General features: G+C 54.0%; 52 protein-coding genes and 1 pseudogene (1 of these 53 running past the window's edge). 24 read left to right on the top strand and 29 right to left on the bottom strand.

Annotated features, from left to right (window positions below; all coding sequences use genetic code 11):
• On the top strand, positions 1-488 hold the 3' portion of the coding sequence (locus IM300_RS16295; protein WP_193037411.1) for an alpha/beta fold hydrolase. It extends 349 nt beyond the left edge of the window; only the last 488 of its 837 coding nucleotides appear in the window; its start codon lies beyond the left edge, outside the window; its stop codon occupies positions 486-488.
• 59 nt (positions 489-547) lie between these two features.
• Here IM300_RS16295 and IM300_RS16290 read toward each other — a convergent pair whose 3' ends face one another.
• Positions 548-826: a DUF1471 domain-containing protein gene (locus tag IM300_RS16290; protein WP_063451437.1), complete on the bottom strand. Its 279-nt coding sequence runs from the start codon at positions 824-826 to the stop codon at positions 548-550.
• A 251-nt stretch (positions 827-1077) separates the two neighbouring features.
• On the opposite strand from IM300_RS16290, the gene IM300_RS16285 reads away from it, so the two are divergent.
• The gene (locus IM300_RS16285; RefSeq protein WP_102750664.1) at positions 1078-1668 is read left to right on the top strand and encodes a DUF4142 domain-containing protein; all 591 of its coding nucleotides are present in this window, start codon (positions 1078-1080) and stop codon (positions 1666-1668) included.
• A gap of 78 nt (positions 1669-1746) precedes the next feature.
• Here IM300_RS16285 and IM300_RS16280 read toward each other — a convergent pair whose 3' ends face one another.
• Positions 1747-3843 carry a pyrroloquinoline quinone-dependent dehydrogenase gene (locus IM300_RS16280; RefSeq protein WP_063451439.1) on the bottom strand — a complete coding sequence of 699 codons (2097 nt, stop codon included), beginning with the start codon at positions 3841-3843 and terminating at the stop codon, positions 1747-1749.
• A 10-nt stretch (positions 3844-3853) separates the two neighbouring features.
• Positions 3854-4219 carry a hypothetical protein gene (locus IM300_RS16275; protein ID WP_193037409.1) on the bottom strand — a complete coding sequence of 122 codons (366 nt, stop codon included), beginning with the start codon at positions 4217-4219 and terminating at the stop codon, positions 3854-3856.
• A 258-nt stretch (positions 4220-4477) separates the two neighbouring features.
• Here IM300_RS16275 and IM300_RS16270 point away from each other — a divergent pair.
• A pseudogene (locus tag IM300_RS16270) lies at positions 4478-4582 on the top strand (alpha/beta hydrolase); the annotation flags it as partial.
• A 113-nt stretch (positions 4583-4695) separates the two neighbouring features.
• Here the strand turns inward: IM300_RS16270 and IM300_RS16265 are convergent.
• From IM300_RS16265 to IM300_RS16240, 6 genes are all read right to left on the bottom strand, one after another.
• Complete coding sequence (locus IM300_RS16265; protein ID WP_180210777.1) at positions 4696-5373, bottom strand: DUF1963 domain-containing protein; 678 nt, start codon at positions 5371-5373, stop codon at positions 4696-4698.
• 621 nt (positions 5374-5994) lie between these two features.
• The gene (locus IM300_RS16260; protein WP_193037407.1) at positions 5995-7314 is read right to left on the bottom strand and encodes an FAD-binding oxidoreductase; all 1320 of its coding nucleotides are present in this window, start codon (positions 7312-7314) and stop codon (positions 5995-5997) included.
• Positions 7315-7528: 214 nt separating this feature from the next.
• The gene (locus tag IM300_RS16255) at positions 7529-8230 is read right to left on the bottom strand and encodes a GntR family transcriptional regulator (protein WP_032707853.1); all 702 of its coding nucleotides are present in this window, start codon (positions 8228-8230) and stop codon (positions 7529-7531) included.
• Positions 8231-8325: 95 nt separating this feature from the next.
• Positions 8326-8490 carry a hypothetical protein gene (locus IM300_RS22700; protein ID WP_226842336.1) on the bottom strand — a complete coding sequence of 55 codons (165 nt, stop codon included), beginning with the start codon at positions 8488-8490 and terminating at the stop codon, positions 8326-8328.
• Between the two features lie 118 nt (positions 8491-8608).
• The gene (locus tag IM300_RS16245; RefSeq protein ID WP_193037405.1) at positions 8609-10111 is read right to left on the bottom strand and encodes an aldehyde dehydrogenase; all 1503 of its coding nucleotides are present in this window, start codon (positions 10109-10111) and stop codon (positions 8609-8611) included.
• A 9-nt stretch (positions 10112-10120) separates the two neighbouring features.
• Positions 10121-11017, bottom strand: a complete 897-nt coding sequence (locus IM300_RS16240; protein WP_370552248.1) for a dihydrodipicolinate synthase family protein — start codon at positions 11015-11017, stop codon at positions 10121-10123.
• Between the two features lie 395 nt (positions 11018-11412).
• Here IM300_RS16240 and yddG point away from each other — a divergent pair, with 395 nt between their 5' ends.
• The gene (gene yddG / locus IM300_RS16235; RefSeq protein WP_193037403.1) at positions 11413-12324 is read left to right on the top strand and encodes an aromatic amino acid DMT transporter YddG; all 912 of its coding nucleotides are present in this window, start codon (positions 11413-11415) and stop codon (positions 12322-12324) included.
• A gap of 264 nt (positions 12325-12588) precedes the next feature.
• Positions 12589-13971, top strand: coding sequence for an MFS transporter (locus tag IM300_RS16230; RefSeq protein ID WP_193037401.1), 1383 nt, complete (start codon positions 12589-12591; stop codon positions 13969-13971).
• A 91-nt stretch (positions 13972-14062) separates the two neighbouring features.
• On the opposite strand, the gene IM300_RS16225 is transcribed toward IM300_RS16230, so the two are convergent.
• Together IM300_RS16225 and IM300_RS16220 are read right to left on the bottom strand one after the other, a co-directional pair.
• Positions 14063-15085, bottom strand: a complete 1023-nt coding sequence (locus IM300_RS16225; RefSeq protein ID WP_193037468.1) for a GlxA family transcriptional regulator — start codon at positions 15083-15085, stop codon at positions 14063-14065.
• Positions 15063-15551, bottom strand: coding sequence for a MarR family winged helix-turn-helix transcriptional regulator (locus IM300_RS16220; RefSeq protein WP_193037399.1), 489 nt, complete (start codon positions 15549-15551; stop codon positions 15063-15065). The genes IM300_RS16225 and IM300_RS16220 overlap by 23 nt, the downstream gene beginning before the upstream one ends.
• Before the next feature lie 96 nt (positions 15552-15647).
• Between IM300_RS16220 and IM300_RS16215 the strand changes: the two genes are divergently transcribed.
• From IM300_RS16215 to IM300_RS16205, 3 genes are all read left to right on the top strand, one after another.
• On the top strand, positions 15648-16223 hold the full coding sequence (locus IM300_RS16215; RefSeq protein WP_193037397.1) for a UbiX family flavin prenyltransferase: 576 nt from the start codon (positions 15648-15650) through the stop codon (positions 16221-16223).
• Positions 16224-16233: 10 nt separating this feature from the next.
• A complete protein-coding gene (locus IM300_RS16210; RefSeq protein ID WP_193037395.1) occupies positions 16234-17700 on the top strand; it encodes a UbiD family decarboxylase in 1467 nt (488 codons plus the stop codon).
• Between the two features lie 425 nt (positions 17701-18125).
• The gene (locus IM300_RS16205; RefSeq protein WP_107535278.1) at positions 18126-18536 is read left to right on the top strand and encodes a GNAT family N-acetyltransferase; all 411 of its coding nucleotides are present in this window, start codon (positions 18126-18128) and stop codon (positions 18534-18536) included.
• 129 nt (positions 18537-18665) lie between these two features.
• On the opposite strand, the gene IM300_RS16200 is transcribed toward IM300_RS16205, so the two are convergent.
• The 5 genes from IM300_RS16200 to fhuE all read right to left on the bottom strand — a co-directional run bounded on the left by IM300_RS16200 (position 18666) and on the right by fhuE (position 26162).
• Entirely contained in the window at positions 18666-19433 is a 768-nt protein-coding gene (locus IM300_RS16200) for an ABC transporter ATP-binding protein (RefSeq protein ID WP_193037393.1), read from the bottom strand.
• Complete coding sequence (locus tag IM300_RS16195; protein ID WP_193037391.1) at positions 19430-20488, bottom strand: iron ABC transporter permease; 1059 nt, start codon at positions 20486-20488, stop codon at positions 19430-19432. Before IM300_RS16195 ends, IM300_RS16200 begins: the two co-directional genes overlap by 4 nt.
• A 17-nt stretch (positions 20489-20505) precedes the next feature.
• Positions 20506-21495, bottom strand: coding sequence for an ABC transporter substrate-binding protein (locus tag IM300_RS16190; RefSeq protein WP_193037466.1), 990 nt, complete (start codon positions 21493-21495; stop codon positions 20506-20508).
• 9 nt (positions 21496-21504) lie between these two features.
• Positions 21505-23670, bottom strand: coding sequence for a TonB-dependent siderophore receptor (locus IM300_RS16185; protein ID WP_193037389.1), 2166 nt, complete (start codon positions 23668-23670; stop codon positions 21505-21507).
• Positions 23671-23993: 323 nt separating this feature from the next.
• Positions 23994-26162: a ferric-rhodotorulic acid/ferric-coprogen receptor FhuE gene (gene fhuE / locus IM300_RS16180; protein ID WP_193037464.1), complete on the bottom strand. Its 2169-nt coding sequence runs from the start codon at positions 26160-26162 to the stop codon at positions 23994-23996.
• 164 nt (positions 26163-26326) lie between these two features.
• Between fhuE and IM300_RS16175 the strand changes: the two genes are divergently transcribed.
• Entirely contained in the window at positions 26327-27385 is a 1059-nt protein-coding gene (locus IM300_RS16175; RefSeq protein ID WP_193037387.1) for a YncE family protein, read from the top strand.
• 356 nt (positions 27386-27741) lie between these two features.
• A complete protein-coding gene (locus tag IM300_RS16170) occupies positions 27742-28689 on the top strand; it encodes a LysR family transcriptional regulator (protein WP_193037385.1) in 948 nt (315 codons plus the stop codon).
• Between the two features lie 42 nt (positions 28690-28731).
• On the opposite strand, the gene IM300_RS16165 is transcribed toward IM300_RS16170, so the two are convergent.
• Positions 28732-29466: an SDR family oxidoreductase gene (locus tag IM300_RS16165; protein ID WP_193037383.1), complete on the bottom strand. Its 735-nt coding sequence runs from the start codon at positions 29464-29466 to the stop codon at positions 28732-28734.
• 245 nt (positions 29467-29711) lie between these two features.
• Here IM300_RS16165 and IM300_RS16160 point away from each other — a divergent pair, with 245 nt between their 5' ends.
• On the top strand, positions 29712-30398 hold the full coding sequence (locus tag IM300_RS16160; protein WP_193037381.1) for an NAD(P)-binding domain-containing protein: 687 nt from the start codon (positions 29712-29714) through the stop codon (positions 30396-30398).
• Between the two features lie 62 nt (positions 30399-30460).
• Here the strand turns inward: IM300_RS16160 and IM300_RS16155 are convergent, their stop codons facing one another.
• Positions 30461-31417, bottom strand: a complete 957-nt coding sequence (locus IM300_RS16155; protein ID WP_193037379.1) for an aldo/keto reductase — start codon at positions 31415-31417, stop codon at positions 30461-30463.
• 255 nt (positions 31418-31672) lie between these two features.
• Between IM300_RS16155 and IM300_RS16150 the strand changes: the two genes are divergently transcribed.
• Both IM300_RS16150 and IM300_RS16145 read left to right on the top strand, forming a co-directional pair.
• Positions 31673-32638: a magnesium and cobalt transport protein CorA gene (locus IM300_RS16150; RefSeq protein ID WP_063866812.1), complete on the top strand. Its 966-nt coding sequence runs from the start codon at positions 31673-31675 to the stop codon at positions 32636-32638.
• A gap of 321 nt (positions 32639-32959) precedes the next feature.
• The gene (locus IM300_RS16145) at positions 32960-36268 is read left to right on the top strand and encodes an autotransporter domain-containing protein (RefSeq protein ID WP_193037376.1); all 3309 of its coding nucleotides are present in this window, start codon (positions 32960-32962) and stop codon (positions 36266-36268) included.
• A gap of 86 nt (positions 36269-36354) precedes the next feature.
• Here IM300_RS16145 and IM300_RS16140 read toward each other — a convergent pair whose 3' ends face one another.
• From IM300_RS16140 to IM300_RS16130, 3 genes are all read right to left on the bottom strand, one after another.
• Positions 36355-37116 carry an OBAP family protein gene (locus IM300_RS16140; RefSeq protein WP_193037374.1) on the bottom strand — a complete coding sequence of 254 codons (762 nt, stop codon included), beginning with the start codon at positions 37114-37116 and terminating at the stop codon, positions 36355-36357.
• 242 nt (positions 37117-37358) lie between these two features.
• Positions 37359-38627, bottom strand: a complete 1269-nt coding sequence (locus tag IM300_RS16135) for a Y-family DNA polymerase (protein WP_063451446.1) — start codon at positions 38625-38627, stop codon at positions 37359-37361.
• Between the two features lies 1 nt (position 38628).
• On the bottom strand, positions 38629-39048 hold the full coding sequence (locus IM300_RS16130; protein WP_063866815.1) for a translesion error-prone DNA polymerase V autoproteolytic subunit: 420 nt from the start codon (positions 39046-39048) through the stop codon (positions 38629-38631).
• Between the two features lie 326 nt (positions 39049-39374).
• Between IM300_RS16130 and IM300_RS16125 the strand changes: the two genes are divergently transcribed.
• Positions 39375-39614 carry a DinI family protein gene (locus tag IM300_RS16125; RefSeq protein ID WP_006808847.1) on the top strand — a complete coding sequence of 80 codons (240 nt, stop codon included), beginning with the start codon at positions 39375-39377 and terminating at the stop codon, positions 39612-39614.
• Between the two features lie 827 nt (positions 39615-40441).
• The gene (locus IM300_RS16120; protein ID WP_063866816.1) at positions 40442-41113 is read left to right on the top strand and encodes an SOS response-associated peptidase; all 672 of its coding nucleotides are present in this window, start codon (positions 40442-40444) and stop codon (positions 41111-41113) included.
• Positions 41114-41308: 195 nt separating this feature from the next.
• Here the strand turns inward: IM300_RS16120 and dcp are convergent, their stop codons facing one another.
• A complete protein-coding gene (gene dcp / locus IM300_RS16115) occupies positions 41309-43342 on the bottom strand; it encodes a peptidyl-dipeptidase Dcp (RefSeq protein ID WP_193037372.1) in 2034 nt (677 codons plus the stop codon).
• 143 nt (positions 43343-43485) lie between these two features.
• On the opposite strand from dcp, the gene ydfG reads away from it, so the two are divergent.
• Both ydfG and IM300_RS16105 read left to right on the top strand, forming a co-directional pair.
• Positions 43486-44232, top strand: a complete 747-nt coding sequence (gene ydfG, locus IM300_RS16110; RefSeq protein WP_193037370.1) for a bifunctional NADP-dependent 3-hydroxy acid dehydrogenase/3-hydroxypropionate dehydrogenase YdfG — start codon at positions 43486-43488, stop codon at positions 44230-44232.
• A gap of 90 nt (positions 44233-44322) precedes the next feature.
• Positions 44323-45009 (top strand): GntR family transcriptional regulator, encoded by a 687-nt coding sequence (locus IM300_RS16105; RefSeq protein WP_193037368.1) that lies wholly within the window; start codon positions 44323-44325, stop codon positions 45007-45009.
• A 35-nt stretch (positions 45010-45044) separates the two neighbouring features.
• On the opposite strand, the gene IM300_RS16100 is transcribed toward IM300_RS16105, so the two are convergent.
• A complete protein-coding gene (locus IM300_RS16100) occupies positions 45045-45476 on the bottom strand; it encodes a universal stress protein (protein ID WP_063451452.1) in 432 nt (143 codons plus the stop codon).
• Positions 45477-45763: 287 nt separating this feature from the next.
• Between IM300_RS16100 and ydfZ the strand changes: the two genes are divergently transcribed.
• Positions 45764-45967, top strand: coding sequence for a putative selenium delivery protein YdfZ (gene ydfZ, locus IM300_RS16095; RefSeq protein WP_063451453.1), 204 nt, complete (start codon positions 45764-45766; stop codon positions 45965-45967).
• 44 nt (positions 45968-46011) lie between these two features.
• Here ydfZ and IM300_RS16090 read toward each other — a convergent pair whose 3' ends face one another.
• From IM300_RS16090 to IM300_RS16070, 5 genes are all read right to left on the bottom strand, one after another.
• Entirely contained in the window at positions 46012-47475 is a 1464-nt protein-coding gene (locus IM300_RS16090) for a mannitol dehydrogenase family protein (RefSeq protein ID WP_063866820.1), read from the bottom strand.
• 223 nt (positions 47476-47698) lie between these two features.
• Positions 47699-49075 carry an MFS transporter gene (locus tag IM300_RS16085; protein ID WP_193037366.1) on the bottom strand — a complete coding sequence of 459 codons (1377 nt, stop codon included), beginning with the start codon at positions 49073-49075 and terminating at the stop codon, positions 47699-47701.
• A gap of 72 nt (positions 49076-49147) precedes the next feature.
• Positions 49148-50167, bottom strand: a complete 1020-nt coding sequence (locus tag IM300_RS16080) for a Zn-dependent oxidoreductase (protein ID WP_193037462.1) — start codon at positions 50165-50167, stop codon at positions 49148-49150.
• 14 nt (positions 50168-50181) lie between these two features.
• Complete coding sequence (gene manD / locus IM300_RS16075) at positions 50182-51396, bottom strand: D-mannonate dehydratase ManD (protein ID WP_063866823.1); 1215 nt, start codon at positions 51394-51396, stop codon at positions 50182-50184.
• A 110-nt stretch (positions 51397-51506) separates the two neighbouring features.
• Complete coding sequence (locus IM300_RS16070; protein WP_193037364.1) at positions 51507-51833, bottom strand: YnfA family protein; 327 nt, start codon at positions 51831-51833, stop codon at positions 51507-51509.
• 150 nt (positions 51834-51983) lie between these two features.
• Between IM300_RS16070 and IM300_RS16065 the strand changes: the two genes are divergently transcribed.
• Complete coding sequence (locus tag IM300_RS16065) at positions 51984-52322, top strand: DUF1283 family protein (protein WP_063451459.1); 339 nt, start codon at positions 51984-51986, stop codon at positions 52320-52322.
• Positions 52322-52882: a spermidine N1-acetyltransferase gene (speG, locus tag IM300_RS16060; protein ID WP_063451460.1), complete on the top strand. Its 561-nt coding sequence runs from the start codon at positions 52322-52324 to the stop codon at positions 52880-52882. Before IM300_RS16065 ends, speG begins: the two co-directional genes overlap by 1 nt.
• 17 nt (positions 52883-52899) lie before the next feature.
• Here speG and IM300_RS16055 read toward each other — a convergent pair whose 3' ends face one another.
• The gene (locus tag IM300_RS16055) at positions 52900-53610 is read right to left on the bottom strand and encodes a YnfC family lipoprotein (RefSeq protein ID WP_112792238.1); all 711 of its coding nucleotides are present in this window, start codon (positions 53608-53610) and stop codon (positions 52900-52902) included.
• 169 nt (positions 53611-53779) lie between these two features.
• Between IM300_RS16055 and IM300_RS16050 the strand changes: the two genes are divergently transcribed.
• From IM300_RS16050 to IM300_RS16035, 4 genes are all read left to right on the top strand, one after another.
• Positions 53780-54583: a glycosyltransferase family 25 protein gene (locus tag IM300_RS16050; RefSeq protein ID WP_333118319.1), complete on the top strand. Its 804-nt coding sequence runs from the start codon at positions 53780-53782 to the stop codon at positions 54581-54583.
• Positions 54584-54711: 128 nt separating this feature from the next.
• Positions 54712-55017: a DUF1161 domain-containing protein gene (locus IM300_RS16045; RefSeq protein ID WP_193037360.1), complete on the top strand. Its 306-nt coding sequence runs from the start codon at positions 54712-54714 to the stop codon at positions 55015-55017.
• A 130-nt stretch (positions 55018-55147) separates the two neighbouring features.
• Positions 55148-57586 (top strand): selenate/tellurate reductase subunit YnfE, encoded by a 2439-nt coding sequence (ynfE, locus tag IM300_RS16040; RefSeq protein ID WP_193037358.1) that lies wholly within the window; start codon positions 55148-55150, stop codon positions 57584-57586.
• Between the two features lie 10 nt (positions 57587-57596).
• A partial coding sequence (locus IM300_RS16035; RefSeq protein ID WP_023215649.1) for a 4Fe-4S binding protein occupies positions 57597-57671 on the top strand: 75 nt, incomplete at its 3' end.

The raw sequence follows: 57671 nt of genomic DNA, 5'->3' as shown, positions 1-57671 counted from the left end.
TGGCCAAAGCGGTACTGGTTAGCGCCGTTCCACCGCTGATGGTCAAAACCGACGCTAACCCCGGCGGAACGCCCATTGAGGTGTTCGACGGCTTCCGCCAGGCGCTGGCAGCTAACCGCGCCCAGTTTTACTTCGACGTCGCCAGCGGTCCGTTCTATGGATTTAACCGGGACGGAGCTGAGGTTTCGCAGGGCACGATCCAGAACTGGTGGCGTCAGGGTATGATCGGTAGCGCCAAAGCCCACTATGAAGGCATTAAGGCGTTTTCAGAGACCGACCAGACGGACGATCTCAAAGCCATCACGGTTCCTGTCCTTGTGTTGCAGGGCGATGACGATCAGGTCGTACCGTATAAAAATGCCGCCCTTCTACAGGACAAGCTGCTCGCAAACAGCGAACTTAAAATTTATCCAGGCTTCCCGCACGGGATGCATACCACGCATGCCGATACCATAAACGCCGATATTCTGGCATTTATTCGCTCATAAAGACGTAGATTATCCATAAAAAACCGGGCGTCATGCCCGGTTCTCTTTAATCGTGAAGATTATTTGAAAACTTCCGCTACGGCCTGGAAGTTCGGGCCATGCTCACGAGCAGCAATGATGACGTAGTATTTCCCGCCCTTCTCGTCTGCCAGTTTTGAAAGTTTTTCATGAAGATCTGAAGGTGAAGAAATTTGTCCACCTGAAGCCCCTACAGATACGTTACCCAGATATTCCAGTTTGAAGTGGTGCGCTTCATCCTTGGAAATCATATCTGCCGCAGATGCGCCAAAGCTTGCTACCGTTAAAGCCAATACAGTCCCTAATAGTGCTTTTTTCATATCATTCCTCCTGTTGATGAATCTATATATTTAACATTAGCACCAAATATGTAAATGATCCGTATCAATTTTGTAGATGGATTGAGCAATAAGAAGCGCGCCATTGATTATGATTACCGGCCATGCTGACGAGTAAACTGCGGGCGCAGCAGGTTCATCTACTATACTGACCGGGGTAGTTATCACTTATCTGCCCGGTTGCGCATAAAGCAACTCAAACTCACCTGTACCATGACCATCAGGAGAACAATATGCACACGAGTAAAACCCTGAAAAGGCTGCTAGCCGTATCAGCAGTTGCAGCAATGTTCAGCACCGTTGGCGTACACGCTCAGACGACAGGCGCCGCGCAGACTAGCGCTGCGGGCCAGGCTCAATCAGACGCCAAACTCAGCGCCGGCGACGAAAATGCGTTGAAGGACATGGCGCAGGCAAATATCAACGAAGTTGCCGCCGCCAGGCTCGCCCTCGACAAGGCTCAAACCAGCGACGTGAAAACATTCGCCCAGAAAATGGTCGACGATCACGGCGCCGCCCTGACCAAAGTCCAGGCCGTGGCCCAGAAAAAGGGCGTAGAGCTGCCGACCGAGCCCGACGCCGCGCATAAGGCCCTGACGTCGAGGCTGGAAAACCAGCGCGGTGACGCCTTTGACAAGATGTATATGGAATACGCCGGTGTGAAAGACCACCAGAACGTGCTGTCGAAGCTACAGAGCGACGCCAGTAAAATCAGCGATCCGGATGTGAAGGCCCTGGCCAACGAGCACACTCCGGTCGTTGAGCAGCACCTGAAGTCCGCAGAGCAGATGTCCACGCGCGCCGGGGCATCAGCCGATAAATAAGCGCGCCGGTAAAACGGCAGAGGCAAAATAAAGTGGGGCCCGCAGGCCCCACGCTTATTTCCCCCTTCCCGGGCAACACTATTCAGGCAGCGCGTAAACCACTACCTGGTCTCCTACCTGGTCCTTCAGGATCGTGTTTCCGCCCGCCACGAAGGCCACGTACTGGCGGCCTTTATACTCATAGACGGACGGGTTCGCTACCGCCGGGGCTTCTGCCTGATCGGACCACAGCTCTTCACCGGTTTCCACCGAGTAGGCGCGCACTTTGGCATCCATAGAGGCACCGATGAAGATCACGCCGCCCGCCGTCACGGCCGGGCCACCAATGGTAGGCGAACCCCAGCTTTCCGGCATGAAGAAGCCATACTGCTGGGAGGCGCCAACCGGACGACGCCATTTCACATCGCCCGTGTGCATATCCAGCGCCACGATTTCGCCAAACGGCGGCTTCCAGCACGGCATGCCCAGCCAGTTGCTCGCCACCAGCAGACGCATGCCGTACGGAGCGCCTTCCTGTGGGGCAAAACCGCTTTCGTTGCCGGAGTCTTTGTCTGCGTTATCGTAATCTTCACGGCTGTAAAGCTTCACGTACTGGACGATATGCGAAGTATTGACGATGGCGATCTGTTTTTGCGGATCGAACGCCACCCCGCCCCACTGCACGCCGCCGGCGCTATCGGGATAGGTGAGCGTGCCTTCGCCTTTGGTGGTCGGCGGGGTGTACATTCCCTCATAGGTCAGGTTATCCCACAGGCGGGAACACTGGCCGCCACCGACGATATCCGCCAGCTTCCAGATTTCCGGCTTTTTCGACTGGTCGAGCAGCGGCGCAGGTTTGGTCGGGAACGGCTGCGTAGGCGAGAGCACCTCGCCCTGCACCGAACCATCGCCCTGCGGAACCGGACGCTCTTCGATAGGCCATACGTCCTCTCCCGTCAGGCGGTTAACCACAAACAGGAAGCCCTGCTTGGTGGCCTGAACCAGCGCCGGGATCTGTTTGCCGTCTACGGTGATATCCATCAGCGTTGGCGCGGAGTTGATGTCGTAGTCCCAGACGTCGTGGTGTACCCACTGGCGAGACCAGACCACTTTACCGGTGTTGATGTCCAGCGCAGTGGTGGAGGTGCCAAGCGGAATAGCGTCGACGCGGTTGCCGCCCCAGTAGTTGGGAGACGGAGACGAGACCGGGAGATAGACCAGGCCGTTGGCCTCATCGGCAGACATGTGCGTCCAGACGTTGGCCGTACCGGTACGCTTGCGGATCTCTTCCGGGATCGCGTCAAAGGTCCATTCACGCTCGCCGGTCTGGGCGTTGAATGAAAATACGGTACCAGGAGGCGCTTCGGCATAGGCCCAGTCTTTCCCGGCCCAGCCTACCAGCAGATGGTTGCCGACGACGGTTGGCGGTTGCAGGACAGAGAGCGGATACTTGGCGTTAACGGTGTTCCACTGGTTCAGATCCAGCACGCCGTTGTCCGCAAAGTCGCTGCACGGTTTGCCTGAATCGGCGTCCAGCGCAAAGAGCTTGCCGTCAACGGTGCCCATATAGACGATTTTCTGGCATGCCTGACCGTTCACCGGTTGTTTTGCCTGCCAGTAGGAAACGCCGCGGTTTTTGAGCACCGGCTGGGTCAGCGCCTTGCGCGACGATTTGGTGTCATAGTGCCACTTCTCTTTACCCGTGCCCGGATCCAGCGCAATCAGGCGATCGAAAGGCGTGCCGATATAGAGCGTGTCGTTAGCGAAAATGGGCGTTGCGGACCATACGGTCGCCGGCGTATCGCCTTTGCCATCCGAGACGTCGCCGGTATGGAATTCCCATACTTTCGTTAATTTACCGACGTTATCCGCCGTGATCTGGGTTAATGGGCTGTATTTCTGCGCGTTAAGCTGCCCATGGAAGCTGTCCCAGGTGGCGGTGCCGGGCACCAGCGGCGTCGCTGGCTGGTTCGCCGAGGCGACTTTTTGCCCGCCACCGTTGCCGGTTGAGGCATCGTCTGTGGTTTTTGTGGTCCCGGGTGCCTGCTGATCGGCGGCATCAATGTTGAGCGAGTCCTGGGTTCCCTGAGAGGCCTCAGCGGCTTTATCCTGCGCCTGAAGCGCGAACGGAGCGACCAGCAGCGCCAGCGCCGTCATGCCGACTTTTATGAAGGGATAATGCTTATCGTTATGCACGGGCGGCTCCTCAGGTTCGGACGGAATGTTTGTAACGGGCGGAATTGCTGCTCAGCATAATCAGACCGATCAGGCCGACCACCATGGCTGCCGTTATGATGTACTGGTGCAGCAGCGCGGCGGCAAAACCAATACCCACTAACACGACCAGGGTGATAATTATCATGAAAACACGCGCCCCACGCCCCGATGCCGCACGTAACATAAAGGTCAGTATCGCCAGCACCGCGCTGGCAATGGCCACGCCCAGTGCGCCAATGGTGCCTGTGACGCCGGTGAGCGGCGTCCACCAGGCGTATAGCGCCACCGCGAAGCCTATTATCGCGGCCAGCAGCAGCAAAATACTGCCGACGCGCGAAGATTGAGAATGCAACATACCAGGGATCCCCCTCTAAAAAATGCAAAATGGACCAACGTAAAGCGTTTTCGTGGATATATGCCCCTGCTGTTCGCGCGTGCAATCGCTATTAAAACAATGCGGCGTGAAGAACGGCGGCATATTTCACTAAACGTTACTGAGTATAGAAGAGGATTTTTTTAAGGGACGTTTATCCGACGCGTGCCCTGCCCCACGCTGAGTTCATAAAGCGTCGTGTTTCGCGAAAAACGCACGGGCGAGGTTTATTGTCTGCTGTTTGGCCTTTCGTCCATTGGGCATATGGGATTTTTTCGTACGCGATGTGCGGAGAAATTATGGCCCGTCGTCGGTCAATGGCTGGAGAGTCAGTGCCCGGGTTGAACGACGCGTGAACATGACCTTCTGATTATTTGCAGGGTGTTTTCCCCTGCTGGCACAAAGTGGGCAGGCTCATGTTGAAGGTCCGCTATGAGCGATGAGAGGACGTTGAGTTTCTAGTAAAACTGACATGAAAACGTCCAGAGTCCCTCTGGGGATTTGTGAAAGTAGCCGATACCATTGTCCGCCCACATCCAGTTGACTTTTTCTTCTGACCCCACTTGAAAGACAAAATCTTGAATCCCCACACCATGTTGTATCTCCGTTGGATATCCTCCAACCTTGGTTCCCCTGTACCGGTTAAAACCATCATAGAATCTATCACTTGCATCCTCATCATCGTTTACGTCAGACAAGTCAATAATATCCCAGGCATCCTCCCATCCCGGAGCATCATCATTGACACTCACCCACCGAACCGGAAATGCGCGATATGGAGTGTTAATTGCAGGCAATAACTCAAGCCCATCAAGGGTGGCGTATTCTCGTATTAGCCACCCCTCGCCATGAGGTTTATCAAATGGATGGCTTTCCATATTATGATAAAGCACTAAGAGCGCGATCCCCTTCAGTTGTTCAGGAATCACGGGAAGCTCATCTACGCGAATCTGGAGTAGCGGAAACATCGGCTGCCCCTTCCAAACTGGCAACCCTTCACCTGGAAGAGCGACTCCTTTTAAAAACCAGGATGTAATTGGGTCTGCTGTAGGGCGGAAACCACCGACTTGTGCCACAGAGGCAGTACGTAATTTGGATCTGAGTTCTTCTAAAACTAACGCACTCCTGGATTTCATAATTGCATCCTTACGTATGCCTGTACTTCTGGATTCTGAAATAGAGAAGTTTTTATTATAAATCGTAATTATTACCCAACAGACCTAAATATTTCTGTGCTTCCTCTTCTGACTAGTAACGGAGGTCCGCTCCTGGCACTGAGCGGACTGTCATTGTCACGCATTTTGTCAGCGGTCAGTTAATCCAGTCTCCCGGCGTGAGGACCGGCAACTGCTCAAACGCTCTACTATTGTCGTTACCAGCACGATGCCGGCACCAATGGTATGCCCAGCGATCGCAGGGCCATTCAGGCCAATCGGCGTCCGGCGTCGGTATAACATATTTAACAAACTCATGGTGATGTGGTTTGTCAGGTGCAGAATTGTTATGGGCACAGTTACAGGACAATTAGATCGAAGCCACTGAATCACACAAACAGCCTTATAACAAGCTGCACGCCAAGCAAGGAATCCGAGCAACTCTATCTCTGGCCGCTGGGTAGACGTCTAGCGATCACCCGAATCTTAGCGATATTGGGCTATAAGGCATTAAGTAAGAGCGTCAGGTGGCGCTGCATTTATCCGACCTACACTACCCGTAGGCCTGATAAGCGCAGCGCCATCAGGCGTTTTCACGGAATGCTACACCTCCAGTCCGGCGCGGAACTGGCCCCACTTCAGCACCGAGTTCACCCCAATCGACAGGAACGGCTCCGGCGGGGTTCTGTTCGGGCCCGGCGAGGCCACCAGGAAATCGATCAGCTCGTTGCGCTCCCCGGCGATCATATCCGCCAGCAGTCTGCCGGTGGCGGTGCCGCGGGTGATACCCAGACCGTTACAGCACAGCGCGCCATAGACGTTCGGCGCCAGCTGGCCGAAGAAGCCTTCGTGATTGTCTGACAGGCAGATGGCCCCGCTCCAGGAGTATTCGAAATCAACCTTGCTCAGCATCGGGAAACGGCGCTCGAACGATTTACGGTGGGTCTCAATATTGTGCTTCAGCTGTTTTTCACGCGGGCGACCGTCGGGATGGAAGCTAAAGCTGTTGCGCATCAGGATGCGGTTATCAACCGTGCGGCGCACGGTGCTGCCAAACGGATGCGCCGGGATAACGCCCCACACCGGCTTGCCGCCAAGCTGCGCCTGCTCTTCAGCGGTCAGCGGACGGGTCAGGCTGCCATAGAGGAAGGTCGGCAGCAGGCGACCGCGCAGAAAACCAAAATGGGCGGCAAAGGCGTTGTTTGCAAGGATCAGCGTGTCGGCGGTGATACTGCCCAGGTCATGCACCAGCGTCACTTTATCACCATAGTCAATGGACGTGATCGGCGTGTTTTCATACAGGGTCACGTTAGATGGAAGGCTGTCCGCCAGCCCTTTCACCAGCGCCGAGGGCTGAAGCAGAATGGTGCCCGGAATATAAAGCGCCTGCTTGTAGTAAGAGATGCCGATATGATCCGGCAGATCCTTCCCGGGGATCATCTCTGCGTGGCGGCCAATTTTCTCCAGCCCACTGCGGTAGGCCTCGAGAATGGCGATCCCCTTCTCCCCCACCGCAGCCTGATATTTACCGGACTCGGTCATCTGACATTCAATGCCGTGCTCCTTTACAATCTCACGCAGATAGTTCTGCCCGAGCGTGTTGAGCTTGAGGATCAGATTGGCGGTGGTCACGTCGCCGATATAGTCCTTCGCCCCGATATCGTGCGGGACATCAATGGCGAAACCGGCGTTGCGCCCGGAGGAGCCGTAACCCACGTCCTGCGCCTCAATCAGCACCACTTCATCATCCGGGAAGTTCAGCGCCAGCTGACGAGCCGCCGCCAGCCCGGTTAGTCCGGCCCCGACTATCGCCCAGCGGGCATGCTTTTGCCCGACGTGGGCAGGACGCGGGGTACGCGGTTGACTGGTGTGATACCAACCCGGCAGGGCGTCGTCAGCAGGTAGAGAAGTGATCTTTTGCACGTGGGTTACTCCGGTAAGTAGCGTTGAATCAATGTTAGCCATCCCGAGAAAATGTGTATGTGATGTATATCTCATGTATACATCAAGTATAAAAATAGTTACAGGAATGATAAAAAAGGCGTGCGAAGCCCGGCGCAGCGGGGCGTCAGAGAAGAAATACGAATGGGGAAAGGAGGCCTGTCAGCGGGTGCCAGCAGGCCTTAGCGGGATGCGATCAGCGGTTATCCCCCTCCGGGAAAGGGGCGAAGTTATCGGCTTTCAGCCCCTGGGGCGCGATGAAGATCTCCATGTTTTCCCGCGACAGTTCCCAGTGCTCAAACACCAGATCGACCACCGCCTGTTCATCACGCGCCTCGATGGCAGCGATAAAGGCGTCGTGATGATCCGCAGCCAGCTGTAATCGGCGCTCCATGTCCTCGTTTTGCGGCCGGAAGAAGGTGTGCCCGATGCGACAGTGGTCGATCAGCAAACGTCCCAGGCTCGGCTGCAGATAGGGGTTGGCCGCCATCTCGCCCATGATCTCGTGAAAACGGTTGTTCTCCAGCGCCAGGGCTTCGGCATCGCGGGTTTGCACCGCCTTACGAAATCGCTTCTGGGTCTCTTTCAGCGCTTTTAGCTGCGCCGGTTTGTAATGCTGTACGGCAAGACGCCCGGTGGCTGCATAGATCATCGGCGCTACCAGGAAGAAATTGCGCAGCGTCGAGTGGCTCATCGGGATCACCCGTACGCCGCGTTTTTCCACAATTTCGAGGTACCCTTCCCCCGCCAGGCGTTGGAATACTTCACGCACCGGCGTACGGGAGAGACCGTACTGCGCGGTCAGCGCGGCTTCATCCAGCAGCTCGTCCGGATCCAGCTCCATGGTCAGAATATGTCGCTTGAGATCCTCATACAGCGCTACCTTTCCCGTTCTCATTGCCGCCTCCTGAAAATCGACCTGTGATGCTTAACTATGATGTTGCTTAACCTACAGATAAAGATGTGCAACAGCAAAATTATCAGCCACAGCAATCATGCTCTGCGCATTTCTCTGGCCGTCTGATAGATCAGCCTCAGGAGGGGCTCCGGATCCCGGTCTGGGGGATGGCGCAGGATCTCCCCACGCAGCCAGACAATTTCACTGCCGGCAACGTGGCGAAACGGCGGCAGCTGCCCGGCATTTTTAAGCCACTTCATAATAAAATCATTTTTTTGCCGGTTTGAGCAGATGCGTCCCTGCGTTCTCGACAGGCCAACCGCCACCAGAAGACAGAAATAGAAATGGATTCTCTCTTCCAGACCGTTAAAAACGGCTTCAGGCGTCGTCTTCAGAGAGATCAATCCAGAGAGTCTTCAGTTCGGTGTACTGGTCGAGGGCGAAGACAGATTTATCGCGCCCGCCAAAGCCCGACTGCTTGTAGCCACCAAACGGCGTGGTGGCGTCACCTTCCCCGAAGCAGTTCACCGTCACCGTACCGGCACGAATGGCGCGCGAGACGCGAATGGCCCGCTTCAGCCTGCTGGTGTAGACCGACGCGGCCAGACCGTATTCTGTATCGTTGGCCAGCGCAATGGCCTCGGCTTCGGTTTTAAAGGTGGTGACGCACAGCACCGGGCCGAAGATCTCCTCCCGGAACAGCGCGCTCTCCGGCGTCACGCCATCGATAATGGTCGGCTGGACGTAAATGCCCTGTTCAGTATCGCCGCCCTGCACCATCCGCAGCCCCTCCTGGCGGGCGGTGTCGAGATAGCCGCTCACCTTGCTGAAATGCTCCGTCGAGACCATTGCCCCCAGTCGGTTGTTGGGATCGAGCGGATTGCCCATCGGCCAGTCGCCAATCTGTTTTGCCATCTCGGACAGTAGCGCCTCTTTGACATTTTCCTGCACCAGCAGGCGCGAGGTGGCGGAACAGTTCTCGCCCATATTCCAGAATGCGCCGTTCAGCACGTGGCCAGCCACGGTCGCCAGATCCCCCGCATCGTCAAAGACCACAGCCGGATTTTTACCGCCGCACTCCAGCACCACCTTTTTCAGGTTGGATTCTGCCGCGTAGTGCAGGAAACGCCGTCCGGTAGCGGTGGAGCCGGTAAAGCTCACCATGTCGATATCCGGGTGCAGGCCAATCGGCTCCCCGACCTCCCTGCCGGTGCCAGTGACGATATTCAGCACCCCCGCCGGGACGCCCGCTTCATACGCCAGCTCGGCAACCCGCAGCGCGGTCAGCGAGGTTTGCTCCGCTGGTTTCACGACCACAGAACAGCCAGCCGCCAGCGCCGGGCCAATTTTCCAGGCCAGCATCAGCAGCGGGAAGTTCCACGGCAGGACGCAGCCCACCACACCAATCGGCTCGCGCACCACCAGCGCCATCGCGCCGTTACCGACCGGGGCGGTGTGGTCATACAGTTTGTCGATGGCTTCGGCGTGCCACTTCAGCACGTGGATAGTTTCCGGCACGTCGACCGCTTCACATTCGCTGACCGGTTTGCCGCTGTCGAGGCTCTCCAGCACTGCCAGAGAGGCGATCTCCTGCTCCATCAGCGCCGCCAGCTTCAGCAGCACCGCTTTGCGTTCGCCTAGCGCCTGCTTGCTCCAGCTTCCGGCCTCGAAGGCGCTGCGCGCCCCTTCCACCGCGGCGTTGACGTCGGTGACGTCGCAGGCGGCAATGTGAGTAAGGATCTCCCCAGTGGCAGGGTTAGTGGTCGCCAGGGTCTTGCCTGAACGCGCAGCCACGAAGCGGCCGTTGATAAAGGCTTTGTCTGCCAGAGAAAGCCCCCGGGCGATGACCGTTACCGCATCCAGCGTTTGCAACTGACTCATATCGCCCCCTTACAGCGCCGCAGCGACGTTGCGTTTCACATCGGCAATCACCGCTTTCAGCTGCGCTTTCTCTTCTTCATTCAGATCCTGCAGCGGCGCACGCACCGTGCCGGAGGTCAGGCTGTTGAGCTCGCAGCCGTAACGGATGGACTGCACGAACTTTCCGCCGTCGAGGAAGTTCATCAGCGGCATCATCGCCGCCATGATCTTGCGACCTTTGGCGAAATCTTTTTCCACCACGCAGGCTTCGTACAGCGCCACGTGCTCGCGCGGGATGAAGTTGGAACCGGCGCAGACCCAGCTTTTCGCGCCCCAGGCGAAGAACTCCAGCGCCTGATCGTCCCAGCCGCAGGAGAGCGCGATATTCGGGAATTTGCAGGCCAGCAGGTGCAGGTTGTTGAAATCGCCGGAGCTCTCTTTAATGGCGACCACGTTCGACGAGCGGCTCACTTCGCGGAAGTAGGTCTCGCCCATCGTGATGCCCATGCGGCCCGGGTAGTTGTAGAGCATGATCGGCAGCTGGGCAGCTTTATCAACGGTCAGCGCGTGATGGGCGTTTTCCAGCTCGGTCGGCAGTGCGTACGGTGGCGAGGTGACCAGGATGGCATCGGCTTTGGTTTCACGCGCATGTTTGGCATAGTCCACCGAGTCTTCAGTACGGGTAGCCCCAGTGCCGACAATCAGCGGCAGGCGGGTACCAATCACCTGGCGGGCGTGTTCCACCAGCGCTTTACGCTCTTCCGGGCTTTGGGCGTAGTATTCACCGGTAGAGCCACCGATGATGATGCCGTGTACGCGGGCCTCGATAAGCGACTCCAGCACGTCGGAAAAGCGTGCAAAATCAATGCTGCCATCGGCTGCGTAAGGGGTAATTGCCGGGGTGTAGATACCTTCAAATGTCAACACGATAACCTCCAGGGGGAATTCACGACCGTCACAGTCTGCTACGCAACCCTGATGGACTGCGTTTGTTAAAAATTTGCATACAGAGGGGCAAAAGGTCAATGAATGAATATTTTTTGTATACATAAAAAATACAACGTAAATACGCATCAATAGAAGATTTTGACAACCACTGCAAATTTATATCTTATAAATCAATAAATTAAACAGTTTATTTCGTCGTGTTAATTTTCTATATGATTTCCGATAGCGATCACACTCCCGAATTATCACCCTCTGAGACGTATTTACAGCGCCTTTCCGGCGGCATAGTTTTAATGCTGTAGTTAACCAGAATTTAACAAAGCGGCACATCGTAACGCCGGATTGTGACCAGAATGTAAACAGAGGTACAGGGTATGCCCCAAAAGAAAGCGACACTCATCGGCCTGATTGCCATCCTGCTCTGGAGCGCGATTGTCGGCCTGATCAAAAGCGTGAGCGAAGGCTTTGGCCCGGTGGGCGGGGCGGCACTGATCTACACCTGCAGCGCGGTGTTACTGCTGTTTACCCTTGGCTTTCCGAAGATCAAAAAATTCCCGCTAAGTTATCTCATCATCGGCAGCGTGCTGTTCGTCTGCTACGAGCTGTGCCTGTCGCTGTCGCTGGGCTTTTCCCATTCCGGGCGGCAGGCGATTGAAGTGGGGATGGTGAATTATCTCTGGCCGAGCATGACCATTTTACTGGCGGTGATCGTTAACCGGCAGAAAACCAGCCCGTTAATTATTCCCGGGGTAATTTTAGCTATCGTCGGAATAGGCCGGGTATTAGGCGGCGACGGTGGGTTTTCTCTCACGGAGATGATGAATAATGTTATGGATAATCCGTTAAGTTACGGGCTGGCATTCAGCGGCGCAGTGATCTGGGCGATTTATTGCGTAGTCACCCAACGTATCGCTCAGGGAAATAACGGCATTACCTTGTTCTTTATCTTAACGGCGCTGACGCTGTGGGTGAAATATCTCACCTTACCCCAGCCGGAATTTAATCTGTCGTGGCATGCGTGGATTAGCCTGATGCTGGCGGCGATGGCGATGGGCTTTGGCTACGCCGCCTGGAACGTCGGGATCCTGCACGGCAACGTCACGGTGCTGGCAGCGGCGTCCTACTTTATTCCGATTATCTCGGCAGTGCTGGCGGCCTTTATGCTGGACTCACACCTGACCCTGGCCTTCTGGCAGGGAACGGCAATGGTCAGCCTCGGATCGCTGATCTGCTGGTGGTCGACGCGCACGGTTGCCGTAAAACGATTATCTGACGAAGCATCTTAAAAATATTAAACACAGTAACAATATAATAAATATAAATAACAGCTTATCCGACCATCCTGCAGCGGAGGAGTATTTGCCATGAATTACGCGAAATAACGCACGCTCTTATTTAACGCTTGAACCTTCTTAGACCTATATTTATTCCGTAATCGATGATTAATGGAAAGCGGTTTCGCTCGGCCTGAAGAAACATTCATCGCTAATGATGTTTATTCCTGCTGTGACCCATTAATTCAACGATATCGGGGAAAGACAGGAGTTACCATGTCAAATACCGTTTCTGTTGAAGACGTACCCCTCAATCGCTTTCACCGTCTGCTGACCGTTCGCTCCGGTGGCGGCTCCTTCGTCGATGGTTATGTGCTGAGCATTATCGGCATCGCCATGATGAAGGTCTCCCCAGCCCTGGGGCTGACCGCCTTCTGGGAGGGCCTGATTGCCGCCTCGGCGCTGATCGGCATCTTCTTTGGCGGCTTTATCGGCGGTGCCCTCACCGACCGGCTGGGCAGACGGATGCTCTATTTCGTCGGCCCGACGCTGTTTGTGGTCTGCTCCGTGGCGCAATACTGGGTGCAGAGCGGCGAGATGCTGTTTGCCCTGCGCTTTTTAAACGGCGTGGCGGTGGGCATTGAGTACCCGGTGGCGACCGCCTTCCTGGTGGAGTTTCTGCCAAAGAAAAACCGCGGGCCGTGCCTGGCTACCCTCACCATCCTGTGGTTTGCCGGTGCCGCCGCAGCCTACATGATCGGCGAAGCGCTGCTGCACTTTGGCGGCCCGGACGCCTGGCGTCTGACCCTGGCCAGCACTGCGGTAATAGGTGCGCTGCTGTTCCTGGTGCGTATGGGCACCCCGGAATCCCCGCGCTGGCTGATCAGCAAAGGCCGTCACGCCGAAGCCGAAGCGATCATTCGCAAGGTGTATGGCCCTGACTTTGGCCTGGACAACCTGCCGGAGCAGGCGGAAAGCAAAAACCTCTCCTTCTTCAACCTGCTGCACTCAGGTTACGGCAAACGCATGGCGTTTGTGACCATCTTCTGGACCTGCTCGGTGATCCCGGTGTTCGCGGTCTATGCCTTTGCGCCGAAAGTGCTGGATGCGCTGCACCTGAGCGGCAAATGGGCCTCCTACGGTTCGGTGGCGATTACGCTGCTGTTCGTGGTCGGCTGCATTATCGCCACCCGACTGGTGAATACCCTGGGGCGTCGCAAACTGCTGCTGCAGAGCTTCCTCTGGTCGGGGCTGGCGCTGCTGCTGCTGGGCCTGCTGCGTGACGGGCCGTCGATGATTATTCTGCTGATGTTTGGTGCTTATGCGCTGTTTATCGGCGGGGCTCAGGTGCTGCAGTTGGTCTACCCGAACGAGATTTTCCCGACGGAGATCCGTGCCGGTGCCGTAGGTGTGGGGACTTCGTTGTCGCGCATTGGCGCTGCGGTCGGCACCTGGCTGGTGCCCGCCTCGCTACAGAGCCTGGGTATTGGCACCACTATGTATATCGCCGCGGCGATCACCTTTGTGGGCTTAGCCGTCTCATGGTGGCTGGCACCGGAAACCAATGCCCGCAGCCTTGCCGATGCGGCCTCGCTGGATGACACCCCGTCACCAAAAGCGAGTGTGCCGGGGTCGATGGCGAAGCGGCACATGCTGTAACTTTCGTAAAAAGAACGCCGGGTGGCGCTGCGCTTACCCGGCCTACAAAATCCGTAGGCCCGTGCAAGCGAAGCGCCGCCGTTCAATGCCACTACTCTTTCACCAGTTTCTCCACTTCCCTGCGCCGTTTGCGGAACGAGCTTGGCGTTTCACCGTACTGTTTACGGAACCAGGCGATCAGGTGTGAGGCATCGGCAAAACCGGTGGCGGTGGCGATGGCGTTAATGCTGTTGCTGGAGTCGGCCATCAGCTTGCGCGCCTGATCAAGACGCATCCGCCGCCAGTACACCGCCGCCGAGTGACCGGTACACTGGGTGAAGATCAGATTGAGCTGGCGGAAGGTCACTCCGGCAAACTCCGCCACCTCCGCCAGTGGCACTGGCGAGTCGAGATGATGTTTCATAAACTCAATCACCTTCGTCACCAGCGGATTCTCGTAGACGTCAGGTTCGCCAAGCGGCGCTTTGTGCTTCGCTTTCGGCGTGGGCACCTCATCCACCAGCAGGTATTTCAATACCTTTTGAGAGCGTACCAGCCCACAGTGCTGGCGGATCAGATCCGCCGCCAGGTCAATCGCCGTGCCGCCCGGGCAGGAGATGATCCCGCCGTCTTTGATGTAGGTTTTATCGATCACCGGAATGGCTTTCGGGAAACGTAGCCGGAATTCGTCCCGGGTGGTGAAGTGGATCGCGCAGTGGCGACCGTCCAGCAGCCCGGCGTTACCGGCGACAAAGGCTCCGCTGCACAGAGTAATGATCGGAATATTGCGGGCGTGCAGATCCCTCAGGGCCTGCAGCAGCCATTCCGGCGACTGGCGGGTCTCCTCCAGCAGCCCGCCCGCCACCACGAAGTAATCCCACTCCCGGGCAAAATTGAGCTTTGCGGTAGGCGACACCGGCAGGCCACAGCTGGCGGTAATCGGCTGGTCATCGCAGGTCATCCACTCCCAGCGGCAGAAGATCTGCCGGCTGGAGAAGGACTCGTCCGCCGCAAAGCGCAGGGACTCTACCAGCCCCGCTACCGAGGCCAGCGTAAAGTGTTTCATCAGCAGAAAGCCGATCGTCAGGTCGGGCTTCGGCTCACTGTGGCTGTCAGGCAATTTCGTTGGAGGCATAGTCATCAGGCTCCTGCAATCCCCCCAGCTTGCTCAGCAGACGCTTCAGGTCGGCGATATCCTGGGTATTCAGACCGGCGGTGATCATCTTTTCGGCGCTTTTGGCCTGCTCAATCATCTGCGCCAGCATCGCCTCGCCCTCTGCGGTCATAGAGACCAGCTTGCGGCGGCGGTTGGCGGGATCGGTCTGCACCTTCAGTAGCCCGCTTTTTGTCATCCGATCGACCACATAGGTGCCGGTAGCTTTATCAAACCCGGCGCGGTTCCCCAGCGTTTGCTGGTCGCAGGTGGTTTCTTCCGCCAGCACTACCAGTATGGCGTACTGCACGGCAGATAACCCGGTATCGACACACTGGCTCCAGCAGGTGGTGGAGTGCTGCCCTGCGCGGCGCATCAGGTGCATTAATGAACTATCGCCGTGCGGCCACAGGGGCGCGGCAAGGATTAAGTCGCGATTTTCTGCCATCGACTCTCTTGACTCCTGAAAATGACAAACATATAGTTCGAACACAAACAGTTTGAACTCAAACTATATCTGAAAGTATTGCTACAGAGAACCCGCATGAAGCTTGTTGTAGGCATGACTGGCGCTACAGGCGCTGCAATTGGCGTTCGTTTACTAGCCGCGCTGAAAGATCTTGACGTCGAAACGCATCTGATCATCTCTAAATGGGCGCGCGCCACCATTCAACTGGAAACGCCCTACAGTGTACAGGACGTTATTGCTCTCGCCTCGAAGAGTTACAGCGAGCACGATCAGGCGGCGGCAATCTCCAGCGGTTCCTTTCGCGTCGATGGCATGATCGTGGTGCCGTGCAGCATGAAAACTCTCGCCGCCATCCGCTGCGGCTACGGCGATGGCCTGATTGCCCGCGCCGCCGACGTGACGCTGAAAGAGCAGCGCAAGCTGGTGCTGGTGCCGCGAGAATCACCGCTCAACGCCATCCATCTGGAGAATATGCTCGCCCTGACCCGCGCCGGGGCCATGATGCTGCCGCCGATGCCTGCCTTCTATAACAACCCCATCAGCACGGACGACATCATCAACCATTTTGTGTCGCGCATTCTGGATCAGTTTGGCCTGGATAACACTTTAACTAAACGCTGGGGTGAACCTCACTCCGCTCCCACGGCTTAAGGAGAGCCTGATGAACTATTACGGTGACTTACGCAGTTATATCGATGCCCTCGACGCCATGGGCGACATCATGCACGTGACCCGCGAAGTGGATGGCGATTTTGAGCCGAGCGCCATCACCCGCCGCAGCTATGAGATCCAGTCCCCTGCCCCGCTGTTCCACAAGGTGGCAGGCGTGGCCCCCGGTTTCCGCCTGTTCGGTGCCCCGGCCAGCCTCTCCTCCCGTCAGGAGATGCCCTATGCCCGCGTGGCGATGTCGCTCGGCCTGGCCCCTGCGTCCACCGGGCCGCAGATCGTCGAAGCGCTGTCGGCGGCGCGCCATAAGCCCGGCATTCCCCCGGCGCGGGTAGAGTCTACGGATGCCCTGTGTCATCAGAACATCCTGCGTGGTGAAGAGGCGAACCTCGATCGCTTCCCGATCCCCTTTGCCCACGTCAAGGACGGCGGTCGCTACGCCAACACCTGGGGCACGCTGATCGTCAAAACGCCGGACGGCAAATGGGTGAACTGGTCCATCGCCCGCGTGATGAAGGTCGACGGCAAACGGATGGTGGGGCTGATTGTGCCAAGCCAGCATATCGGCCAGATCTGGGCTGAGTGGGTCAAGCTCGGCCAGCCGATGCCTTACGCACTGGTGCAGGGCCCGGCTCCGGCGATCTCCTGTGTTTCCGGCATTCCGATCCCGGCCCATGCCGACGAAGCGGATTACATCGGCACTCTGGCGGGCGAGCCGGTGCCGGTGGTGAAGGCGGTCAGTATCGATTTGGACGTGCCTGCCACAGCAGAGATCGTCATTGAAGGCCATGTCTCTGTCGAACGCGATTGTCAGGAAGGCCCGTACGGTGAGTATGGCGGCTATCTCGGCGAGGGCTCGTCTGCCCAGCCGACCTTCCACGTCGAGACCATTACCCACCGGGACGATCCGATCTGGCCGATGTCGATCACCGGCCGCCCGACCGACGAGTCGCATACGCTCTGGGCGATGGGACTGGCCGCCGATGCCCTGACGTATCTGCGTGAAGCGGAACTGCCGATCGTCACGGCCTGGATCCCGGAAGATTCCACCGTCCACTGGCTGCTGGTGGTGGTGCCGCAGAACTGGCGCGAGCTGCTGCCGGGCGTCACCAGCGAAGCTCTGGCGCAACGCATCGGCGAGGTGCTGTTCAAGACCGACGCGATGGTCTTTATTCCGAAGGTCTACGTGGTGGATGATGATTTTGATCCCACCAACCTGCGTGAAGTGGTGTGGGTACTGTCAACCCGCGTACACCCGGTTGGCCGCCGCGTGGTATTTGACGATCAGCGCGTGATCCGCTTGCCGCAGTGTTATGAAGAAGAAGAATATGTGGCAGGTAAGGGGGAAAAAGTGGTGTTTGATACGCTGCAGTCCACCCGCCATCTGCATGCCTCGTTTGAGCAGGGGTATCCGGAAGAGGTACGCCAGCGCGTACTGGAGAACTGGCCGTCGGAGCTATAAGTCTCTTAAGCCTGTCTGTTTAAACAACTGACAGGCATATACGGGTTTCCCATCGCCCACTTATACAGCGATGAAAAACGACAAGGTCAAAGCCATTGTCGCCTTCGAGCCTGGCTGCAGCGCTGTATTCCCGGAAATATCTTGAGTATGTTGCCAGTCGTACCTGCCTGTGGCGTTTATCTCAGTAATACCTGAATCAACTGAAAGAAGATATACACTGACCTGCTCCCCACAGATTGATGCAGATTAATGTTAGTAACGTCCGCTCTTGGCACGAAGCGGACAAGATGGCCAGGCTGAAGGTCTGTTGTGAGCGAGAAGCGGAGCATCAGTCGCGATATGTTGTCATTATTCCGATTGGCAGACTTTATTAACGCATGAATTGTGTTAATTTCAATTATCCCTGCTACTGCTTAGGTTAAATTATGCAATCAAACTATGAAGTAATTGAAACAGTACCTCTTCCAGAAGATTTTTGCCGTTTACGCATCATCGCCGGATTAACTCCCCGACCACTTGAATTGGCAAAACGCGCACTTCCTGCAAGCTGTTATGGAGTACATATTGTGTGTGCCGGAAATGCTGTAGGGATGGGGCGTATTGTTGGCGATGGTGCCCTGAACTTCGAGATCGTTGATATTGCTGTTGACCCGGAGCATCAGGGAAAAGGTTTGGGGCGAGAAATCATGCAAAATTTAATGTTATGGTTTGAACAGCATGTGCCCGCCGGTGCCTATATTACCCTGATAGCCGATGTTCCCGCGTTATATGAAAAGTTCGGTTTTAAGAACGTACGGCCTGAAAGCGAAGGCATGGCTCTGATTTGGGGACACTAGATGTCATCCCCCTTTGGAAATTTAACGGAAAGGGTTAAGCTTCTTAGAAACATGCTTAAGGGATAGCCAAAAAAATGATTGTTAACTGTATGGTTTACCGTTCAGGCCGCCCCAGCCACGTTAATCCGACTAATTTTCGATTGCGCCATCTACAATTACCAGCGGTCTTCCCCGCGAACAATGTTCAATTCTCCCGCGTACGCCGTACACCTGCGCAAGATTTTCTGCGCTGATCACCCTTTGCGGATCGCCGCTGTCGATAAGTTTTCCCTCTTTCAGCATGATTACCTGGGCGGCATGCCGCAGCGCAATATTAATATCGTGCACGACGACCAGCGTGACCATATTGCGCATCCGGGTTTCGCGGGATACCACGTCCATCACGTGAAATTGATAGTTGAGATCCAGCGCGCTCAGCGGTTCATCTAGTAGCAACAAAGAAGGACGGCGAATAAGCGACTGCGCGAGCCCCACCAGCTGTTTCTGGCCGCCGGACAGGCTATCGAGGTAGTTCATCGCCAGATGTGCGATACCTAACTCTTCGAGCATCGCTATCGCCTGCGCCCGATTTTGCTCTGCACCAGAGGCGCGCTGGGCGACAATCACCGACTCCAGCACCTGAAGGTGCACACCCTGAGGCAGCGATTGCGGCAGAAATACCACTTTTTCAGCCCGGCGGGAAAATGGCAGCGATAACAGATTCTCTTCATCCAGCCAGGCCTGGCCACTGGCGCGATTTAGCCCCGCCAGGGCGCGCAGCAGCGTTGATTTACCGCAGCCGTTGGAGCCCAACAGTACGGTGACTTCGCCGCGCGGCAGCGTAGAAATCGACAGATTCTCAATGATCTGGCGTTTGCCGTAACCGGCGCACAGCGCATTAATGGTTAGTCCGCTCATGACATACTCCCTCGATGGCGCATCACAATGCTCAAGAAGAACGGAACGCCCACCAGAGAGGTAACAATCCCTATCGGTAAAATGACACCGGGAATAATGTTCTTCGATGCCACCGAGGCCAGCGACAGCACCAGCCCGCCGGTGAGGATGCTCCCGGGCAAATAAAAGCGATGATCTTCCCCCAGCAGCAGACGGGCAATATGTGGCGCAACCAGGCCTATAAAGCCAATTGGTCCCACAAACGCAACCGAAAGGGCCGCCAGCAGGCTGATACGCAGCAGAGAACCCATGCGTAAACGGCGAACATCAATGCCAAAACTCATTGCCCGCTCTTCGCCAAGGCGTAGCGCGGTAAGCTGCCAGGCACGACGCAGCGACCAGGGCAAAACCATCGCCATCGCCGCCGCCAGCACCGCCAGCTTCTCCCATGATGCGCGCGCCAGGCTGCCCATCGTCCAGAACACCAGGCCCTGCAACGTATCTTCATCGGCGACAAACTGCATAATGGAAACCAGCGCATTGAAGGTAAAGACCAGTGCAATACCAAACAGCACAACGCCCGACGTTGGCACGCGCGTCCAGCGGGTCAGGCTGTCGAGCAACAGGGCGGAAAGGAGCGCGAAAAGAAAAGCGTTAGCCGGTATAAACCCGCTTTCCGGAATGCCGGGAATACCGATACCCAGCACAATCGCCAGCGCTGCGCCAAAGGCCGCCGCCGACGAAACGCCGAGCGTAAACGGGCTGGCGAGTGGATTATTCAGGATAGTTTGCATCTCTGCCCCAGCTAAACCCAGCGCCATTCCTACCAGTAGCGCCATCAACGCATAGGGCAAACGGATGTCCCAAACGATAACCCGCATGCCTGTAGTCACCCGGGCGGGGTGGAGCAAAGTCTGTATCAGCGAATGTAAAGGGAGCCCCGAGGGGCCGAGGATAAAATCAAGCAGCAGCGAAGCGATAATTGCGACAAAAATAACCGCCAGTATCGTCAGGCGCTGGCGAAACAGCTGCCGATAGCGGGTTCCGACCGACAGCGTACTTTTTATTACAGTCATGGTTTTTTCACTCTCCGTCAGCGTGGTGGATTGAGCACATCGCTCACCTGCGCATCGCTTAACGTCAGGCCAAAGAACTGCTGATAAAACTCACGCGTCTCTTTACGCATATCCACATCAGCAAAGCGCTCGGGATAAAGCGTTTTCGCCAGCCACAAAAATTGCAGCGCCTCTTCACTGGTTTCGCGACACCACCAGAACATCCCTTTCGGGTTAACGTACACGCGATGATGAATAACCGCGTCCACGCTTGCCCACTGCGGAGAGCTCAGAATGGTATCCGCGTCACGTTTGTTCATCGCGACGATAACCGACGGATTAGCCGTCACAATTTTCTCCAGAGCGACTTCACCCGAACGGTTTTGTTGATGACCGCCAAACCAGTTTTCAGCAATATTTTGACCTCCGGCCAGGTCAATCCAGTCCTGGTTTAGCGATGGCCTGCCGGTGGTGGTTAGCGGATTTCCCATACTGTGATAGAGCGAAACGCGCCGGGAAACGGGAAGATCTTTCAGGCGTTCAGTGACCAGAGCCTCGTTGCGAGCAAAATAGCGTTGATAGGCGAGCGCTTTATGTTGCGCATCCGGGCCCAGCGCTGCCGCCGTTTGCTGAACGCGTTGGGTTAACGCCCGCAGTGAATTCGCCTCAAACGCCAGCACCTGCACGCCTGTCTTTTTCAGCAAATCCTGCTGAGGCACCACCATATTATGCGGTACAAAAAGCATATCGACCCCCAGCGCGATAATTTGCTCGGGGTTAATTTCATGCCCGCTGTTTACGCTTACTACCGCGACATTCTCAATGCGCGGCAGGCTCTGGCGAAACAGGGGGATCTTTTTGGCAATCATCGACGTCCCGACGATGTTATCGCCATACCCCAGCATGGCGATAATGGTATTTTGTGCCGGCCACGGTGAAGCGATACGCACGTCCTTGTGCGTATTTTCTGCATGCAGGCTGGCCGCCAGCAACAGCGCCAGTAGCGGGAATAAACGGGAAAATTTCATCATTATCTATTAGAAATCGAAGGTGACGGAAGCACGTACTTCGCGACCGCTGCCGATGAATGCGCTCGGGGAACCGTTATCGCCATCGGTACCTGATGGGAAGATAGAAGCCCAGTAATGTTTATCAAACACGTTGTTTACCACCACGCGGAAAGTGGTGGGCACATTGCTCACTTTAGTGGTGTAACGCGTTCCCAGGTCCCATGTGGTGTAGCTGCTGGCGTAAGACGTATTCGTGTCGTTCGCCGCGCGTTTGCCCGTATAGTGAACATTGGCGCTGTAGACCCATTCTGGCATGGACGGCAGGCTGTATTCCGCCAACAGGTTTGCCTGCACTTTCGGCACGCCTACAACCTGTTTATTGCTGGTTGAAGCATTCGCCGTATCTTTCAGTTTCGGATCGAGGAAGGTCACGCCGCTGTAAATATTCAGACTCTGCCAGACATTCCCGGTAGCGGTTAATTCGAGGCCGTTGTTCACCTGATTGCCCTGCTCTTTATACACATTATCCGTATCAAGATAGGCAAACGGGCGCTCCAGGCGGAACAGCGCTGCGCCCAGATTCATGCCGCCGACATCCGATTTCAGCCCCACCTCATACTGCTTGCTGCGATAAGGATCGAGCGTCTGACCGGCATTTTTTACGCTGTCATCCGTCGGCGCCGTACCGCCCTGCTCCAGTGAATCGGCATAGCTGACGTAGGCCATCGTGTCGGGGGTAATTTTGTACATCAGCGCCGCGTTCGGGCTTAAACCATTTTCATCAACCTGGCTGGTTTTATTGCCGTGTTTGTCGTAGTTTTTAGTCTGTAACCAGCTCTGGCTTAGATAGAACATCGCCGACCATTGAGGCGTAAAGGCTAACGTATCGCCAAGCGTAATGCTCTGCTGAGTATTAACGCTGGAGCGATAGCGTGGCCCACCGGTACGGATTTTGCCATCGCCCTGCTCATCTATCGCATCCGGGTGATACATATTCGTCGTACCCCAGCTATAGCTGGAACCCGTCCCCTTCGCACTATAAAGCGACCAGACATATCCCGTGGTTGAAAGCGACAGGTCATGGCCGACCGAGCCGGTATCAATGTGGCCGTTCAGCCCGGCAGTGTTGCTCAATACGCGAAAACGCCCCGCTGCGGTGGAGTCCTTCATTGAGCGCGATATATCACCCTGATTATTCAGTATTTTGCTGGAAACGCTGCGCATCGCGCGGTCAGCTTGCTGCCAGCCCATGCCAGCATTCATAGACCAGTCGTCGTTAAAGTAGTGGATCAGGCGGGTGCTGATGGTATCGGTAGTTAAGTCGTTACCCGCTGTGCTGAGCGCCAGATTTTTTTCCTTCGGATTCGGCGCAGACGGTAGGTTGACGTTCGGGCCATAGCTAAAGCTACCCACATAGCCTTTCTGGATAAATTCATAATGGCTGGCGTCGAGCTGTAGCTGAGTTCCCGGCTGGATATTCCAGTCGAACGCAACTGAAATCAGCTTACGACGCAGCGTACTGTCATCAACATTGCCTTCACCTTCCTGATCGAGCAGGTTCAGCCGATAGCCAAACCGTTTGTCCTCGTCAAAATGGCCGCCCAGATCGACATGGCCAGTAAATGCGCTGCGGCTTTGATAGCCCAGCGTCACTTTGCGCAGCGTTTCTTCGGTGGGACGCTTCGCGACGAAATTAAACTGCCCGGCCGGGCTTGCCGGGCCGTACAACGCTCCGGTCAAACTATTAAGGACATCCAGGCGTTCAAGCATTTCCACCGGAAAGGCGGTGGTAGAAACGATGTTCAGCCCGTCAAGACGGCTGTTGGCCACCACGCTTCCCTGCATACCACGGCTTTGGGGCCGTCCAACATCCATCCCGCCGCGGGCCTGCATTTGCGTACTGGGGGAGTATTTCAGCATCTCGCTGACGCTTTGCGCCTGCTGATTTTCAACCATCTCTTTGGTGACTGTAGTGCTGGAATAAGGCGTTTCAACCCAGGATTTTGTGCCAAGCGGACCGACATCGATATCAGTAGTTTTGAATCCGGCACCGGCGGCGGAATCCGAGTTATCGGTAGTGGTATTGCTGGTGACAATCATTTCATCTTCAGAAGTGGGCGCGGCATGCGCATGAAGAGGTGCCAAAGACGCTAATGCTGGCAAAAGCGCAGCGAAATTTTTTCGAGTTTTCATGCATCGCAGATCGTTATATAAAAATTTATATTACGATCGCTATGGGGGAAAAATCATGATCCAGATCACACATAAATGTAAGCTGTTTACAAATTCTGTCTGAACGTCCGCCTTTGGTACAAGGAGGGTGTTTTTTAACCAACACACGTCTTCATTAACTGGCCCAATGTTTCCGGCACCAGGCTCGTCACCCGTTCAGATCGACACATAATTCGTTACCAGGATGGCAACGGCATGGCGGCCATCGCCCTGTCGTTACCGCCAGTGGAGCCGAAGCGCATTTCGGAACAGGTGATGGCCAGGATTTCAGTAAGCTGATTACATCAGAATGTGTAACTCATGCTTACCGAGACGCTACGCGGTTCGCCATAGACGGCAGAGTCATCGAGGTAGGAGTAGTATTCGCGGTCTAACAGGTTACGAACGTTTGCCTGCACCGCCAGCTGTTTCGTCAGCTGATACTGCGCGAACAAGTCGACAAGCGGATAGCTGCCCTGATAGAGGCGTTGCGTCTCGCCGTCCGGACCGGTGACATCTTTGTACACCTGATTTTGCCAGTTCACGCCGCCGCCTACGGTCAGATCCGGAAGCGCCGGGACGCGGTAGCGGCTGAACAGCTTAAGCTGCGTCTGCGGCGCGAAGCTGTTGAAGCGGCCATCTGAATCACGGGCAACGTAGCGGGTCGCGCTGAAGGTAAGCTGTAGATTGTCGGTAACGGCACCGTTCACCTCAAATTCCGCCCCTTTGCTCACTGCGCCTTTGGTTGCGCGATAAGCTTGTTCGCTGGATCCATTAACAAATACCCCGCTGGTCGCTTCCCCCGCGTTCTCCTGTTCGATACGGAATACGGCAACGTTGGTGGTCAGTCGACCGTCCATCCAGTCTGCCTTCAGGCCGGTTTCATAGTTTTTACCGGTGACGGGAGAGAGCCATGCACCCTCTTTCGTGCGTTTGGTTTGCGGGGCAAAAATTGAGGTATAGCTGGCGTAAGCGGAAAGGCTGTCGTTGATGTCATACACCAGCCCGCCGTAAGGGGTGGTGTTGTATTTACGCATATCGCCGCTGCTGCCATCTGAGCTGTACTGGGTATAACGTGCGCCAACGATTAGCGACAACGGATCCGCCAGCGACAGGCGTGCCGCCGTATACGCCGATTTTTGCCGCACGATATCATCCGCATTTTGATACCAGTCGCCCCACTCCGGCTCGGCCACGCTGCCGTCCCAGCTGTTGTTGAAGATGCCAATCTGAGCGCTGTCCATTGGCCCGTCTTTGCTGAAGGTAGCATTGTGCTGTCGGCTATAGTTGGCCCCGGCCATCAGCTGATGTTGACGCCCGAGAAGTTCAAAAGGCCCGCTGGCGTAGGCATCAAAGGCGTCCAAGGTGCGCTTGCCGCGATCCTTACTACCCCAGCCTGATGCGCCTTCACCGGTGGTGGCGTCCGGATTGCCCATCACATAAAGCAGGGTATCATTGAACGTTTGCTCGCCGTGGGTTCCATTGAAACGAACCGACCAGCCGTTATCCCAGTTGTGGGTGAGGTTAGCAAAAACTTTACGCGACTCAACGGTGTATCCCGTCCAGTCCGCCGAGGTATTGACGTTGCGATCGTAATGGGTACGGCTGCCGTTACCGTACAGGCTGGGTAATCCGCCCCAGGTCGGGTTGGCGGTGTTTGTTTGCTGATAATCCCAGCCCAGCGAGGCCGTCGTGTGTTCCGTTACATCGCCTTCAATGACGCCATAGAGAAATTTCTTACGCTTGCCATATCTGTCGAGCCAGCTGTCCTGATCCTGATAACCTGCCACGACGCGCCCACGCAGGCTGCCGTCGGAATTGAGGGGCGCGGAGATGTCGCCCACATAACGCTGTTTGTTCCAGCTTCCGTAACTTGCGCTGACGTTGCCCCTCAAGGTTTTACTGTCGGCACGTTTACGCACCATGTTCACCGTTGCTCCCGGATCGCCAGCGCCGGTCATCAGGCCGTTTGCGCCACGCACAATCTCGATACGATCATAAATGGCAGTATCTTCCTGCGCATCGCCAAAGTTCCACGCGTCACCCATTGATGTGGGGATCTCATCGTAGGCGAAATTGGTGATTTCAAAGCCGCGGGAAAAGTAGCTGGAACGCTCGCTGTCAACCTGCTGCGACGAAACGCCGGTGGCATTGGTAAGTACCTGGTCAATGGTTTGCAGGTCTTGATCCTGCATACGCTGGCGCGTCACGACGCTGACTGACTGGGGAATATCGCGCGGGGTCAGCAGCATTTTGGTGCCTGAACGCGTGGTTTTTACCGCATAATCCTGCTGCGAGTCGGCGCTCCCGTTCCCGTCACCGTAGACAACCATCTCTTGTTCTTGTGTATTTTCATCCGCCCGTGCCGGGTGCATGACGGCGGACATTGCCAGCGTAAGCAGTGAAAGTGAGAAGGAAGCAGGAATTAACCCTGCGGGCGCTTTCGCGCGATTAGCCCTGCCGTTAAAAATCATCATGTTACCTGTCAGTTGTTGTCGTTATGTGCAAATCATTTATCCAAATAAGAATGGAAATGATAATTATTTGCTTTATTATGCACAGGTAATTTTGTAAGTTAAATGTAAATAAATGTATATTTATCAAAATCAGCGCGCCTCGCGCATGACAGGAACAATAAATGAACAAATTCCATTGGCTAAAAGGAAAGACATGGGGCTTTAGCATCCTTACCGCGGCGTTAACCCTGAGCGCAACGGCGTCAGCAGTCTCCCCGGGTTCGGCTGCGCTCAAGCAGCGCGAACTCGCTGACGGTCTGTATGAGATGGTTTACTCCCCAACGGCAAACGCGTTGTACGTTGCGAGCGCGCAGAGTTTCAAAAACGTCAACGGCGGGGTGCTCTATAAACTGGATCCCGTAACGCTTGCCACGCAAGGTGAAACCCACACCGACCTGAAAAACTTCGGCATGGCAGCGGATGATAATGGCAAGGTCTACTACACCACCAACACTCTCGATGGCGGGGTATCGAAAGTGGACGTGCAAAGCGGCAAGGTGCTACAGCGCCTGATGTTTGAAGGCAAAGATAAGGATGGCGACCCGGTTGGTGCGCGTGAAATCCTCTTCCACAAGGGACAACTGTTTATCGGCGGCGTTGCCGACCCTGGATTTATCTTCGTGGTTGATGCCAACACCATGACGCTAAAAGCCCGAATCGAAAATGCCGGAAAATGGGTGACGGGGATTATTTATTCGCCGCTGACAGACCGCCTTTATGCCGCCAATGGCGGCGGTGAAATTCTGGTGATTAACCCGGACACGTATAAAATCGAACAGCGCTGGACGCCGGGAGATAAAAAAGCGTATTTGTTCCTGAATATGGCAGAAGATCCGGCCACCGGACGCCTGTTCGTGACCGATGATTCAAAAGCCAAAACCACACTGGTATTTGATGAGCGCAGCGGGAAAGTTATCAAGCGTATTGAAGGCGATGCGCTGGGAATTAAGTTTAACGCTGAGCGCAACGAAATTTTCATCAGCCAGCGCGAATCCAGGAAGGTGCTGCTGCTTGACGCCGGGAGCTATGCTGTGAAAAACAGCTGGACGTTCACCAGCCATCCCAACAGTCTTCTGGTAACACCGGACGGTAAAACTTTATACGTAACCGTGAAGCAGGACTTCAATGACGACAACACGACGAAAGGCCCGGATAGTGTGGTTCGTATTTCATTAAATTAAACACCATACAGCCATCCTGTGAGGGATGGCTGACTTATAAACGTGGACGCTGAAGCAGTATATTTCGTCCGGCCAACGGATAAAGCCGGGTTAAAGCGCCAGATGTTCTAAAGTTGCTGAGTCTTTGTCATGTCCGCTGCTGGCACGAAGCGGACGAGCTAACTGCGTTTAAGGGCTATTATAGCGAGGAACAGACTTTTGGAGCATTGTTTCTCAACGGTCGCATCTTATCGCTAGTGTTTTTAGAATATTCTCGTTCATAATGTCAATATATTGAATAGCTTAAAACACCTGAAACCATCTCGCAAAATGTATACAGATGCTCAGTATGATGCTGTACTTAACGGAGCTTTACTGTGGAAAACCTGACGCTGGACAGACTCGCCGGCATTATTGCATTCGCTCGCGTTGCATCCCTTGGGAGTTACACGGCGGCCTCCCGTGTTTTATCCATATCTCCGTCTGCCGTGAGCAAAAGCGTTAAAAGGCTTGAAGAGCGCCTCGGTATTAAATTATTTAACCGAACCACACGCTCGCTTACGTTGACACCAGAAGGTGCCGAGCTGTATGAGAAAGCCGTACGTTTACTTCGCGAAGCTGAGGATATAGAGCAGACTGCGTTTGCCGCTCGTCATGAACCTGCTGGCCTCATCAAAGTGACCGCTTCCATTCCGGTGGGCAATTGCCTTATTGCGCCCCACTTACCCGAATTTCGTCGACGATACCCGAATCTTGATGTTGAACTACGTCTTTCCGACATGATGACCGACCTGATTGAGGAAGGTATTGATTTAGCGGTACGCATAGGACCTATTGCGGATTCCAGACTTATAGCAAGCCCTCTTACGCCGAACGTTGTCAGCCCCTATGCCTCGCCTGACTACATTGAAAAAAGAGGCGTGCCGGGAACACTCGACGATCTGCCCGGTCATGAGCTGGTCAGGGTGCGATATCACAGTTCCGGACAGATCATGAAATGGCATTTTCGCGAAAACGACATAATAACTGAAGTTGAGCCCGCAGCAGCCATTACGGTTAATAGTCCAGAAGCGGTGCTGGCCATTATCCTTAATGGCGGTGGAATAGGAATGCTGCCCTCATTTCTTGCTACCCGGCACGTCACGCGTGGTGAACTGGTTCCGGTTATGCCTGAAAGGTGGGCGGTACGGCATAATATTACCGCCTTTTGGGCTGAAAGCCGGCGGGGAAATCCAAATGTTCGCGCCTTCAGCACTTTTCTGAAAGAAGTTATCCCGCCCTGTGCGCCCTGGAATCGGCCTTTCGATATGAATAAAACGGGCTGACGCGATGTTCAGCCCGGCAGTGAAATACGCTATCCGGCGTTTTTACCAGGGCAGAGGCGTGCTGTCCTCAAAGAAACCGCCTGTCGGACCATTCTCCGGCAACAGCGCCAGGCGGACCGGCTCACGAGCCGCATCCTCTACCGGTCTGCCGCCTGTAGTATCAGGCAGAAATTCAGTGTTGGTGTAGTTCGGGTTGGCGGAGTTGACCTTGATATTAGTATCACGCAGCTCCCAGGCAAGCTGAATGGTCATCATATTCAGCGCAGCTTTTGATGCGTTATAACCAATCAGTTTGTTGTCCGCGAACGCCCAGCTATCATCCTGATTAAGCGCCAGAGAGCCAAGTCCGCTGGACATATTAACAATCCGTCCAGTGCGGGCCTTTTTTATCAGTGGCAGCATTTTCTGTGTAACATACAGCGCCCCAAAAAAATTGGTCTCAAAGGTTTTCCGGACCACATCCAGATTCGTAGCGGAAGGCACGCCATCTTCTGTACTCATAATTCCAGCGTTGTTTACCAGAATATCCAGCCCGCCTGGTAGTTTATTTAGATTTTCAGCGGCGCGGTCAACGCTGGACGGATCGTTGACGTCCAGCATCACGAACTCAGCCTCAATACCCTGTTTTCTCAGTTTGTCGACAGCAGCAAGGCCTTTCGCTTCATCCCTGGCACCGATGTAGACATTGATCCCCTGCTTTCCCAACTCCTGTGCGGCCTGGAAACCAATCCCTTTATTTGCGCCTGTAATAAGTGCTGTTTTCTTATAGGTGTTCATCTATGCAGGTTCCTCTTTTAGTGAATGCATCTTATCTAATTTTGAAAAGTATAAGGCGTGAATATTTCTGAACCAGAAGCAGAGCGGCATTACAGTTTTTCCCCAACGGCACAAATGTAAGCGCTTCATTGATGACTGTCTGGAATAAGTGAAAGGAAATGCAGAGGCGTATTGCGTCATTCAGTTACTTGTTATTTTTCTACGCATGGTTAATTGTTTTAAATCTCTTTCACCGGGAGGTCTGTGTGAAAATTGCAATTATTGGTAGCGGCATGGTTGGACGCGCTTTTGCGCTGCGTCTGACAGAGCTAGGTCATGAAGTAGTGGTAGGAACCCGAAACGTGGATGCTACGCTTCGGCGTACGTCCCCTGATGCCAAGGGAATACCCGCCTGGCAATTCTGGGCTAAAGAACACCCTGATATTGCACTGGTTTCCTTTTATGACGCGGGTCGGTTTGCAGAAATCATCGTCAACGCAACAGAAGGCGCAATCAGCCTGAACGCATTGACTCTTGTGGGTAAAGACAATTTGGCAGGTAAACTTATCCTTGATCTTGCCCTGCCGCTCACCTATTCACCCGGCGATATACCGCGTCTGACATTCGCTAATGATGATAGTCTGGGCGAGCAGATTCAGCGGGCCTTCCCTGACGCGCACGTTGTTAAATCTCTAAATACTATGGCTTATTCTATTATGCTTAATCCTTCGCAGCTGCCAGGCTCGCATAATGTGTTTATGTCCGGAGACAGCCACACCGCTAAATCGAAAGTGAAAGCGCTACTCATGCAGTTGGGATGGCCTGTAGAAAATATTATTGATTTAGGTGGGATAATGACGTCCAGGTCAACGGAAATGTACGCCACATTATTATTTCAGATGGCAAAAATTAGCGGGGATTATAATTTCAACATCGCTATTGTCAGAAAATAAACAAAACGATAAAGCCTCCGCAATGGAGGCTTTTTACGTTGCACTTTTTCCGGGATTACCCGTCAGGAGATTAATTCCATTGAAGCTTCCCATGAGCCGCGGGTATCTACACCTGCATCATCAGCGAGCGATTCCAGTCGTTTTATTTCATCGTTATCGAGCACAATTGTGGACGCCTTTGCTGCATCCAGAACATGCTGTACCTTCGTGGCGCCTATCAACGGCACGGCTCCCTTGCTAATTGCCCACGCTATAGCAACTTGTGCCACGCTGGCATTTTTTTTCTTGCCCATTTCAGCCATTGCCTTAGTCAGTTCCTCCAGCTGTGGCAATACAGGGTTGTACTTTACAGCACGATCGCTACCGACTGGCATAGGGCGAGTCGTATTATATCGACCGCTTAAAGCGCCCTGTTCAAGTACCATATAAGCGAAGAACGTCATATTATTGTTGCGGCAATAGTCGAGAATGCCAGCATACTCGGACGAACGATAAAGAAGACTATAATGGTTTTGTACAGCGCTTACGGCGAAACCAGCCTCACCCAAAATGGCATTTGCACGCCGGATTTGCGAAAGATTATGGTTGGAAACCCCGACCCGTTTAATTCTGCCATCCTGAAGTAATGGAATAAGGCCAGGGGTCCACTTCTCTACATCAAGAGGATTATGGATCCAGTAAAGATCGATGTATTTAACACCGAGACGCTCTAAACTGGTCTCAAGCATTGCCGTTACGGGTTCATCCAGGGCGTCATCCGCGATTTGCGGGGTAAACTTGGTGGAGAGAATGATATCATTCCGGGGAAAACTGGGAATGAGTTTCCCCAATGCGGATTCTGAACTTCCCATACCGTATACTGCGGCGGTGTCCCACATATTAAGCCCTTCCCACATCCCGGCGCTGAATATCTCACTCAACTGCGCCTCGGTAAGGTGGTTGCCAAAAACGGTATCGCCCCCCGCAATGCCTGCACCCCATGACCATGTGCCCAATGCTACTTTAGGTATCTTTCTCAATTCCGTACTCCCCTTTTAACGTTCACACCCTTTCCCGGACTTTGTCCGTAAGGCGTAAGAGACAACAGGAGAGATTATAAATTTTCTATTCGCATTCGATAATTGCGAACAGGGTTCATACAGCATTGCCTCAAGGTTAATAATGTACACGTACGTACCGAACAGTATCTGCGTTACTGTATAAGCTTAAAAATTTGGAAACTTAACGGAAAGGGTTAAGCTTCTTAGAAACATGCTTAAGGGATAGCCAAAAAAATGATTGTTAACTGTATGGTCTACCGTTCAGGCCGCCCTGCCGAAACCGTGGATATCGAGGATATCAGCGAAATCATCCAGGATACCGATGCGTTTATCTGGCTGGGGCTTTGGCAGCCTGAACCGGCGTTTATGTATAAAGTCCAGGAGGAGTTCGGTCTGCACGATCTGGCCGTTGAGGATGCGCTTAACGCACATCAGCGGCCTAAGATTGAGCGTTATGGCAGCTCGGCCTTTATCGTTGTAAAGACCGTCAGTGGACAGGGTGACAACATTGAGTTTGGCGAAACGCATTTATTTGTGGGGCGCAACTTTCTTATTACGGTGCGCCACGGTGCTTCAGAGAGCTATGCGCCTATACGCGCCCGTGCTGCTGAAGCCCCGGACATGCTTTCGTACGGTCCGGCGTATCCGCTTTACTGTATTCTGGATTTCATTGTAGACAGTTATGCAGAGCTGACTGCGCGCCTCAACACCAAAATTGGTGATATAGAAGCGACACTTTTTCACAGTGAATTTGACCGTGAAGCTATTCAGGACGTGTATTCCCTCCGCCGTAATCTGCTCGGGCTTCGCAACGCCGCTCAGCCAGTAGAAGAAATCTGTACCGAGCTTATCCGCATTCATGAAGAACTTATTCCAAAACCCCTCAGGGCGTATTTCAGAGATATTCAGGATCACGCAAGCCATGTAGTCACGGATGTAAATGACATGCGTGAACTGCTTAGCAGCGCGATGCACGTTAACCTGGCACTGGTTTCAGTGCAGCAAAACGAAGTTGTGAAGAAACTGGCCGGCTGGGGGGCCATACTCGTGATCCCGACGGTAGTCTTCAGCATGTATGGTATGAACTTCGACAATATGCCGGAACTGAAGACGCTCTATGGCTATCCGGCTACGATCGCTGTCACGCTGGGCGCCTGTGTATTACTGTGGCTACGACTTAAACGCTCTCGCTGGCTTTAATTGATAAGCCGTCCGATCGTTTTTGGTGCCGTGGAGTAACGTAAAGCCTCACGCTTATGTCGATTATGCCACGGCACCAGACCCTATCCGTTAATTTCCCTGCATATGTCGGTACATTCCTGTTCATTGAGATCCGGTATCGCCCGCTCCACCGTTTATAAAATCCTGAAAAACGAGGCTATCACAGGGCAAGGTCACTCGTTATTCTAAATTATCAAGCCGCATCGATAATTATTATATTCGTTTATGCTTTATTGAGCTCAGGTGTGAATTTATATTGAGGAACGTAAGCAATACTTTTTTTAGACAAGGATGATTAATATGAAAAGGGTTTTTATGACGGCTGCATTAACGGGTTTATTTGTCAGTAATAATCTGTATGCAGGCGAAAGCTATCTGGTCTATAACCCACACAATATTGCGGTATTTGAAGTGCGTTTCTTTAATGTTGGCGACGGCCCCTTTATGCCGGATTGGCCGATTGCGTCTGAGTCAACCTGGGATCTTGGCCAGCAGCAAAAAGAAAAAATACTTGATGCCATGCGTTACTGGGCTGAGGTTATTACCCCCAGCCCAGGGCAACTGCCCGCCATTATCAATGTGGGGACGTTTAACGATGAGAATGCCGCAGGTTCCAGCGATTCAGTTACCGACGGCATCATGAGTCTGACGCAGTTGCAGGGAGCATTGAACGGCATTGATACCGGAGAGCTGACCTTTGGCTCCCATGCCCAGTTCATCATGGGCAAACTGGATTTTGATAACGTTCCCTATGTGCCTGCGCAGTTGCCGCGCACTGGAAAGGCCGATCTGGTCAGCGTCGCCGTTCACGAGCTGGCCCATGGCCTGGGAATATCCAATATGGTTACCGATCTGCAAGGCAGTGGTACATTCACGCCCGCTTTTGATACCGTGCCTTTTGGCTCCTGGACCAGCCATCTGCGTGATGACCGTGGCAATCCTGCCCGACCAGGGCAGGTAATATTGTGTAATGGATGCAATAACACCTGGGATCCACAAGGCTTTGATGTACGGCGCGATAAAGGCTATTTCACCGGCAGGCACGTGGATGAAGTACTTGCAGGCGCCATGCCTGGCGTACCGGTGAAAATGTTAGCAGACGACGGTTCCGTCGATGATAACTACATGAGCCATATCGAGCTGAAAAACAGCATGATGAGCCATCAGAACTACCGCAATTACACAACGTTTATGGAAGCGGAACTGGCATTGCTGCAAGATATGGGATATCAGATTGACCGTCGTAACTTTTTCGGTTTTTCGCTGTATGGCAACGGGCAAACTCTCATTAACCGCAATGGATATTTTCTGCGTAATCAGCAGGCGGATGGCTATCTGGCGGGGCAATATAATACCGCTAATCTGGGGGTTGGCCTGCATGTGTATGGCAGTAATAACCATATCTTTCAACAAGCGGACCTGATGACATCAGGGAGTGGCGGCGCGGGCATCCGTATAGATGGGCAAAATAACACCCTGAGCATTGAACCCGGAGTACGGGTATATGCCGATGGCGAAAATGGCCGTGGGGTAATGTTTGCCTACGGTAAACAGCACAACTTTATTCAACGTGGCGACGTCCAGGCACTGGGAGCCCGTGGCGTCGCTATCAGTTTTGACTTTGGCAATAACCTCCTGGGTAACGACGTGGATTATCGTGGATCCTGGCTTCATATCGTGGACGGCTATTACGATGCGTTATTACCCGAGTTGCAGGGAGCGCTGGTAGATAATGCCGACATCAGCGGACGGGTTGCCGGTAAGGGCGCGGCGATTTATATTTCACCGAACGCGCTGGTCGGTAATATAAATATATTAACGGGTGCCCGGCTGGAAGGTGATATTTATTCGGACTACGCCCAACGGGATGACGATGGCCAACAGCGGTTAACACAGCTTACCTTCGGTCGGAAGGCCAATGCGTATGGGCAAGCGACGGACGCAGCTGATGCTGATTTCAGCTTTACTTACCGCGGAAACATTGAAGGTATCAATAATCTGGCACTGGACGCGCACGGAGGGAAAACCTCGCTTAATGGCGATTTTCAGATTTACAGCATGACTATCGCGCCAGGTGCCAGCCTGTCCGGCAACGCCAGCTACACGCTTAATGAGGAAGGCCGCTTTGTAAATAACGGGATCCTTGCGCCGGGTAATTCCCTTGGGCAAATCACTATATCCGGTGCTTATCAACAGGGTGATACCGGACAGTTGTTGTTGGAAGTCGACGGGCACGGTAGGCATGATACTCTGCGTGTGAACGGTCACGCACAATTTGACGGTCAACTGACGTTTGCGCCGCAGCCGGACTGGTACGCCACAAACTGGCGTCTGAATACGCAAGATTTGCTAAAAACAGACTCTTCCGGCGGCAATTTCAGTGCCGTGAACAGCGTGCTCCGCTCACCCACGCTAACGCTGCAAACCACGCCTCAGGGAAAGAATGGCTGGCAGCTCTCAATGCTGCGCGCTTCAAACGCATACAGCCGGTATGCGCAGGACGCTAATGCGCGGCAGGTAGGGCAAGCGCTGGATAAAATTGTGGCAGAAGCTAAGTCGGATATTCAACCGCTGTACCGTACTCTGGATTTCTCCGCCACTGATGGCGGGAGTATCAGCAATGCCTTGCCGCAACTTTCTGCGGGCGCCTACAGTGCCATGTTCGCAAGCTCCCTTCACCGTGAACAACAGATAGCGCGGATCGTTGGCGGGCCGAATCTTGTGGCTATGCCGAAGCAACTGACGGCAGGCGAATGGCGCAGCTTTGCCATCCCCTTTGGCGGCGGCTTCTGGCAACAGCGTCAGGGTGACAGTGTAGGATATGACGCCAGCAGTTATGGCATTGTATTCGGTGCTGAAAAACAAAACGATCAGAATCACAACTGGATTTATGGCTTCCATGGTGCGGTCAGCGGCCAGTCGGTGACGGTGAAATCACCAGAAACCGCAACCGGAAAAACCACTGCTTTCGATCTGGGTATTCATGCTCGTTACGGCGCCGAAAGGTCCGAAGGAATGTATTTATTCGGCACTGGCCGATTGGGTATCGAAGACAGCTGGCTGGACAGAAACATTCATGTAGAAACTTACGGAGCAAGCCACCATGCCACCTGGACCGGATTGTCAGGCTCTGTTTCGGCCGGCGGGGGCTATCGATGGGCGCTAAATAATAATGTGAACGCCGGACCGGTAACTTCATTGAATTACACCACATTACATCGTCCCGGCGTGAAGGAAAGCGGCAATGACGGCAGCCGACTGATGCTGGGTTCGCAGACCTTCGATTCTCTGAGATCAAGTATCGGGGTGAATAGTAACTGGAATGTCCCCCTCGCTTCAGGGGCGTCGATAGCAGCTGAGTTGCAGCTTACCTGGGATCATGAACTGCTTGATGGCAACGTAGTGCAACACGCCTCTTTCGCCAACTATCGAAGCACAGGGTTTAGTTCCAGGAATCAGGTGACTGGCCGTGACGCTCTGGGCGTTAAGGCAGGTATGAGCTATAAAATCAACGCTGATGTCGAATTGGGCATCGGGGTTGAAAGCGAAATGTTTCGTTCTGGCTATGACTCGATCGCAGGTAATCTTTCAGCCACCTGGCGTTTCTGATGTCTGAGGACGAGAAAATAACAGGGCTGGTAATTTAACTCACCGTAACCCCGGTGTTGCCGGGGTATTTTTGAAGGTTTTTGATATCAGAAATGGCTTGTGTCTCCCTGGCCATGCTCACCTGAACCTTCAACCCGCTTAAGCTGGATCTCTTCACCACGTTGCCAGGCATCAGCTCCCTTAGCAACGGGGTGCGCCACAATACCCTCACGTTCTTGTTTGATGGCTTGCGTGCTCACGTCAAAGCGTCGATCTCTGTCCGCCAGGAGTTTGGGGTCTAACTGCCCTTCCCCGGTAAAGCCCATCATTAGTGCCGGAATGCCGAGCGGCAGCTTTTTATCGCGGTCGGTGTGCCAGGTATGCCAGGTCTTCCCGTAGGTATTCACAATTTTGCTCATCAATGCTTTGTCAGCCACTGCCGGTAAACCGGGAGCAATCAGACTGCCGGATTTCACTTCATATTGATGGCTGTGCCACAATTTTTTTTCTTCCGGCGGCAGTGTGTTAAACAAACGCTCACTAATGATGTACTCAACGCCCATTAAACGGGCATCTTTGGTGTTTCCGTCGTAGATCACCGCCTGCATCACGTCTTCATTCAAGACGGTTACATAATGATGGGCTTCCATCTGGCCATTTTTATCCCCGCTATAAAAATGGAAACCGTCCAGGTAGGCACTCATTGCATCAATGGGCGGACGGGACTGGATAAGCTGCGCACCGGCTTCAAGCGTGCTCGTCCCGACGGAGGTTTTTACACCCGGTACAGGCGTGTTTGAAGGGGTATTGTTCGCGCCGCAACCCACTAAAATCAGGCTCGACAATAATAAAAGCGATAATGGTTTCATTGACCCTCCCTGTAAAAGTCACTTTACTGAAAGTAGTACATTAGCGCAGACACGCCAGGCGAATTTTTATTAAACCATCGGGCTAACTGGCGTACCTTCCGTTTAAACTGATTTTCTGAAATAAATAATGTAGCGGTGTCAGTTACCCTACGAAAATAAAGATCATGCGTCATCTGTTCAGGAATGCATCAACGGCGTTCTGTTGTGAATATCCTCTTATGGCACAAAACAACCGTTAACATTCATCGGATCCTCAGTAAATCTGAATAGCGGGTCGTGTACCGCGGCGAAAGCATTTCACGCTTCATCTGCCATTGCTGCTGTATGCCCTGCCCGGCAAAGTAAAGCGTTCCCTTTCCATCTTTCGCGTTCAGGCGATCCAGCACTTCCATCAACTTTTCACTTCCGGCACGCGGCGCGCTGTTGTCAAACAAATTGAGTTGGGCAACCCCCTGGCTGAAGAAGTCTCCGAGCATAATGCCGGCTTTCTGGTAGCGGTGCCCCTCCTTCCAGATTTTATCGAGGCACTTTACCGCGGCGCTGATAATGTCGCGGGAGTCCTGAGTGGGCGTGAGAAGCGTCATTGAGGCACTGTTGCCGTAATAGGGTTCGTTCAGCGCGAATGGGGAGGTCTTAACGAACGCCGAGATAAAGCGGCAATACTGGTGCTCGCCGCGTAACTTCTCAGCGCCACGGGCCGCATAGCTGCATATAGCCTGACGCACCTGCTCATATTCTGACACGCGTTCACCGAATGACCGGCTACAGACGATCTCCTGCTTTGCCGGTGCAAACTCTTCCAGGTCGAGGCACGGCTCGCCGCGCAGTTCCCGGACCGTTCGCTCCAGCACCACATTGAAGTGCTTGCGGATAATCCATGTGCTCTGCTCCGAGAGATCGAGCGCCGTTTTGATGCCCATCGCGTTGAGCTTCTTGCTGATGCGCCTGCCCACGCCCCACACGTCCTCTACAGGCACGATAGCCAACAGCCGGCGCTGGCGGTCGATATTGGATAAATCAACTACCCCACCCGTCTGCTGCTGCCATTTCTTCGCCGCGTGATTTGCCAGCTTCGCCAGCGTCTTCGTCTGGGCTATACCCACGCCGATCCTCAGGTGCGTACGCTTCAAAACCGTTTCGCGGATCTCCTTGCCAAAATCAGTCAGGTCCCGGCAGTTTCGAACCCCGGTGAGGTCACAAAAGGCTTCGTCAATTGAATATATTTCGACGCGCGGGCTTATTTCTTCCAGCGTGGTCATAACCCGGCTGGACATGTCAGCGTAAAGTTCATAGTTACTGCTGAAGCAAACCACGCCGGCGCGCCGGAACAGGTCTTTCTGCTTAAAGTATGGCGCCCCCATGGTAACGCCAGCGGCTTTGGCCTCTGCGCTGCGCGCTATCACGCAACCGTCGTTATTTGAGAGGACAACCACCGGTCGGCCTCTCAAATCTGGCCTGAATACCGTCTCGCATGATGCATAGAATGAATTCACATCACAGAGCGCAAACATATCAGCTGGCCGATTTAACAATAAAAGTGACCACGCCAAAGACGTCCAGCGTGTCTTCACTGCCAACGATAATCGGCGAATAAGCGCTGTTCATCGGATTGAGTTGAACATGAGGCCGCAGTTGCAGGCGCTTAACGGTAAATTCCCCTTCTACCGCGGCGATAACAATATCTCCGTGCTCGGCCGTTCGGGAACTATCGACCACCAGCAAATCGCCGTCGCTTATTCCCCCTTCAATCATCGAATCACCCGCGGCTTTAACGAAATATGTCGAGCTGGGGTGGGCAACCAGAAGTTCATTAAGATCAATGCGCTGCTCCACATAGTCGGCAGCCGGGCTTGGGAATCCGCACTGAACTAAATCGCTGAAAAGTGGAAGCGCGACAATCTCACGCAGTTCTGTAGGTCTGATAAATTCCATTACGCATACCTCTACTACTGTGTTTATATACAGTAGTTTTGTTTTGAAGCACGCGCAAGCCAGCTGAACCGTAGCGACTGTTTAAACCTTCACCGTTTCGTTTGTAAGTTTCTCTCTGGCTTCAAATTATAGTTTTTGTAAATTTTACGATTAAACGCTTCGACTGCTCGTTTTAAACGCTAAATGAATAGATTGTCATCAACTCAGACAAAATGAAGAGCGGCATGGCATTTCTTTAGCCAGAATGCTGTTTGACTGTACCCATATACAGTAGTATTTTTACATGCAGGCAGAATCGCACAATTAATATTCATAGGGAAAAAATAATGTTTGTTGAACTGGTTTATGACAAGCGAAACGTACAGGGGCTGGAGGGAGCCAGGGAGATAATTCTGGCTGAACTGACAAAACGTGTGCACCGGATTTTTCCTGATGCCAGCGTGACGGTTAAGCCGATGCAGGCGAACGGCCTGAATAGCGATGCCAGCAAAAGCGACCGGGAAAAGCTGAACCGTATGCTTGAGGAGATGTTTGAAGAGTCGGACATGTGGCTGACGCAAGAGTAACCAGCGTTTAGCGACAGGGAAACCGCTATGGCATATGGCCAGGTTTCCCTGTCATTGACGCACAATAAACGCAGGGCAGGTATTTATTAATATCGCTTCATTGTGTTGACTGTCGCCCTTTCTGACCAGTCAGGCCTTTCTCCAGACATAATGGCACGCTGTTGTGATGGCGTCACAGACTGGGTTATTTCAGGCATTGATTTATATTCAGGTTGTTCAGGAGAGCTGAGAACCAGATCAGAACTACAACCTGACAGAAGGAAAAAAACGAATACAGATGAATTAAACTTAAACACTTCAACCCCTTCCAATGGGACACGTTTTGCAGACAGAATGCAGTGTCTCCCGGCGACTTTGCCCCATTCAGCAAAGACACGCGCATACCCGCAGAGAGCCTGTAACGCCCCTTGGCACAAACATTCATTACAAGAATAAAATTATGCCGAAATTATTTCCGCAGTCAATAACTCATGGCAACGAGTTCACGCTGCACGGGGGATAACAAAAAGACTGTCAGATGACCGACTTACAAATTCAGAGCGTCCTCAATAGCACCTGTGCCATTTATTGCCGAGACTCTCCGTATCGATATAGCTGGTTTATTACTCGCTGGCTCTGCCTGCGCCCAGAGGTAATGTGATTTGGTATGGGTACGCACTGGCGTTATCCATACCTTTTCTTTGATTGCTAATTAAATGGCAGAGAAAGACAGCTTACCTAAAAAAATTCTGTGGCTGTCCGGTAGGGTTTTAATAAATATATTGTACTACCTGAATCCTTCTTTTATCCATGCCCTATACTTTCAGTCTGACTGACTGGAGATTTCTATGTGTGGACGTTTTGCACAAGCCCAAACTCGTGAAGAATACCTGGCCTACCTTGCCGACGAAGCCGATCGCGACATCGCATATGACCCGGAACCGATTGGACGTTACAACGTGGCGCCCGGTACCAAAGTGCTGCTGTTAAGCGAACGCGACGAACAACTGCACCTCGATCCGGTACTCTGGGGCTACGCACCTGGATGGTGGGATAAAGCACCACTGATTAACGCACGGGTAGAAACCGCAGCCACCAGCAGAATGTTTAAACCTCTGTGGCAGCATGGACGGGCGATCTGTTTTGCCGATGGTTGGTTCGAATGGAAGAAGGAAGGTGACAAGAAACAGCCCTATTTCATTCACCGGGCCGACGGGCAGCCGATATTCATGGCGGCGATCGGCAGTACGCCATTTGAACGTGGTGATGAAGCCGAGGGATTTCTGATTGTGACGTCTGCTGCGGATAAAGGACTGGTTGATATACACGATCGGCGGCCGCTGGTTCTGTCGCCGGAAGCTGCAAGGGAATGGATGCGCCAGGACGTAGGCGGGAAAGAAGCTGAGGAGATCATTGCCGACGGATCTGTGTCCGCAGACAAGTTTATCTGGCACGCAGTGTCGCGTGCCATTGGTAATCCCAAAAATCAGGGTGCTGAATTGATTGAGAATGTTCAGTGATATCCTGAGAGATATTACCAGAGTTTTACGCCTCCATCTGGCTACTTCCCCCCACAGGAGTCATGCCGTACACCTTAGTTACACATTTTTGTATGCCGTCTTTAAGATGCTTTACCTTCTTCTTGCCTGAATTATTCCGCTCAAAATAATTCACGGTGGATATTTTATTTTGACAATAGCGCAAAGGGGGAGCCCTTAAGCACTCAATCCACGGTTCTCCAGCATCGGTTCAATCTTCGGATCGTGCCCACGCCAGTTCCGGTAAAGTTCAGCTAAATCAGTACTATTTCCGCGCGACAAAATCGCCTTGCGGAATGTCTGTCCGTTTTCGCGCGTCAAACCGCCCTGCTCGACAAACCACTGATAGCCATCGTCCGCCAGCATCTGCGTCCACAGGTAGGCGTAATACCCCGCCGCGTAGCCGCCGCCGAAGATATGGGCGAAATAGCTGCTGCGATAGCGCGGCGGTACGGCAGGAAGATCCAGTCCCTCTTTTTTCAACGCGGCGGCTTCAAAGGCTTCCACGTCCTCAACCGGCGCCTGAATGCCGTGCCAGTTCATATCCAGCAGCGCGGCGCTCAGCAGCTCCGTCATGTCATAACCCTTGTTAAACTGGGTCGCGTTGAGCATTTTTTCCCGCAGCGCATCCGGCATCGGCTCGCCGGTTTGGTAGTGACGGGCAAAGTGTGCAAACACCTGCGGATGGCTGGCCCAGTGTTCATTGATTTGCGACGGGAATTCAACAAAATCACGCGGCGTGTTGGTGCCAGAAAGCGTGGCATAGCGCTGGCTGGCAAACAGGCCATGCAGCGTGTGGCCAAACTCGTGGAACAGGGTAATCACATCGTCCCAGGAGATCAGCGCGGTCTGCCCGTTAGCCGGTTTTTGATAGTTGCAGACGTTGTAAATCACCGGACGCGCGGCAAACTCGTAAGATTGCTCAACGAAATTTCCCATCCACGCACCGCCGGCTTTGGAATCACGCGCGAAGAAGTCGCCGTAGAACAGCGCCATGCCTTCACCCGTATGATCGAAAATCTCCCACACGCGCACGTCCGGGTGATAGACCGGGATATCGAAACGCTCGACAAAGCGAATGCCGAACAACTGCGTGGCGGTCCAGAATACGCCATCCTCCAGCACGGTATTAAGCGCGAAATAGGGTTTAATCTGCGATTCGTCCAGCGCATATTTCGCTGAGCGCACGCGTTCGGCATAAAACGCCCAGTCCCAGGCCTGCACCGAAAAACCGCCCTGCTCGTCGTCAATGACCTTCTGAATATCTGCCTGCTCCAGCGCGGCCCTGTTGCGCGCCGCAGGAACTATCCCGCGCATGAATTCGAGCGCAGCATCCGGCGTTTTCGCCATCTGGTCGGCAATGCTCCAGCTGGCATAGTTTTCAAACCCGAGCAGCTGCGCCTGCCTTGCCCGTAATGCGGTAAGCCGACGGATCAGGTCGCGCGTATCGTTTTCGTCGCCTTTCTGAGTGCGTTCCCAGCCCGCATTAAACAGCTTTTTCCGCGTCTCGCGCTGCGTGAGTGCTGCCAGCGCGGGCTGTTGCGTGGTATTCAAAAGCGGGATCAGCCAGCGATCCGTCAGCCCTTTTTCTGCGGCAGCGTGAGCGGCGGCGTCTCTCTCTTCCGCGCTGAGCCCGTCAAGATGTTGGACATCGTCCACCACCAGCCCGCCCGCCTTGTTTGCAGCCAGCAGGCGCTGGTAGAACTGGCTGGTCAGGGTGGCGGCTTCGGTATTCAGGGCTTTCAGCTCGGCTTTTTCATCGGCGTTCAGACGCGCACCCGCCAGAACAAAGTGCTGATAGGTCTCCTCTGTCAGCCGACGGGATTCCGCATCCAGCGTGTCGCGATCCTGCCAGACGGCTTCCACGCGGGCGAAAAGCGTATCGTTTAGCCAGATATCGTTCGCCAGCCCGGCCAGTTCGGTAGAGAACTGCTCGTCCAGCGCCTGGAGATCATCGTTGGTGTGTGCGGACGTTATGGCGAAGAACACGCTGCTAACGCGCGACAGCATGGCCCCGCTCTTTTCCAGCGCCAGCACGGTGTTATCGAAATCCGGCGCGGCGCGCTGCGCGATAATCGCGTCAATGTCAGCACGCTTGAGGCGCATTGCTTCATCAAACGCCGGGCGATAGTGGCTGTCTTCTATCACATCAAAACGCGGGGCCTGATAAGGCAGCAGGCTAACGTCAAAGAAAGGGTTGTTGACCGACATCGTTTACTCCTGAGCACGGTATTTCTCACCAGAGTAGGCCAGCCTGCCCCGGCCTGCAATGCCGTCATACAAATGTTGCCTTAACGACCCGCCCGAGAGCGTGCTATGGTAGTACAACACAAAAAGCGTTGAGGAACAGTGAGATGATTATTTTAGTTACCGGGGCGACGGCAGGTTTTGGTGAAAGCATCACGCGTCGCTTCGTCGCCAACGGACACAAGGTGATTGCAACGGGCCGTCGTCAGGAGCGTTTGCAGGAGCTGAAAGACGATCTGGGCGACAGCATCCTGACCGCGCAGCTGGACGTGCGCAACCGTGCCGCCATTGAAGAGATGATTGCAAACCTGCCTGCCGAATGGCGTGACATCGACGTGCTGGTCAATAACGCCGGCCTGGCGCTGGGCATGGAGCCTGCCCACAAAGCCAGCGTGGAAGACTGGGAAAACATGATCGACACCAACAACAAAGGCCTGGTGTACATGACCCGCGCCGTGCTGCCGGGCATGGTTGAACGTAATCGTGGTCATATCATTAATATCGGTTCCACCGCAGGCAGCTGGCCTTACGCGGGCGGCAACGTCTATGGCGCAACCAAGGCCTTTGTACGCCAGTTCAGCCTGAACCTGCGCACCGACCTGCACGGTACCGCCATCCGCGTGACCGACGTTGAGCCGGGCCTGGTAGGCGGAACGGAATTCTCCAACGTGCGCTTCAAGGGTGACGACGCGAAAGCGGATAAAACCTATGAAAATGCAAATGCGCTGACGGCGGAAGATATCACCGAAACCGTCTGGTGGGTCGCGACGCTGCCGAAGCATGTCAACATCAATACTGTTGAGATGATGCCCGTCAGCCAGACCTATGCCGGACTCAGCGTGCATCGCGGGTAATTCACCCTTCCCGGCCTGCGGGCCGGGTATGTGATGACGGGTAAAAGAATGGTAGTATGTTCAGGTTAACTCTCTGAGAAATCACAACCCATGGTCGCTGAATCGCAACTTAATCCTACCCAGCCCGTTAATCAGCAAATTTATCGCATCTTACGCCGTGATATTGTTCGCTGCCTGATCCCGCCGGGAACGCCGCTCTCAGAAAAAGAGGTTTCGGTACGTTTTGACGTTTCCCGTCAGCCCGTGCGCGAGGCGTTTATTAAGCTTGCAGAAAACGGCCTTATTCAGATCCGCCCTCAGCGCGGCAGCTACGTGAATAAAATTTCACTTTCGCAGGTGCGTAACGGCTGTTTTGTTCGCCAGGTCATCGAGTGTGCCGTTGTGCGCCGCGCCGCATCGCTCATCAACGACAACCAGTGTTACCTGCTGGAGCAAAACCTGCATCAGCAACGCATTGCCATCGATCGCAAACAGTTAAACGACTTTTTCCAGCTGGACGATGAGTTTCACCAGAAACTGGCGCAGATCGCCGAGTGCCAGCTCGCGTGGGATACCGTCGAAAACATCAAGGCCACCATCGACCGCGTGCGATATATGAGCCTCGACCACGTGTCTCCGCCAGAAATGCTGCTGCGCCAGCATCACGATATTTTCAGCGCGCTGGAAAAACGCGACGCGGAAGCCGTAGATAAAGCAATGACGCTTCACCTCCAGGAAATTAGCGAGTCGGTTCAGTTAATTCGTCAGGAAAACAGCGAGTGGTTTAGCGAAGAATAAAACCTCGCCGCCCCCTTTCGGTTGCGGCGAAGCGATTAGCGAACCACTAATACTGGAATAGTGGCGTAGCGCAGGATAGTTTCAGCATTCGAACCCAGCAGATGCGTTGTGATACTCGGATTTTTCGATCCGATAACGATAACATCATATTTCCCCTCTTTGCTGAGCTTGATGATTTCATCCCGTACGTTGCCGAAGCGTACTTCACAGTCAATATTGTCCGGGGACATATCAAAGAGCCGTTTCAGCGCTTTCATCTTCTTATCAGACTCGGCGGTCATATACTCTTCGAATTTCTTAATATCGGCATTGAACCCCCGCAGTAACGAACGGCTGCTGTTAGGAAGAATGTTGACCAGGGTGATGGTCGCGCCTTCCGCCTTCGCGAGGTTGGCCGCATGGCGTACCGCTTTGTCGCTCAAGTCCATTTCAAACACGTCAACAGGCATCAAAATTTTCTTATACATAAGCCTGACTCCTTTTCCAGTGAAGGGTTATTTTCTGCTTCCAGAATGGCATTGCGGAGATAAACAAAGCCTAAACACTTGCATCCTGAAATTATCAATTAAGGAAAATAACTGTCCGCTTTGTAAAGCGGTGTCCTGAACCGTCAACGCCATCATGAAATAAGAAAAAAGTGTGAGCTTGATCAAAAGCAAATAATTTCGTTTAAGAGAGGCGTATTAATAGTGCCCCGTGAACGGCAGTCGTTGAATTAGCGCCGTAACGGATAAGTGAGAGAGGAGAAAATACCATGATGACATACGACCGTAACCGAAATGCAATCACCACCGGCAGCCGCGTCATGATTAGCGGCACAGGCCAGTTCGGCGTGATTAAAGCGATCCACAGCGACGGCCTTAATGCCGAGCAGGTGCGTCGTAATAAAACGGTTGAAGTGGACGGATGCGAAGGTAAGTTCGAACCGATTGAGCTGATTCGCCTGGGGATGCACTAAGCCGTGCCCCGACATGCCGCCGCGAACGGCGGCATGTCATAGCGTTAAAGCTGAGCGGCGTACTCCGCAACCGTGGCCTTCGCGCCTTTTTGCAGCAACATCTGATAGGCCTGCATGACCGCCGCCACAAACACCGCGTCCTTCGGCAGCTCGTTACCGAAAATAGACTCAATGCCCAACAGCGCATTAACGCGGCTTTCCCCTTCAGGGCTACCGTTTACCGCCGCCTGAATCACCGCCAGCTGCGGATCGCTCACCTCAATCGCGTTACCCTGCTCATCCACACCGCCGACATAACGCATCCAGCCCGCCACGCCCAGGGCCAGCAGCGGGAAAGGCTTCTGGTGGACAAGGTGCCAGCGCACGGAATCGAGCATGCGCTGCGGCAATTTCTGGCTGCCGTCCATGGCGATCTGCCAGGTGCGGTGGCGCAGTGCCGGATTGCTGTAGCGCGCGATCAGCTGGTCGGCATAACGACCTAAATCCACGCCTTTCACTTTCAGCGTCGGCGCCTGCTCTTTCAGCATCAGCGCATGCGCGGCGATACGGTAATGTTCATCTTCCATGCAGTCATTAATGTGCTGATAACCGGCCAGGTAGCCAAGATAGGCCAGGAACGAGTGGCTGCCGTTAAGCATTCTCAGCTTCATCTCTTCAAACGGAATGACATCAGAAACCAGTTCCGCACCGGCCTTTTCCCACTCAGGACGGCCTGCAACGAAATTGTCTTCAATCACCCACTGGCGGAACGGCTCGCAGGCCACGCCTGCCGGATCGCGTACGCCGGTCAGCTGCTCGATTTTATCCAGCGTGTCGGCCGTGACGGCGGGTACAATACGATCCACCATGGTTGACGGGAAGGTGACGTTCGCTTCGATCCAGTCTGCCAGTTCGCCATCAACAGCGCGCGCGTAGGCACAGGTCACATTGCGCATCACGTGGCCGTTCTCCGGCATGTTATCGCAGGACATCACGCTGAATGCCGGTAGCCCCGCCGCCTTGCGACGCGCCAGCGCTTCCACCACCACGCCCGGTGCAGATTTTGGCTGATGCGGGTTTTGCAGGTCTGCAACGATTAACGGATGATCGAGCATCAGTTGTCCGGTTGCCGGGGAGTGGCAATACCCTTTCTCGGTGATGGTGAGCGACACAATGGCAACCTGCGGCTCGCACAGGGCTGCCAGCACGGTTTCCAGCCCGTCCACCTGCGCATGGAGCGCGGTTTTAACGACGCCGACCACGCGTGCCGTCCAGGCATCGGCTGACATTTCTGCCACGGTATAAAGGTTATCCTGTGCCTTCAGATCGGCGATCTGCTGTTCGCCGCCAATCAGGTTAACTTCGCAGTAACCCCAGTCGCTGCCCTGTTCTGCGGCGAGTATGTCGGTGTACACCGCCTGGTGCGCGCGGTGAAACGCGCCAAATCCTAAATGAACAATGCGTGCCTTAAGGCTGCTGCGATCGTACTGCGGACGCGTTGCCTTCGCCTGTAATAACCGGTTTTCCATGATTGAGACTCGTTAATTAATGAAAGCTGTGATTCGCTGCCGCTTGCTTAACAAAGCGGCAGCGCCTGCTGACTACACCAACTAGAATGGCAGTCGGAGTCAAAAAACGCTGCCATTAACCATACTGATACGTCGTTTTCAGATCTTGATTTACATTAACTTTTCGCCATGTGGTGTGACATCAGAGAAAAGTTGTGTGACAGGTAGCGCAAGATGTAAACCATTAGCGACGGGAAGAGAGCGCGCCGTAGGCTACCGACCCCTTATGGGACGCTTCTGCCGCATCTTCCGCTTCACTCAGATCGCGATCGCGCACTTCCGGCATCAGCAAAGCGGAGAGCAGCCCAATCAGCGAGTACGCCACCAGCATCGCCACAATCGGCCACCAGGACCCGGTCATGTTGCAGAAGATCCCCGCCAGCACCGGACCAAAGCCTACGGCCACCAGCCCACCCGCCTCTTTCGAGATCGCCATGCGGGTAAAGCGGTTCCGCGAACCAAACATCTCTGCCATGGTGATGTTTTCCAGCGCAAACAGCCCGAGCACTGCGAAGTTATGAATAACGATGATAGAGAGCATGATTACGCCCGGCGCGTAACTTTTATCGACGATGATCGACAGCATCGGGTAAGCCAGTATGATGGCTGAAATATTAAGGAGGATATACGGCAGACGGCGCCCCACTTTATCGGACAGCCAGCCCAGCAGCGGGATGGTGAGGAAGCCGAGAATCGAACTGATCATCAGCGCATCGGTTGGGATCGCCTTATCAAACAACAGCGTCTGCACCAGATACCCGGCAAGAAACGTCTGAATCAAACCTGAGTTCCCGGCCTGACCAAAGCGCAGCCCCGTTGCCAGCCAGAACGATTTGCTCTTAAACATCGCGCCTAATGAGGTATCCTGCGCCGCCGGCGCAACGGTTTCGGCGTCGTTAACCTTCTCAAACACCGGGCTCTCTTTAAGGTTCATACGCAGCCAGATGGCAAAGATCATCACCACGACGCTGGCGAGGAACGGCACGCGCCAGCCCCAGGCAATAAGCTCTTCACGATCGAGGGCAAAGAACATAACGGCCCAGATCGCCGTGGCGCTCAGCGTTCCGCAGTTGGTTCCCATGGCGACCAGCGAGGAGATGATGCCGCGTTTCCCCTTCGGCGCGTACTCCGCCAGCATGGTCCCTGCGCCGGAGATTTCCGCCCCCGCGCCCAGCCCCTGAATAATACGCAGCGTCACCAGCAGCACCGGTGCGAAAATCCCGATCTGCGCGTAGGTTGGCAATACGCCAATTAAGGTGGTGCAGATCCCCATCATGGTGATGGTGATAAACAGCACCTTTTTACGGCCAATTCTGTCCCCCATCCTGCCGAAGATAAATGCCCCGACGATACGCGCGATGTAGCCAGCGCCGTAGGTCCCCATCGCCAGGATCAGCGCCATGGCCGCAGACTGTTCAGGGAAGAAGATTTCATGGAATACCAGCGCGGCGCCAAGGGAGTAGAGCTGGAAATCCATAAACTCCAGGGCGGTGCCCAGCCAGCCAGATACGGCGGCCTTCACCAGGTCTGACGTACTTCTTTGAGGTTGTGCTTGAGTCATAATGGCTGTCTCTGAAAGGTAAGATGCGTACCACTTAGAGCCTGTCTTTGCAGGCTCTTAACCGCGTGATTTTTATTGGTCGAACGTGAGCAAGACTTTGCAGCACTGCCGCTGATCTTTTTCAAACAGTTCGATGGCGTCTGTAACGTGGTGATAGTCAAATGTGTGGGTGACCAGTTTTTCAGGGTCGATCAGCCCTTTTTCCAGCCAGTCGATAACGACCGGGAATTTGTTGGCATTCAGCCGCGACGAGAAAATTGACAGCTCTTTGCCGGTGATCCCCTGCTGCACGATCTGGCTCGGGTCGCTGGAGAAGCCCATCAGCACGATGCGTGCCGCCGGGGAAGCCAGCGTAATCGCTTCCTGCAAAATGGAGGGATGACAGGCAGCATCGATGATCAACGTCGGCTTGATCCCTTTTTCATCCAGCGCGGCCTGTAGCGATTGCTCTCCGTTGTTGAAGACCCAGTCTGCACCGCTGCGCTGCGCCATCGCCAGCCGCTCATCAATACGATCCACCACGATGACCTGCTTCACCTTGTAAACGCCCTTCAGCGCCTGCACGGTGACGAGCCCCATTGGGCCTGCGCCGTAGATCAGCGCCACGTCCTGTTCGGTGGGTTTCGCCTGCCCCGTGACGTTAGCGGCAATGGTGAAGGGCTCAACCATCACCGCGTGTTTGTCTGGGATCGCAGCCGGAATGTGCCAGGCGTTTTTTGCCGGCACAACGGCGTATTCGCTGAAGCCACCGTCGCGATGGACACCCAGCACCACCAGCGAGGTGCACACGTTCGGTTTTCCGACGGAACACGGGTAGCAGTGCCCGCAGCTGATCACCGGATCAACCGAGACGCGCTGGCCCAGCCGGGAGCTTTCCACGCCTTCGCCAATCGCGTCTATTTCGCCAAAGAATTCGTGACCAATGACGCGCGGGTATTTCGCAAACGGGTTATGCCCGCGATAGATATGGCTGTCTGAACCACAGATCCCGGCCAGCCTGATTTTGACGCGGACCTCCCCTGCGCCCGGCAACGGGAGGGGGTGCTCTTCAATCACCAGCGCATTGGGCTGTTGGATCACTACGCTTTTCATCATTCGCTCCTCGTTTACCAGTTCCAGAGGGTGCCGTCTTCCAGGCGGGCCACCGGCAGATAGGCCGGATCGTACGGGTATTTCGCCGCCAGCTTCTCGTCGAACTCGATGCCCAGCCCTGGCTTGTCGCCCGGGTGCATATAGCCGTTATCAAAGCGCCAGCTGTGCGGGAACACTTCCAGCATCTGTTCTGAGTACCCCATATACTCCTGTACGCCGAAATTCGGTACCCACAGGTCAAAATGCAGCGCCGCGGCGTGGCAAATCGGCGACAGATCCGACGGGCCGTGGGAACCGGTACGCACCTGATAGAGTGAGGCAAAATCCGCAATACGACGCATCCCGGTGATGCCGCCCGCGTGGGTTATGGTGGTGCGGATATAGTCAATGAGCTGCTCTTCAATCAGCTGCTTGCAGTCCCAGATGCTGTTAAACACCTCACCCACGGCAATCGGCGTGACGGTGTGTTGGCGGATCAGGCGGAAACATTCCTGGTTTTCAGCGGGAGTCGGATCTTCCATCCAGAACATGCGGAACTCTTCAATGCTCTTGCCGAACCGCGCCGCTTCGATTGGCGTCAGGCGGTGGTGCATGTCGTGGAGGAGATGTTCGTTGAAGCCAAACTGGCTACGCACGGCATCAAACAGTTTTGGCGTGAAATCAAGGTATTTCTCGGTGGACCACAGCTGCTCGTCTGGCCAGTCGCCTTTGGTTGCAGGCTCATACGCCAGCCCTTTTCCTTTAGACATACCATAGGTGGTTTTCATCCCCGGCACGCCGCACTGCACGCGGATGGCCTTAAAACCCATCTCTTTGTGGCGGGCATAGTCTTCCAGCACGTCATCAATGGTGTGCCCGGTGGTGTGACAATAGACCATCACCCCTTCGCGGGATGCGCCACCCAGCAGTTGGTAGAGCGGCATGTTCGCGGCTTTTGCTTTGATGTCCCACAGCGCCATATCCACGGCAGAGATCGCGGACATGGTGACCGGACCACGACGCCAGTAGGCCCCTTTATAAAAGAATTGCCAGATATCTTCGATGCGGTGCGCATCGCGGCCAATCAGCTGTGGGCAAAGGTGATCCTTCAGGTAGGAGGCAACGGAAAGTTCACGTCCGTTCAGCGTGGCATCACCCAGGCCGACAATACCCTCATCGGTCGTGATTTTAAGGGTGACAAAGTTACGCCCCGGGCAGGTGACAAATACTTCAGCCCCGACAATCTTCATAATCCATTTCCTTACATCTTCGTTGTGATGCAGGAAATTTACGCAACTACACTACTACCATACAAGTATAATGATCATAAAATCAGCGGACGATCACATTATAAGGACGCTTATGCGCGTCCCCAGCCGGCCACGATGATCAACATGCCGCACAGGGCAATCACTGCGCCTGCCCAGTCGTACAGGCTTAGCCTGACGCCATCGACAACGCGCAGCCACAGCAGTGCGGTACAGACGTATACCCCGCCGTAGGCCGCGTAAACCCGCCCGCTGGCGGCCGGATGCAGGGTAAGCAGCCAGACGAAAAGGGCCAGCGCCACCCCGGCTGGGATCAGCAGCAGCGCGGAAGCGCCCCGCTTTAGCCAGAGCCACGGTAAAAAACATCCGATGATTTCACACAGCGCGGTCGCAAAAAAAAGCAGCGTCGTTTTGAACATTTTTCTCGTTTCGTGAGGATTGATTTAGACATCATACGCGATAATGCTCTCATCGTTCCCATACCTGCGGGGCGGGTATGACACCCTTTCGGATTGGTGTAGAATCCAACGGGGTAATCCGATTTTCTGCACCCGTTTAAAGGAAACGCTATGACTACATTAAGCAAACGCCTTTGTCTGACAGCCGCACTGGCGCTGTCCTCGTTCGCCTTTGCCGCAACGGCATCAGCCGAAACCAGCAAGCTCATCATTGAGTCTGGTGACAGCGCGCAAAGCCGTCAGAACGCCGCCATGGACAAAGAACAATGGAATGACACCCGCAGCCTGCGTCAGAAAGTGAATAAACGCGCTGAGAAAGAGTGGGATAAAGAGGATGTGGCGTTTGACGCGCGCGATAAGTGCCAGCAAAGTGCCAACGTCAACGCTTACTGGGAGCCTAACACCCTGCGCTGCCTGGATCGTCGTACTGGCCGCACGGTTGCACCGTAATGTCGAGGCTGTGTGACGTGAAGCTCCGTCCGCTGGAGCGCGAAGATTTACGCTTTGTTCACCAGCTCGACAACAATGCCAGCGTGATGCGCTACTGGTTTGAAGAGCCTTACGAGGCCTTTGTTGAGCTGTCCGATCTTTATGACAAGCATATCCACGACCAGAGCGAACGCCGGTTTGTGGTGGAGTGCGAAGGTGAAAAAGCCGGGCTGGTTGAACTGGTTGAGATCAACCACGTCCACCGTCGGGCGGAATTTCAGATCATTATTTCACCGGAACACCAGGGGAAAGGTCTTGCTTCGCGGGCGGCAAAGCTGGCGATGGATTACGGATTTAACGTCCTGAATCTCTACAAGCTTTACCTGATCGTCGATAAAGAGAACGAAAAAGCGATTCATATCTACCGTAAGCTGGGCTTTATGGTGGAAGGTGAACTGATCCATGAGTTCTTTATTAACGGCGAATACCGTAACACCATCCGCATGTGCATTTTCCAGCATCAGCATCTGGCCGGACATAAGTCCTCCTCTGCCAGCCTGCTTAAACCGACCGCGCAGTAACCTGCGCGGTTTTATTCTCAATAATATTCAATGCTGTTTTTGATGGTGTACTTGCGCTCAACGGCAGGTTTGACGCTGTCGTCGACGATCGCCAGTTCACAACTCACCGGGTTGTTGTGGCGATCGTACTCGCAACTCTGCTTAACATTGCCCATCGGTTTATCGTTCAACAGGCTTACCGCCGTATAATCCATACGCTTGTGCAGATCTTTCGACGGCGTTGCCTGGACCGATAAACGCTGGTCGCCGGATACCGTGGTTTTACCCAGCGGGTAGCCGTCGGCGTCATACTGGTACTTTACTTCCATCTCTTTGCTGTGCGCGGCAACCACAAACCCGTTATCGTCGGTGTCCCACGTCACCCCGGCCGATGGCAGTTCCGCCAGCTGACATTTCCCCTGCAACTTCACCTTCTGCTGCTGGGTTTCAGCATCGACGTAGTAGTTCGCATCCAGCACCAGCGCAACGCCCGTGTTAGCCTCCAGATCGTGCAGTTCAAGCGTATCGAAACACCCTTCCGTCGACATCGTGCCGGTCACGCGTTTGGAGACTTCACCTTTGTCGTTGAAAAGCGTCTGGGTAAAATCTTTCACCGGGCCGCGAAGAGGATCAAAGTCAAACTCGTTTGAAAAACTCGCCATCTCCGGCGTAAAGGACAGCGGCGCGGTGTTGTTGTCGCATCCCACCAGTACCGTTGCCAGTAGCGTTATCGCTGCGTATTTCTTCACATCATTTACCAAAGAATGAAAGGATTGTTGCACTTATAGTAGCAAAGAGCGTGGTAAGGATGGATAGCAATTTCAATTGTGCTATCCACACAATCCTTCCAGCAAAAACAATTTTTTATCATCCCTCAAATGTACTGAGCTATGTTGAATCGGTTCGAATACTGGTAAAATGCATGAATTTGGCCCAGCCATTCAGTCTTTAAGGAACGCTCAAAGGATGAGAATTTTTATAGTCAATCTTAAACATTCACTCGAACGTCGGGAGAAAATGGAATGTCAATTGTCTAAATTGAACATTGCATACGAGTTTATTGAAGCAGTAGATGGTCGAAAAATGACTGAAGCTGAACTCAGAAATGTTACACGCGAGACAAATTATGCTTTCCTTCCGGGAGAAGTGGGTTGTGCTTTAAGCCATCAAAAAATATACAAAAGAATAATAAATGAAAATATTGAAGCAGCACTCATTCTTGAGGATGACGTCGTACTTAACAGCGATCTGCGTGAGATACTGGATAACGTAACGCTTAGCAAAACCAAACCTGAGATTCTTCTTTTGAGCCGGGTCAATAAATATTACAAAAAACCGCTTAAACACATTTGCGGTTCATATAATATACATAAAACTCAACATGCCACGACTACTCATGCATATATTATCAATCAAAAAGCTGCCAGTAGCCTCCTGAATAACCTTTATCCTGTATGGATGGTTGCCGATAAATGGAGTTTATTCGAAGACCTATCGCTAGCTAAAATTCACTCTATAGTACCTTATCCTGTACGTCTATCCGAAGAAGCCAATGTTTCAACCATTAATGAATCAAAAGGCGATGCCGAGCTGGATGCCAAAAAGAAAAAAATTTGGAATTTACTGATGCGGGAAAGACCTTTGGCTGCAAAGCTTCGCCACCGTTATCGACGCGCAATTACTCCACTGTTCAATCCAATAATCAATCAAGGCAAAGGGTAAGCTGACGATTCTTTTCAATGACTGGGCGTTTCTGCACTTCCAGGACAATTCAGAAAGAGACACACTAAAACAAAAGCTTACCCTAATCCTGCTATGCTTATTATCTACACAGTGAAAAGGAGCTACAGATGAAACGGTTACCCTGGATTACCGCCCTGCTGTTAATGAGTGCTTCACCTGCGATTCTTGCGGCCCCGGACTCCTGCGAGCGCGTGAAAAGCGACATTCAGCAGAAGATTATCAACAACGGCGTGCCGGAGTCTGGCTTTACCCTGAACATCGTTCCAAACGATCAGGCCGATCAGCCGGATGCGCAGGTCGTTGGGCATTGTGCCAACGATACCTTCAAAATTCTGTACACCCGCATCAGCAGCGGCAATTACCCGGTAAGCGGGGCGGGAACGCAGGAGAATGCGCCTACTGAGCCGCAATGATTTTGCCACTCAATTCCCCTGATTTGACGAGGATTAATATTTAATACCTCCAAATAAGTAACACTCCCCCCATCATTAGCCCAGTTGTAGTCATGGGTGAAAATAATTATTACCAATGATGGGGTGAGTCATGTCCGAAGTTGAACATCACGGCGGGATAAGCCGTCGAGCTCTGGTTAAATCCACTGCCATAGGATCGCTGGCGCTTGCCGCCGGTGGGATCGCATTACCTTTCGGTTTGAAAAGCGCCGCCGCCGCAGTGCAAACCGCCGTGCAGCCTACGGAAGACAAAGTCGTTTGGGGCGCCTGCTCGGTGAACTGCGGAAGCCGATGCGCGCTGCGTCTGCACGTACGCGATGACGAAGTTTATTGGGTTGAAACGGATAACACAGGCGAGGATATTTACGGCAACCATCAGGTTCGCGCCTGCCTGCGCGGTCGTTCTATCCGCCGTCGTATTAACCATCCTGACCGTCTGAACTATCCGATGAAACGCGTGGGCAAACGCGGAGAAGGTAAGTTTGAGCGTATCACCTGGGAAGAAGCGCTGGACACCATCGCCGCCAGCCTGAAAGGCGTGGTCGAAAAATACGGCAACGAAGCGGTCTACATTAATTACTCCTCCGGGATCGTAGGCGGCAATATCACCCGCTCCTCCCCTTATGCCTCGCTGGTCGCGCGCCTGATGAACTGCTACGGCGGCTTCCTTAGCCACTACGGCACCTACAGCACCGCGCAGATCGCCTGCGCCATGCCCTACACATACGGCAGCAACGACGGCAACAGCACCTCGGATATTGAAAACACCAAACTGGTGGTGATGTTCGGCAATAATCCAGCGGAAACGCGCATGAGCGGCGGCGGGATAACCTACTACCTCGAACAGGCACGCGAACGCTCTAACGCGCGGATGATCGTTATCGATCCGCGCTACACCGACACCGCCGCAGGGCGTGAAGACGAGTGGATCCCCATTCGTCCGGGCACCGATGCCGCGCTGGTGGCGGGTATCGCGTGGGTGCTGATTACTGAAAACCTCGTCGATCAGCCTTTCCTCGATAAATACTGCGTGGGTTATGACGAAAAAACCCTGCCGGAAGGCGCACCTGCTAATGGTCATTACAAAGCCTATATTCTCGGCCAGGGTGATGACAAAACCGCGAAAACTCCGGAGTGGGCGTCGCGCATTACGGGCATCCCCGCCGATCGCATCATTAAGCTGGCCCGTGAAATCGGTTCGGCGAAACCGGCCTACATTTGCCAGGGCTGGGGTCCGCAGCGTCAGGCCAACGGGGAGCAAACCTCCCGCGCCATCGCCATGCTGCCGATCCTGACCGGCAACGTCGGCATTAACGGCGGCAACAGCGGCGCGCGCGAATCGACCTACACCATCACCATCGAACGCATGCCGCTACCGGAGAATCCGGTGAAAACGCAAATCTCCTGCTTTAGCTGGACGGATGCCATAGTCCGTGGCCCGGAGATGACCGCCCTGCGCGACGGCGTGCGCGGCAAGGATAAGCTCGATGTGCCGATCAAGTTCATCTGGAACTACGCGGGTAACACCCTCATCAACCAGCACTCCGATATCAACAAAACCCACGACATTTTGCAGGATGAGAGTAAGTGCGAAACGATCGTCGTCATCGACAACTTCATGACCTCGTCCGCGAAGTATGCCGATATTGTTCTGCCGGACCTGATGACCGTTGAGCAGGAAGATATCATCCCCAACGATTACGCCGGCAACATGGGCTACCTGATTTTCCTCCAGCCGGTTACCGCCCCGAAGTTCGAGCGCAAGCCCATCTACTGGATCATGAGCGAAGTGGCGAAACGCCTCGGACCGGATATCCATCAGAAATTCACCGAAGGCCGTTCGCAGGAGCAGTGGCTGCATTATCTGTACGCCAAAATGGTCGCCAGAGATCCCCAACTGCCGTCCTACGACGCGCTGAAGAAAATGGGTATTTATAAGCGCAAAGATCCGAATGGACACTTTGTGGCCTATAAAAAATTCCGTGACGATCCGGACGCCAATCCACTCAAAACCCCGTCGGGGAAAATCGAAATCTACTCCAGCAAGCTGGCGGATATTGCGGCAACCTGGGAGCTGCAAAAAGACGAAACCATTACCCCGCTGCCGGTTTATACCTCAACTTTCGAAGGCTGGGACGCGCCCGAGCGTAGTAAATTCCCGCTGCAACTGTTCGGCTTCCACTTTAAAGCCCGCACCCACTCCAGCTACGGCAACGTGGATGTGCTCCAGGCCGCCTGTCGTCAGGAGGTGTGGCTTAACCCCGCGGACGCCGGGAAGCGCGGCATTAAAAACGGGGACATGGTGCGCGTGTTTAACGACCGCGGCGAAGTGCGCATTGCCGCCAAAGTCACGCCGCGCATCATGCCCGGCGTGAGTGCGATGGGCCAGGGCGCCTGGCACGATGCCAACATGAACGGCGATCGCGTCGATCGCGGGTCTTGCATCAACACCCTGACCACGCACCGCCCGTCACCGCTGGCGAAAGGCAACCCGCAGCACACGAACCTGGTGCAGATCGAGAAGGCATAAGGAATAGACAATGACAACCCAGTATGGATTTTTTATTGATTCCAGCCGTTGCACCGGGTGCAAAACCTGCGAGCTGGCCTGCAAG

The organism is Enterobacter cloacae complex sp. I2, from assembly GCF_014896205.1.
Lineage (GTDB): Bacteria > Pseudomonadota > Gammaproteobacteria > Enterobacterales > Enterobacteriaceae > Enterobacter > Enterobacter quasihormaechei.
The sequence above is the reverse complement of the archived record's forward strand: the minus strand, read 5'-3'. Positions and strand labels throughout refer to the sequence as shown.

Coding starts and splice junctions, on each gene's coding strand:
- IM300_RS16100 (WP_063451452.1), bottom strand. CDS start 45,476: ATGTATAAGAAAATTTTGATGCCTGTTGACGTGTTTGAAATGGACTTG.
- IM300_RS16165 (WP_193037383.1), bottom strand. CDS start 29,466: ATGAACACCTATAAGAAAACAGCACTTATTACAGGCGCAAATAAAGGG.
- manD (WP_063866823.1), bottom strand. CDS start 51,396: ATGAAGATTGTCGGGGCTGAAGTATTTGTCACCTGCCCGGGGCGTAAC.
- IM300_RS16185 (WP_193037389.1), bottom strand. CDS start 23,670: ATGAAAACTCGAAAAAATTTCGCTGCGCTTTTGCCAGCATTAGCGTCT.
- IM300_RS16045 (WP_193037360.1), top strand. CDS start 54,712: ATGAAACGGTTACCCTGGATTACCGCCCTGCTGTTAATGAGTGCTTCA.
- yddG (WP_193037403.1), top strand. CDS start 11,413: ATGCCCCAAAAGAAAGCGACACTCATCGGCCTGATTGCCATCCTGCTC.
- IM300_RS16225 (WP_193037468.1), bottom strand. CDS start 15,085: ATGCCTCCAACGAAATTGCCTGACAGCCACAGTGAGCCGAAGCCCGAC.
- IM300_RS16290 (WP_063451437.1), bottom strand. CDS start 826: ATGAAAAAAGCACTATTAGGGACTGTATTGGCTTTAACGGTAGCAAGC.
- IM300_RS16210 (WP_193037395.1), top strand. CDS start 16,234: ATGAACTATTACGGTGACTTACGCAGTTATATCGATGCCCTCGACGCC.
- IM300_RS16215 (WP_193037397.1), top strand. CDS start 15,648: ATGAAGCTTGTTGTAGGCATGACTGGCGCTACAGGCGCTGCAATTGGC.
- IM300_RS16265 (WP_180210777.1), bottom strand. CDS start 5,373: ATGAAATCCAGGAGTGCGTTAGTTTTAGAAGAACTCAGATCCAAATTA.
- IM300_RS16195 (WP_193037391.1), bottom strand. CDS start 20,488: ATGACTGTAATAAAAAGTACGCTGTCGGTCGGAACCCGCTATCGGCAG.
- IM300_RS16105 (WP_193037368.1), top strand. CDS start 44,323: ATGGTCGCTGAATCGCAACTTAATCCTACCCAGCCCGTTAATCAGCAA.
- IM300_RS16275 (WP_193037409.1), bottom strand. CDS start 4,219: ATGTTGCATTCTCAATCTTCGCGCGTCGGCAGTATTTTGCTGCTGCTG.
- ynfE (WP_193037358.1), top strand. CDS start 55,148: ATGTCCGAAGTTGAACATCACGGCGGGATAAGCCGTCGAGCTCTGGTT.
- IM300_RS16140 (WP_193037374.1), bottom strand. CDS start 37,116: ATGAAACCATTATCGCTTTTATTATTGTCGAGCCTGATTTTAGTGGGT.
- speG (WP_063451460.1), top strand. CDS start 52,322: ATGTCGAGGCTGTGTGACGTGAAGCTCCGTCCGCTGGAGCGCGAAGAT.
- fhuE (WP_193037464.1), bottom strand. CDS start 26,162: ATGATTTTTAACGGCAGGGCTAATCGCGCGAAAGCGCCCGCAGGGTTA.
- IM300_RS22700 (WP_226842336.1), bottom strand. CDS start 8,490: ATGAAGTGGCTTAAAAATGCCGGGCAGCTGCCGCCGTTTCGCCACGTT.
- IM300_RS16220 (WP_193037399.1), bottom strand. CDS start 15,551: ATGGCAGAAAATCGCGACTTAATCCTTGCCGCGCCCCTGTGGCCGCAC.
- IM300_RS16175 (WP_193037387.1), top strand. CDS start 26,327: ATGAACAAATTCCATTGGCTAAAAGGAAAGACATGGGGCTTTAGCATC.
- IM300_RS16130 (WP_063866815.1), bottom strand. CDS start 39,048: ATGGAATTTATCAGACCTACAGAACTGCGTGAGATTGTCGCGCTTCCA.
- IM300_RS16090 (WP_063866820.1), bottom strand. CDS start 47,475: ATGGAAAACCGGTTATTACAGGCGAAGGCAACGCGTCCGCAGTACGAT.
- ydfG (WP_193037370.1), top strand. CDS start 43,486: ATGATTATTTTAGTTACCGGGGCGACGGCAGGTTTTGGTGAAAGCATC.
- IM300_RS16065 (WP_063451459.1), top strand. CDS start 51,984: ATGACTACATTAAGCAAACGCCTTTGTCTGACAGCCGCACTGGCGCTG.
- IM300_RS16135 (WP_063451446.1), bottom strand. CDS start 38,627: ATGTTTGCGCTCTGTGATGTGAATTCATTCTATGCATCATGCGAGACG.
- IM300_RS16050 (WP_333118319.1), top strand. CDS start 53,780: ATGCATGAATTTGGCCCAGCCATTCAGTCTTTAAGGAACGCTCAAAGG.
- ydfZ (WP_063451453.1), top strand. CDS start 45,764: ATGATGACATACGACCGTAACCGAAATGCAATCACCACCGGCAGCCGC.
- IM300_RS16145 (WP_193037376.1), top strand. CDS start 32,960: ATGAAAAGGGTTTTTATGACGGCTGCATTAACGGGTTTATTTGTCAGT.
- IM300_RS16125 (WP_006808847.1), top strand. CDS start 39,375: ATGTTTGTTGAACTGGTTTATGACAAGCGAAACGTACAGGGGCTGGAG.
- IM300_RS16070 (WP_193037364.1), bottom strand. CDS start 51,833: ATGTTCAAAACGACGCTGCTTTTTTTTGCGACCGCGCTGTGTGAAATC.
- IM300_RS16205 (WP_107535278.1), top strand. CDS start 18,126: ATGCAATCAAACTATGAAGTAATTGAAACAGTACCTCTTCCAGAAGAT.
- IM300_RS16190 (WP_193037466.1), bottom strand. CDS start 21,495: ATGAAATTTTCCCGTTTATTCCCGCTACTGGCGCTGTTGCTGGCGGCC.
- IM300_RS16230 (WP_193037401.1), top strand. CDS start 12,589: ATGTCAAATACCGTTTCTGTTGAAGACGTACCCCTCAATCGCTTTCAC.
- IM300_RS16245 (WP_193037405.1), bottom strand. CDS start 10,111: ATGAGTCAGTTGCAAACGCTGGATGCGGTAACGGTCATCGCCCGGGGG.
- IM300_RS16080 (WP_193037462.1), bottom strand. CDS start 50,167: ATGAAAAGCGTAGTGATCCAACAGCCCAATGCGCTGGTGATTGAAGAG.
- IM300_RS16085 (WP_193037366.1), bottom strand. CDS start 49,075: ATGACTCAAGCACAACCTCAAAGAAGTACGTCAGACCTGGTGAAGGCC.
- IM300_RS16120 (WP_063866816.1), top strand. CDS start 40,442: ATGTGTGGACGTTTTGCACAAGCCCAAACTCGTGAAGAATACCTGGCC.
- IM300_RS16285 (WP_102750664.1), top strand. CDS start 1,078: ATGCACACGAGTAAAACCCTGAAAAGGCTGCTAGCCGTATCAGCAGTT.
- IM300_RS16255 (WP_032707853.1), bottom strand. CDS start 8,230: ATGAGAACGGGAAAGGTAGCGCTGTATGAGGATCTCAAGCGACATATT.
- dcp (WP_193037372.1), bottom strand. CDS start 43,342: ATGTCGGTCAACAACCCTTTCTTTGACGTTAGCCTGCTGCCTTATCAG.
- IM300_RS16150 (WP_063866812.1), top strand. CDS start 31,673: ATGATTGTTAACTGTATGGTCTACCGTTCAGGCCGCCCTGCCGAAACC.
- IM300_RS16200 (WP_193037393.1), bottom strand. CDS start 19,433: ATGAGCGGACTAACCATTAATGCGCTGTGCGCCGGTTACGGCAAACGC.